The sequence below is a fragment of the Veillonella tobetsuensis genome (assembly GCF_002959935.1).
GTDB classification, from domain to species: domain Bacteria; phylum Bacillota; class Negativicutes; order Veillonellales; family Veillonellaceae; genus Veillonella; species Veillonella tobetsuensis.
In genome coordinates this window covers 114,019-171,689 of the sequence record NZ_PPDF01000008.1, presented here as the reverse complement: position 1 = coordinate 171,689, position 57,671 = coordinate 114,019, and the positions used below count along the sequence as shown (strand labels likewise).

Annotated in this window: 61 protein-coding genes and 8 tRNA genes (2 of these 69 only partly in view); 63 read left to right on the top strand and 6 right to left on the bottom strand. The window is 40.3% G+C overall.

Going from position 1 to position 57,671, the window contains the following annotated elements; genetic code table 11:
• The 15 genes from VTHSUH11_RS03995 to atpC form a co-directional block, all read left to right on the top strand.
• Positions 1–80, top strand: the 3' portion of a protein-coding gene (locus tag VTHSUH11_RS03995; protein WP_105092706.1) for a phosphoglucomutase. The gene continues 1,567 nt to the left of window position 1, outside the view; only the last 80 of its 1,647 coding nucleotides appear in the window; the start codon falls outside the window, past its left edge; it ends in the stop codon at positions 78–80.
• 146 nt (positions 81–226) lie between these two features.
• Complete coding sequence (locus tag VTHSUH11_RS03990; protein ID WP_059364644.1) at positions 227–502, top strand: ACT domain-containing protein; 276 nt, start codon at positions 227–229, stop codon at positions 500–502.
• 10 nt (positions 503–512) lie between these two features.
• Entirely contained in the window at positions 513–1,871 is a 1,359-nt protein-coding gene (locus VTHSUH11_RS03985) for a PFL family protein (protein WP_105092705.1), read from the top strand.
• Positions 1,872–1,917: 46 nt separating this feature from the next.
• Positions 1,918–3,072 (top strand): glycosyltransferase family 4 protein, encoded by a 1,155-nt coding sequence (locus tag VTHSUH11_RS03980; protein ID WP_105092704.1) that lies wholly within the window; start codon positions 1,918–1,920, stop codon positions 3,070–3,072.
• Between the two features lie 56 nt (positions 3,073–3,128).
• The gene (gene wecB, locus VTHSUH11_RS03975; protein WP_105092703.1) at positions 3,129–4,271 is read left to right on the top strand and encodes a non-hydrolyzing UDP-N-acetylglucosamine 2-epimerase; all 1,143 of its coding nucleotides are present in this window, start codon (positions 3,129–3,131) and stop codon (positions 4,269–4,271) included.
• A gap of 1 nt (position 4,272) precedes the next feature.
• Entirely contained in the window at positions 4,273–4,467 is a 195-nt protein-coding gene (locus tag VTHSUH11_RS03970) for an AtpZ/AtpI family protein (RefSeq protein ID WP_038148240.1), read from the top strand.
• Between the two features lie 10 nt (positions 4,468–4,477).
• Positions 4,478–4,840 (top strand): Tat pathway signal protein, encoded by a 363-nt coding sequence (locus tag VTHSUH11_RS03965; protein WP_105092702.1) that lies wholly within the window; start codon positions 4,478–4,480, stop codon positions 4,838–4,840.
• Positions 4,841–5,068: 228 nt separating this feature from the next.
• Entirely contained in the window at positions 5,069–5,743 is a 675-nt protein-coding gene (atpB, locus tag VTHSUH11_RS03960) for a F0F1 ATP synthase subunit A (RefSeq protein WP_059364639.1), read from the top strand.
• A gap of 19 nt (positions 5,744–5,762) precedes the next feature.
• Positions 5,763–5,990 carry a F0F1 ATP synthase subunit C gene (gene atpE / locus VTHSUH11_RS03955; protein WP_005377043.1) on the top strand — a complete coding sequence of 76 codons (228 nt, stop codon included), beginning with the start codon at positions 5,763–5,765 and terminating at the stop codon, positions 5,988–5,990.
• Between the two features lie 18 nt (positions 5,991–6,008).
• On the top strand, positions 6,009–6,506 hold the full coding sequence (gene atpF, locus VTHSUH11_RS03950; RefSeq protein ID WP_005381595.1) for a F0F1 ATP synthase subunit B: 498 nt from the start codon (positions 6,009–6,011) through the stop codon (positions 6,504–6,506).
• Positions 6,507–6,510: 4 nt separating this feature from the next.
• Positions 6,511–7,068, top strand: a complete 558-nt coding sequence (gene atpH / locus VTHSUH11_RS03945; protein WP_105092701.1) for an ATP synthase F1 subunit delta — start codon at positions 6,511–6,513, stop codon at positions 7,066–7,068.
• A 10-nt stretch (positions 7,069–7,078) separates the two neighbouring features.
• On the top strand, positions 7,079–8,617 hold the full coding sequence (gene atpA / locus VTHSUH11_RS03940) for a F0F1 ATP synthase subunit alpha (RefSeq protein WP_105092700.1): 1,539 nt from the start codon (positions 7,079–7,081) through the stop codon (positions 8,615–8,617).
• A gap of 3 nt (positions 8,618–8,620) precedes the next feature.
• Positions 8,621–9,475, top strand: a complete 855-nt coding sequence (gene atpG, locus VTHSUH11_RS03935) for an ATP synthase F1 subunit gamma (protein ID WP_105092699.1) — start codon at positions 8,621–8,623, stop codon at positions 9,473–9,475.
• 18 nt (positions 9,476–9,493) lie between these two features.
• Positions 9,494–10,918, top strand: coding sequence for a F0F1 ATP synthase subunit beta (gene atpD / locus VTHSUH11_RS03930; RefSeq protein WP_059364628.1), 1,425 nt, complete (start codon positions 9,494–9,496; stop codon positions 10,916–10,918).
• Between the two features lie 3 nt (positions 10,919–10,921).
• Complete coding sequence (gene atpC, locus VTHSUH11_RS03925; protein ID WP_105092698.1) at positions 10,922–11,329, top strand: ATP synthase F1 subunit epsilon; 408 nt, start codon at positions 10,922–10,924, stop codon at positions 11,327–11,329.
• Positions 11,330–11,399: 70 nt separating this feature from the next.
• On the opposite strand, the gene VTHSUH11_RS03920 is transcribed toward atpC, so the two are convergent.
• From VTHSUH11_RS03920 to VTHSUH11_RS03905, 4 genes are all read right to left on the bottom strand, one after another.
• Positions 11,400–12,251 (bottom strand): hypothetical protein, encoded by an 852-nt coding sequence (locus VTHSUH11_RS03920; RefSeq protein WP_105092697.1) that lies wholly within the window; start codon positions 12,249–12,251, stop codon positions 11,400–11,402.
• Positions 12,252–12,348: 97 nt separating this feature from the next.
• A tRNA-Val gene (locus VTHSUH11_RS03915) sits at positions 12,349–12,424 on the bottom strand.
• A 3-nt stretch (positions 12,425–12,427) separates the two neighbouring features.
• Positions 12,428–12,502 (bottom strand) — tRNA-Glu (locus VTHSUH11_RS03910).
• A gap of 12 nt (positions 12,503–12,514) precedes the next feature.
• A tRNA-Asn gene (locus VTHSUH11_RS03905) sits at positions 12,515–12,590 on the bottom strand.
• Positions 12,591–13,248: 658 nt separating this feature from the next.
• Here VTHSUH11_RS03905 and VTHSUH11_RS03900 point away from each other — a divergent pair.
• The 4 genes from VTHSUH11_RS03900 to VTHSUH11_RS03885 all read left to right on the top strand — a co-directional run bounded on the left by VTHSUH11_RS03900 (position 13,249) and on the right by VTHSUH11_RS03885 (position 16,900).
• Positions 13,249–14,091, top strand: coding sequence for a fumarate hydratase (locus VTHSUH11_RS03900; RefSeq protein ID WP_105092696.1), 843 nt, complete (start codon positions 13,249–13,251; stop codon positions 14,089–14,091).
• Between the two features lie 19 nt (positions 14,092–14,110).
• Positions 14,111–14,671: a Fe-S-containing hydro-lyase gene (locus VTHSUH11_RS03895; RefSeq protein WP_059364620.1), complete on the top strand. Its 561-nt coding sequence runs from the start codon at positions 14,111–14,113 to the stop codon at positions 14,669–14,671.
• A gap of 198 nt (positions 14,672–14,869) precedes the next feature.
• Positions 14,870–15,421 carry a TIGR01440 family protein gene (locus VTHSUH11_RS03890; protein WP_105092695.1) on the top strand — a complete coding sequence of 184 codons (552 nt, stop codon included), beginning with the start codon at positions 14,870–14,872 and terminating at the stop codon, positions 15,419–15,421.
• A gap of 12 nt (positions 15,422–15,433) precedes the next feature.
• The gene (locus tag VTHSUH11_RS03885; protein ID WP_105092694.1) at positions 15,434–16,900 is read left to right on the top strand and encodes an LPO_1073/Vpar_1526 family protein; all 1,467 of its coding nucleotides are present in this window, start codon (positions 15,434–15,436) and stop codon (positions 16,898–16,900) included.
• Between the two features lie 70 nt (positions 16,901–16,970).
• On the opposite strand, the gene VTHSUH11_RS03880 is transcribed toward VTHSUH11_RS03885, so the two are convergent.
• Complete coding sequence (locus VTHSUH11_RS03880; RefSeq protein ID WP_105092693.1) at positions 16,971–17,696, bottom strand: Crp/Fnr family transcriptional regulator; 726 nt, start codon at positions 17,694–17,696, stop codon at positions 16,971–16,973.
• A 311-nt stretch (positions 17,697–18,007) separates the two neighbouring features.
• Between VTHSUH11_RS03880 and hcp the strand changes: the two genes are divergently transcribed.
• The 24 genes from hcp (at position 18,008) to tnpA (ending at position 35,288) form a co-directional block, all read left to right on the top strand.
• Positions 18,008–19,573: a hydroxylamine reductase gene (hcp, locus tag VTHSUH11_RS03875; protein WP_105092692.1), complete on the top strand. Its 1,566-nt coding sequence runs from the start codon at positions 18,008–18,010 to the stop codon at positions 19,571–19,573.
• A gap of 284 nt (positions 19,574–19,857) precedes the next feature.
• Positions 19,858–20,520, top strand: a complete 663-nt coding sequence (gene sdaAB, locus VTHSUH11_RS03870) for an L-serine ammonia-lyase, iron-sulfur-dependent subunit beta (protein WP_105092691.1) — start codon at positions 19,858–19,860, stop codon at positions 20,518–20,520.
• A gap of 9 nt (positions 20,521–20,529) precedes the next feature.
• Positions 20,530–21,402: an L-serine ammonia-lyase, iron-sulfur-dependent, subunit alpha gene (sdaAA, locus tag VTHSUH11_RS03865; RefSeq protein ID WP_105092690.1), complete on the top strand. Its 873-nt coding sequence runs from the start codon at positions 20,530–20,532 to the stop codon at positions 21,400–21,402.
• A 141-nt stretch (positions 21,403–21,543) separates the two neighbouring features.
• Entirely contained in the window at positions 21,544–22,956 is a 1,413-nt protein-coding gene (locus tag VTHSUH11_RS03860) for a CCA tRNA nucleotidyltransferase (RefSeq protein WP_105092689.1), read from the top strand.
• 21 nt (positions 22,957–22,977) lie between these two features.
• On the top strand, positions 22,978–24,927 hold the full coding sequence (locus VTHSUH11_RS03855) for a penicillin-binding protein (protein ID WP_105092688.1): 1,950 nt from the start codon (positions 22,978–22,980) through the stop codon (positions 24,925–24,927).
• 139 nt (positions 24,928–25,066) lie between these two features.
• Entirely contained in the window at positions 25,067–25,909 is an 843-nt protein-coding gene (locus VTHSUH11_RS03850; RefSeq protein ID WP_105092687.1) for a bifunctional 5,10-methylenetetrahydrofolate dehydrogenase/5,10-methenyltetrahydrofolate cyclohydrolase, read from the top strand.
• Entirely contained in the window at positions 25,887–26,228 is a 342-nt protein-coding gene (locus VTHSUH11_RS03845; protein ID WP_105092686.1) for a hydrogenase maturation nickel metallochaperone HypA/HybF, read from the top strand. The genes VTHSUH11_RS03850 and VTHSUH11_RS03845 overlap by 23 nt, the downstream gene beginning before the upstream one ends.
• Positions 26,229–26,235: 7 nt before the next feature.
• Positions 26,236–26,886, top strand: coding sequence for a hydrogenase nickel incorporation protein HypB (hypB, locus tag VTHSUH11_RS03840; protein WP_059364597.1), 651 nt, complete (start codon positions 26,236–26,238; stop codon positions 26,884–26,886).
• Positions 26,886–28,220, top strand: a complete 1,335-nt coding sequence (locus tag VTHSUH11_RS03835; RefSeq protein ID WP_105092685.1) for a hypothetical protein — start codon at positions 26,886–26,888, stop codon at positions 28,218–28,220. The genes hypB and VTHSUH11_RS03835 overlap by 1 nt, the downstream gene beginning before the upstream one ends.
• A 26-nt stretch (positions 28,221–28,246) precedes the next feature.
• Positions 28,247–28,711, top strand: a complete 465-nt coding sequence (brxF, locus tag VTHSUH11_RS03830; protein WP_105092684.1) for a BREX-3 system P-loop-containing protein BrxF — start codon at positions 28,247–28,249, stop codon at positions 28,709–28,711.
• 412 nt (positions 28,712–29,123) lie between these two features.
• Positions 29,124–29,199: transfer RNA gene (locus VTHSUH11_RS03825), tRNA-Thr, on the top strand.
• Between the two features lie 10 nt (positions 29,200–29,209).
• Positions 29,210–29,294 (top strand) — tRNA-Tyr (locus VTHSUH11_RS03820).
• Between the two features lie 5 nt (positions 29,295–29,299).
• Positions 29,300–29,375: transfer RNA gene (locus tag VTHSUH11_RS03815), tRNA-Met, on the top strand.
• A 32-nt stretch (positions 29,376–29,407) separates the two neighbouring features.
• Positions 29,408–29,483 (top strand) — tRNA-Thr (locus VTHSUH11_RS03810).
• 5 nt (positions 29,484–29,488) lie between these two features.
• Positions 29,489–29,565: transfer RNA gene (locus tag VTHSUH11_RS03805), tRNA-Met, on the top strand.
• A 223-nt stretch (positions 29,566–29,788) separates the two neighbouring features.
• The gene (gene tuf / locus VTHSUH11_RS03800) at positions 29,789–30,976 is read left to right on the top strand and encodes an elongation factor Tu (protein WP_105092678.1); all 1,188 of its coding nucleotides are present in this window, start codon (positions 29,789–29,791) and stop codon (positions 30,974–30,976) included.
• A 270-nt stretch (positions 30,977–31,246) separates the two neighbouring features.
• Positions 31,247–31,396, top strand: a complete 150-nt coding sequence (gene rpmG, locus VTHSUH11_RS03795) for a 50S ribosomal protein L33 (protein WP_004693530.1) — start codon at positions 31,247–31,249, stop codon at positions 31,394–31,396.
• A 40-nt stretch (positions 31,397–31,436) separates the two neighbouring features.
• The gene (gene secE, locus VTHSUH11_RS03790; protein WP_005377007.1) at positions 31,437–31,658 is read left to right on the top strand and encodes a preprotein translocase subunit SecE; all 222 of its coding nucleotides are present in this window, start codon (positions 31,437–31,439) and stop codon (positions 31,656–31,658) included.
• 11 nt (positions 31,659–31,669) lie between these two features.
• Positions 31,670–32,206, top strand: a complete 537-nt coding sequence (gene nusG / locus VTHSUH11_RS03785) for a transcription termination/antitermination protein NusG (RefSeq protein ID WP_005377143.1) — start codon at positions 31,670–31,672, stop codon at positions 32,204–32,206.
• A gap of 100 nt (positions 32,207–32,306) precedes the next feature.
• Positions 32,307–32,732: a 50S ribosomal protein L11 gene (gene rplK, locus VTHSUH11_RS03780; RefSeq protein ID WP_004693535.1), complete on the top strand. Its 426-nt coding sequence runs from the start codon at positions 32,307–32,309 to the stop codon at positions 32,730–32,732.
• A gap of 76 nt (positions 32,733–32,808) precedes the next feature.
• Entirely contained in the window at positions 32,809–33,519 is a 711-nt protein-coding gene (rplA, locus tag VTHSUH11_RS03775) for a 50S ribosomal protein L1 (RefSeq protein ID WP_105092683.1), read from the top strand.
• Positions 33,520–33,693: 174 nt separating this feature from the next.
• A complete protein-coding gene (gene rplJ / locus VTHSUH11_RS03770) occupies positions 33,694–34,200 on the top strand; it encodes a 50S ribosomal protein L10 (protein WP_059364083.1) in 507 nt (168 codons plus the stop codon).
• A 67-nt stretch (positions 34,201–34,267) separates the two neighbouring features.
• Positions 34,268–34,636 carry a 50S ribosomal protein L7/L12 gene (gene rplL, locus VTHSUH11_RS03765; RefSeq protein WP_009351212.1) on the top strand — a complete coding sequence of 123 codons (369 nt, stop codon included), beginning with the start codon at positions 34,268–34,270 and terminating at the stop codon, positions 34,634–34,636.
• A 187-nt stretch (positions 34,637–34,823) separates the two neighbouring features.
• Positions 34,824–35,288, top strand: a complete 465-nt coding sequence (gene tnpA / locus VTHSUH11_RS03760; protein WP_005375295.1) for an IS200/IS605 family transposase — start codon at positions 34,824–34,826, stop codon at positions 35,286–35,288.
• 212 nt (positions 35,289–35,500) lie between these two features.
• Here tnpA and VTHSUH11_RS03755 read toward each other — a convergent pair whose 3' ends face one another.
• Positions 35,501–37,084 (bottom strand): ArnT family glycosyltransferase, encoded by a 1,584-nt coding sequence (locus VTHSUH11_RS03755; RefSeq protein WP_105092682.1) that lies wholly within the window; start codon positions 37,082–37,084, stop codon positions 35,501–35,503.
• Between the two features lie 276 nt (positions 37,085–37,360).
• Here VTHSUH11_RS03755 and VTHSUH11_RS03750 point away from each other — a divergent pair, with 276 nt between their 5' ends.
• From VTHSUH11_RS03750 to rplN, 20 genes are all read left to right on the top strand, one after another.
• Positions 37,361–38,776 (top strand): aspartate ammonia-lyase, encoded by a 1,416-nt coding sequence (locus VTHSUH11_RS03750; RefSeq protein WP_059364080.1) that lies wholly within the window; start codon positions 37,361–37,363, stop codon positions 38,774–38,776.
• A gap of 334 nt (positions 38,777–39,110) precedes the next feature.
• Positions 39,111–43,265 (top strand): DNA-directed RNA polymerase subunit beta, encoded by a 4,155-nt coding sequence (gene rpoB / locus VTHSUH11_RS03745; protein ID WP_105092681.1) that lies wholly within the window; start codon positions 39,111–39,113, stop codon positions 43,263–43,265.
• A 29-nt stretch (positions 43,266–43,294) separates the two neighbouring features.
• On the top strand, positions 43,295–47,500 hold the full coding sequence (gene rpoC / locus VTHSUH11_RS03740; protein WP_059364076.1) for a DNA-directed RNA polymerase subunit beta': 4,206 nt from the start codon (positions 43,295–43,297) through the stop codon (positions 47,498–47,500).
• A 365-nt stretch (positions 47,501–47,865) separates the two neighbouring features.
• Positions 47,866–48,111, top strand: coding sequence for a ribosomal L7Ae/L30e/S12e/Gadd45 family protein (locus VTHSUH11_RS03735; RefSeq protein WP_105092680.1), 246 nt, complete (start codon positions 47,866–47,868; stop codon positions 48,109–48,111).
• A gap of 76 nt (positions 48,112–48,187) precedes the next feature.
• Positions 48,188–48,562 carry a 30S ribosomal protein S12 gene (rpsL, locus tag VTHSUH11_RS03730; RefSeq protein ID WP_004693554.1) on the top strand — a complete coding sequence of 125 codons (375 nt, stop codon included), beginning with the start codon at positions 48,188–48,190 and terminating at the stop codon, positions 48,560–48,562.
• A gap of 52 nt (positions 48,563–48,614) precedes the next feature.
• Entirely contained in the window at positions 48,615–49,085 is a 471-nt protein-coding gene (rpsG, locus tag VTHSUH11_RS03725) for a 30S ribosomal protein S7 (RefSeq protein WP_004693556.1), read from the top strand.
• Positions 49,086–49,100: 15 nt separating this feature from the next.
• Complete coding sequence (gene fusA / locus VTHSUH11_RS03720) at positions 49,101–51,176, top strand: elongation factor G (RefSeq protein WP_105092679.1); 2,076 nt, start codon at positions 49,101–49,103, stop codon at positions 51,174–51,176.
• A gap of 50 nt (positions 51,177–51,226) precedes the next feature.
• On the top strand, positions 51,227–52,414 hold the full coding sequence (gene tuf, locus VTHSUH11_RS03715) for an elongation factor Tu (protein ID WP_105092678.1): 1,188 nt from the start codon (positions 51,227–51,229) through the stop codon (positions 52,412–52,414).
• 182 nt (positions 52,415–52,596) lie between these two features.
• A complete protein-coding gene (gene rpsJ / locus VTHSUH11_RS03710; protein WP_004695100.1) occupies positions 52,597–52,908 on the top strand; it encodes a 30S ribosomal protein S10 in 312 nt (103 codons plus the stop codon).
• Positions 52,909–52,920: 12 nt separating this feature from the next.
• A complete protein-coding gene (gene rplC / locus VTHSUH11_RS03705) occupies positions 52,921–53,562 on the top strand; it encodes a 50S ribosomal protein L3 (protein WP_059364064.1) in 642 nt (213 codons plus the stop codon).
• A 26-nt stretch (positions 53,563–53,588) separates the two neighbouring features.
• Positions 53,589–54,212 (top strand): 50S ribosomal protein L4, encoded by a 624-nt coding sequence (gene rplD / locus VTHSUH11_RS03700; RefSeq protein WP_105092677.1) that lies wholly within the window; start codon positions 53,589–53,591, stop codon positions 54,210–54,212.
• Positions 54,212–54,496: a 50S ribosomal protein L23 gene (gene rplW, locus VTHSUH11_RS03695; protein ID WP_059364057.1), complete on the top strand. Its 285-nt coding sequence runs from the start codon at positions 54,212–54,214 to the stop codon at positions 54,494–54,496. The genes rplD and rplW overlap by 1 nt, the downstream gene beginning before the upstream one ends.
• Before the next feature lie 26 nt (positions 54,497–54,522).
• Positions 54,523–55,353, top strand: a complete 831-nt coding sequence (rplB, locus tag VTHSUH11_RS03690; protein ID WP_059364056.1) for a 50S ribosomal protein L2 — start codon at positions 54,523–54,525, stop codon at positions 55,351–55,353.
• Positions 55,354–55,376: 23 nt separating this feature from the next.
• Positions 55,377–55,658 (top strand): 30S ribosomal protein S19, encoded by a 282-nt coding sequence (rpsS, locus tag VTHSUH11_RS03685; RefSeq protein WP_105092676.1) that lies wholly within the window; start codon positions 55,377–55,379, stop codon positions 55,656–55,658.
• Positions 55,659–55,670: 12 nt separating this feature from the next.
• Entirely contained in the window at positions 55,671–56,006 is a 336-nt protein-coding gene (rplV, locus tag VTHSUH11_RS03680; RefSeq protein ID WP_004695112.1) for a 50S ribosomal protein L22, read from the top strand.
• 16 nt (positions 56,007–56,022) lie between these two features.
• Positions 56,023–56,688, top strand: coding sequence for a 30S ribosomal protein S3 (gene rpsC, locus VTHSUH11_RS03675; RefSeq protein WP_059364054.1), 666 nt, complete (start codon positions 56,023–56,025; stop codon positions 56,686–56,688).
• A complete protein-coding gene (rplP, locus tag VTHSUH11_RS03670) occupies positions 56,688–57,125 on the top strand; it encodes a 50S ribosomal protein L16 (RefSeq protein ID WP_004695114.1) in 438 nt (145 codons plus the stop codon). The genes rpsC and rplP overlap by 1 nt, the downstream gene beginning before the upstream one ends.
• The gene (rpmC, locus tag VTHSUH11_RS03665) at positions 57,115–57,318 is read left to right on the top strand and encodes a 50S ribosomal protein L29 (RefSeq protein WP_004695115.1); all 204 of its coding nucleotides are present in this window, start codon (positions 57,115–57,117) and stop codon (positions 57,316–57,318) included. Before rplP ends, rpmC begins: the two co-directional genes overlap by 11 nt.
• Before the next feature lie 39 nt (positions 57,319–57,357).
• Positions 57,358–57,618, top strand: coding sequence for a 30S ribosomal protein S17 (gene rpsQ / locus VTHSUH11_RS03660; RefSeq protein ID WP_059364053.1), 261 nt, complete (start codon positions 57,358–57,360; stop codon positions 57,616–57,618).
• A gap of 24 nt (positions 57,619–57,642) precedes the next feature.
• Positions 57,643–57,671: the 5' portion of a 50S ribosomal protein L14 gene (gene rplN / locus VTHSUH11_RS03655; RefSeq protein ID WP_004695117.1), read on the top strand. 340 nt of this gene lie beyond the right edge of the window; 29 of the gene's 369 nt are visible here — the first part of the coding sequence; its start codon is at positions 57,643–57,645; the stop codon falls past the right edge of the window.

Below are 57,671 nucleotides of genomic sequence, written 5' to 3'. Positions count from 1 at the left end.
ATTTAGGTCTCGTTGCGTTGCTAACAGCTGGAGAAGAAATCGTTAATGCAGCCCTGAATGGAAAGATAGACTCTGAGTAAGTATTCTCATAAACTTTTCACGCTGTTATTGTGATATATATGATATAATATATTAATATAGTTTATAGAATGAATGGATTTCCATGTGCTTAGTTTGCATGGATTTACATTTGCATAGTTTGTAGTGAGTCAGAAAAGGTGATTTTATGAAATTAGTAGTTACCGTAGTGGGTGTAGACCGCGTAGGTATTATCGCAGGTGTTAGCACTGTATTAGCTGAACATAAAGTGAATATTTTATCTATTAATCAAACCATTCTAGACGGTTTATTTAATATGATTATGATGTGTGAGACTGAAACAGAAGAAGCGAAAGACTTAACATCAATTCAAGATGCTTTAACTCAACTAGGTAATACATTAGGCGTAGAAATTCGTGCACAACATGCTGATATCTTCCTTAGCATGCATCGCGTAGGATAAGGAGGCGCCCATGTTATCTATCGACAATATTCTTGAAACGAATCAGATGATTCACGACAACAAGCTCGATGTGCGGACCATTACAATGGGGATTAGCTTGTTAGAATGTGCATCTAGCTCTGGCAAAGAACTATGTGACCGCATTTATGATCGCATTACTAAAGAGGCAGAGCACTTGGTAAGGACCGGTGAAGATATTGAACGTGAGTTCGGCGTACCTATCATTAATAAACGTATTTCCGTTACACCAATTTCCTTGGTGGCCGGTGGTAGTGATTTGACATCTTATGTGCCAATCGCTGAGGCACTTGATCGTGCGGCTAAAACCGTAGGTGTTAACTTTATTGGTGGTTTTTCTGCTCTCGTTACAAAAGGTGCTACAAAGGCTGATCGCATTCTTATCGACTCTATCCCAGAAGCATTGGCAACTACAGATATCGTATGTAGTTCTGTAGGTGTTGGTTCCACTAAAACGGGCATCAATATGGATGCGGTTCGTGAAATGGGGATCATTGTTAAAAGAACGGCAGAATTGACAAAGGATAATGATGCGTTAGGTTGTGCTAAACTCGTTATTTTCTGTAACCCAGTAGAAGATAATCCGTTCATGGCAGGGGCTTTCTTTGGTGTAACAGAAGGTGATAGTGCTATTTCTGTTGGCGTATCTGGTCCTGGCGTAGTCAAACATGCTCTTGAAGCTGTTCGTGGCGAACCATTTGACGTAGTAGCGGAAACGATTAAACGTACTGCTTTTAAAATTACTCGTGTTGGTCAATTGGTGGCACAAGAGGCATCTCGTCGCCTTGGTAAACCATTTGGCATTATCGACTTGTCCTTGGCACCGACTCCTGCAGTTGGTGACTCCGTAGCTCATGTACTTGAAGAAATGGGGTTATCCTCTTGTGGTTGCCATGGTACTACGGCTGCATTAGCTCTTTTGAATGATGCGGTTAAAAAAGGCGGCCTTATGGCGTCTTCTCACGTAGGTGGTTTGAGTGGTGCTTTCATTCCTGTATCTGAAGATGCGGGTATGATTGATGCAGTAGCTTGTGGTAGTTTATCGCTTGATAAACTCGAGGCTATGACTTGTGTATGTTCCGTAGGTCTCGATATGATTGCTATTCCTGGTGATACAACAGCAGATACAATTTCTGCAATCATCGCTGATGAATCTGCAATTGGTATGATTAATAATAAAACGACAGCTGTACGTGTTATTCCAGTTCCTGGTAAAACTGTGGGCGAAGTTGTTGAATTTGGCGGTCTTTTAGGTTATGCGCCAATCATTGAAGTAAGCCCTTATAGTGCAGCTGAATTTATTGCTCGTGGTGGTCGTATCCCAGCACCTATTCGCAGCTTAACAAACTAAGTTGAAACCTCGAATTTAGTGAATTCGAGTTGTTGGAGGTGTACTTATGAGTGAGTATGTGCCTGATTATGTGTGGGCTTTTGTGTTGGCTCTCGTCATAACTTATGCACTTACCCCTTTGGTGAAACGCTTTGCGGTTGCCGTAGGGGCTATTGATAAACCTGATGCTCGTAAAGTGCATCAAGGGGCTATACCACGCCTTGGCGGGTTAGCGATTTTTCTTGGGTATATGGGGTCTGTATTATTCAATGATAGTATTCCTCATGACCATAAATTATTTGGGTTCGTGCTAGGTACCGTTATTTTGGTACTCGTTGGTATTTGGGATGATATCCGACAAATCGAACCAAAGACTAAGTTGATGGGGCAAATTATTGCGGCTGCTATTCTCGTGGCCTATGATATTCGCGTTGATTTTATCAATTTACCATGGGGTGGCGTTGTATATTTGAAATACTGGGCTATTCCATTGACGATTTTCTGGATTGTAGGATTTACGAATATCGTCAACCTTATCGATGGACTTGATGGATTAGCGGCGGGGATTTCTTTCATCGCTTGTATCGCAGTATGTGCTATGACATTGCAATTAGGTCAAATTGATTTAGCTTGTATTGCATTAGCATTAGCTGGTGCTACTGTAGGTTTCTTGCGTTATAATTTTAATCCCGCTAAAATATTTATGGGTGATACTGGTTCAATGCTATTAGGATATACCTTAGCTGCTATATCTGTGATGGGCGCTGTTAAGACAGCGGCTACTATAGCATTAGTAGTACCCGCTATTGTTCTTGGTTTACCAATACTAGATACATTGTTTGCTATCGTACGTCGTAAGATTAGTGGACGACCTATCTTTAAACCTGATAAAGGTCATGTGCATCATCGTTTATTAGCACAAGGTTTATCTCAAAAACAGGCTGTGCTTATGATGTATGCAGTTACAGCGCTCTTTGGCGGTGTTTCTGTTATCGTAGCCGAGGTTAATGCTTGGGTTGGTTTAGCTCTCGTCTTAGTGATTTTCTTATGTAGTATCTATGTGGCTCGTCGCTTAGGCGTTATTACGCACAGTGATGCGGCGGGGCACCCATTACCAAGCCCTACAATTGAACGTAGCGATTTAGATGAAACGATTTCCTTTGATCGCGAAGAATTGGCGAAAGTATTAGAACATTCAGAGGATGATTCTAAAAAAGAGTAACCACTGTAGGGGCGCTTAGCGCCCCTTTTTTATTAGACTCCGTGGAGGATGAGTAAATGTTAAAAGTAATGACAATCTTTGGTACTAGACCAGAGGCAATCAAAATGGCTCCTCTTGTAAAGGCCTTAGAGGCAGCACCTGATATGGAACCGATTGTAACTGTAACAGCACAACATCGGGATATGCTCGATCAAGTATTGCGCTTATTTGATATTACACCTGATTATGATTTGAATATCATGAGTCAAGGTCAAACTCTTTATGATGTAACCAATCGTGCATTGATGGGGTTGAAATCTGTTTTAGAAGAGGCTAAACCCGATGTAGTACTCGTTCATGGTGATACGACGACTACTTTCGCTGGTGCATTAGCATCTTTTTATCAAGAGATTCCTGTAGGTCATGTTGAAGCAGGTCTTCGTACAGGTGATATTTACTCTCCATTCCCAGAAGAAATGAACCGCAAGTTGACCGGTTCTTTGGCAACCTATCATTTTGCACCTACCGCTAGTTCTGAAGCGAATTTAAAACGAGAAAATATTAATACTGATCACCTTTATGTTACTGGTAATACTGTAATTGATGCACTAGATACAACGGTAAAAGATAATTATGTCTTTGATGATGCGGCTATTAATGCACTCGATCCAAATAAGCGTACAGTTCTTGTTACCACACATCGTCGTGAAAACCTTGGTGAACCTATGCGTCACGTATATCAAGCTATTCGCGATTTACTAAATGATTTTGTTGATATTCAAGTGGTATTTCCTGTGCATAAGAACCCTAAGGTACGTCAAGTGGTACAAGAGGAGCTAGGTGATGTTGATCGTGTAACATTAATTGATCCTTTAGACTATGAACCATTTGCAAATTTAATGGCTAAGTCTTACTTGATTTTAACTGATTCCGGTGGTATTCAAGAGGAAGCACCTGCTCTTGGCAAACCAGTTCTCGTATTGCGTGATACTACAGAGCGCCCAGAAGCTGTTGATGCGGGCACAGTTCGTCTTGTGGGTACCAATAAAGATGCCGTGTATAAGGCTGCATATGAGCTGTTACATGACGAAGAGGCATATAAAACGATGTCTAATTCCGTCAATCCATATGGTGATGGCAAGGCATCTGAACGGATTTTACAAGCTTTGCGTCATGAATTCTTGGGCGATGCTAATCGACCAGATCGATTTGGTAAATAATATGGACAAGGATATGGTGAAAGCTCTGGCGATGGCTACATCGGCAGGGCTGACCCTTCTATTTTGTATCGGTGGATTTATCTGGATAGGATATAAACTGGATACATGGATGGATACTATGCCATTATGCATGGTTATTCTTGGTTTAATCGGTGCTGTAACAGGCTTTTATATGTTATATAAACAGGTTAAATAGTGAGGTATTTATGAATCAATACATTAAATTCATACGTCATGTACTATGGGCCTGTTTTTTTGTTACCTTTTTAGGCCTACTTATCCAATATGTAGTTGGATGGAATCAGTACGTGCTCGGTTGGTTATGGGGCATGTTGACTATGATGGTTTATTTAGTACTGTTAGGTCTACATAATAAAGGGCTAGCATATGGCAATCCACACCAGGCTGTAGCTAAAGCACGACGTCAAATGATGTGGCGATTGGCTCTGATTGGCGCCTTCGTAGTTATAGGATTGCAAATACCTGGTGTACGAGCTGAAAGTTTATTGATTTCAGTTGTACTTATACAGCCTGTATTGTATATCGTGTTTTGGCGATTAAGTAAGTAATAAAATTTATTGCATTGGGCGATAGGACTAAATCGCATGAAATAAGGATTAATTACATTCCTATTATGAATTTTAAATTCATAAAATGCATTTTTAATATGTAAATCACGAATTGTTTACTCCAGAAGTGTTGATTATATAACTATAAAGAGGTATGATAATACATAGATATATATTATAGGGATATATATAAAATTTATATTGCTACGTGAGAAAGGGGTTGAGTCTGTGGAACTGCATGCAGGTCACCATCAAGTAGTACAGTGGTTGGGGTTATCGTTTAATATCGATACTTTAATTGCCACATGGATTACGATGGCGATCGTCATCATCATTTCCATGCTTGCTACGCGAAATCGAGTATTAGTGCCTTCGGGTGTTCAAAATGTAGTGGAGACTATATTGGAAGCATTAGAAGGTCAATTATCGCCAACGCTTGGTAAACACTGGCCGATGGTGAGTTCATTGTTATTCACATTCTTTTTATTTATCTTTGTTGGTAATGAGCTTGGGTTATTGCCAACGCTACATGCTGTTACTTCGCCTACGGCGGATATTAATACAACAGCAGCACTCGCATTGTGTAGTAGCTTTATAGTCTGGGGAATGGGAATTAAAATTAAGGGCCTATCTTATTTTAATCATTTTTTACAGCCTTATAAGGCTATGCTAGTTCTAAATATTTTTGAAGAAATAGCAAAACCTATCACATTAGCTTTCCGTCTATTTGGTAATATTGTGGCCGGCGAAATTTTATTGGAAATTCTTTATAATTTGCCTTGGTTCGTACCGGTACCATGGATTTGGATTGCTTTTAGTTTGTTTATTGGTATTATTCAAGCTTTTATTTTTACAGTTCTAACAGCCAACTATTTAGGCATGGCATTAAGTGAAGAACACTAATTTTAATGGAGGATTTATTATGGAAGTTCAAGGTTTATTCGCATTAGCTGCGGCAATCGCAGTAGGTTGTGGTGCTATCGCGGCAGGTATTGGTGACGGCATGGTAGCTAGTAAAGTTATTGAAGGTATTACACGTCAACCTGAATTGCGCGGTCAATTAATGTCCACAATGTTCGTAGCTATCGGCTTAATCGAAGCTATGCCTATCATCGGCGTAGTAGTTGCTTTCATTTTATTGTTCAGATAATAGCGAGGAGGAACGACCTTGGTAGATTTAACGCTAGGGACAATTCTTGCTCAAATGCTAAACTTTTTTATATTAGTTTGGATTTTGGCCCGTTTTGCATATAAACCATTGGTTTCTATGATGCAAGAGCGTAAAGAACGCATTGCTAAGGATTTAGCAGATGCTCAAGCTGCTCGTAATGAAGCGGAACAATTCAAAGCTGATTATGCTGCGCAAATTGCAAATGCTCGCCAAGAGGCTCAACAAATCGTTGAAAAGGCGGTGCAACAAGCAGAAGCGACTACGCGTGAACAATTGGCAGCGGCTCGTGAACAAATTGAACGTGAAAAAGAACGAGCTCGTCAAGATATCGTAAACGAACGTGATCGTGCTATGAATAATTTGCGTAACGAAGTTATTTCCTTATCTGTTGCAATGGCGACTAAGGTTGTGGCAAAAGATATGGACAGCGAAACTAATACAAAATTAATTGAAGACGCTATTGCGAAACTTGATAGTAAAACGATAGGGTTGTGATATTATGAGCACAGAAATTGTAGCAGATAAATACAGTTCAGCTATGTTAGAGCTAGCTCAAGAACAAGGTAATTTAGTAACTACAGAAGAAAATCTTTTATATGTGGCCTCTGTTCTTAATGAACAACCAGAATTGGTAGGGTTTATTAATAATCCTATTGTGGAAGCAGATGCAAAGATTTCTCTACTTGGAAAGGTCTTTGGCACTGCTGTAGAAAAGACAGTACTTCATTTCATGTATGTCATGGTTAAACGTGGCAGATATCGTTATTTGCAAGATACAATTAGAGCTTTCATAAAAAAATCTCGCGAAGCACGTGGCATTTTGGAAGCTATTGTTACTGTAGCAGAACCATTAACTGATACATTGCGTGATGATGTACAAGCTAAATTACAAGCGATGACTGGCAAAGATGTCATTATATCGATGCGTCAAGATCCTACAATCATGGGTGGTATTATCATTCAAATTGGTGATAAACGCATTGATGGATCGATTGCACGTCGCTTAGACGAATTGAAAAAAACGTTAGTACGAACTGACTCTATTAGATTGGGGTGAATGGGTATATATGAAAATGAAGCCTGAAGAAATCACTGCTATAATCAAACAGCAGATTCAGGACTATGATGTTGACCTTAATGTCGATGACGTGGGTACTGTCCTTGACGTGGGGGATGGCATCGCCCATATTTATGGTCTTGAAAGAGCCATGGCCGGTGAATTGTTAGAATTGCCACACGGCGTATATGGCTTGGTTTTGAACTTGGAATTAGATAATGTTGGTGCCGTACTACTTGGTGACGACTTCTTGATTAAAGAAGGCGACGAAGTACGTCGTACTGGCAAAATTATGGATGTACCAGTAGGGGATGCCCTCATTGGTCGTGTTGTTAACCCATTGGGTCAACCTATTGATGGCAAGGGTGCTATTCAAGCTACAGAACGTCGTCCTGTAGAACATCCAGCGCCTGGTATTGCGGATCGTCAATCTGTTAATGAACCATTACAAACTGGTTTGAAAGCAATTGACTCCATGGTACCGATTGGCCGTGGCCAACGTGAGCTTATCATCGGTGACCGTGGCACAGGTAAAACAGCAATCGCTCTCGATACAATCATCAACCAAAAGGGTAAAGATGTTATTTGTATCTATGTAGCTATTGGTCAAAAAGAATCTACCGTAGCTCGTGTAGTACAAAAATTAGAAGAAACTGGTGCATTAGACTATACAATCGTAGTTTCTGCTAGTGCTTCTACAGGTGCACCGTTACAATATATCGCTCCATATGCAGGTGTTGCGATGGGCGAATATTTTATGTACAAAGGTAAACATGTACTTTGTGTATATGATGACTTAACTAAACAAGCGGCTGCATACCGCGCTATGTCCCTATTATTACGCCGTCCACCAGGGCGCGAAGCGTATCCAGGCGACGTATTCTACTTACACAGCCGTCTATTAGAACGTGCTGCTAAGTTATCACCTGAACTAGGTGGTGGTTCAATTACGGCGTTGCCTATCATTGAAACACAAGCGGGTGACGTATCTGCGTATATTCCAACAAACGTAATTTCCATCACTGATGGTCAAATTTTCTTGGGCACAGATATGTTCTATTCTGGTATTCGTCCAGCTGTTGACGTTGGTTTGTCCGTATCCCGTGTAGGTGGTAGTGCGCAAACTAAAGCGATGAAACAAGTTGCAGGCCAATTGCGTTTGGACCTTGCACAATATCGTGAATTGGCTGCTTTTGCTCAGTTCGGCTCCGATCTTGATGCAGCTACAAAAGCACAGTTAGACCGTGGTGAACGATTGACTGAAATGTTAAAACAAGGTCAATACGAACCAATGAGTGTGGCTGAAATGGTTATTAATTTGTATGCTGGTACAAAAGGGTACTTAGCCAATATTCAAGTTGCTGATGTATTAGCTTTTGAATCTGAATTATTACGCTTTATTCGTGCTAATTATCCTGAAATCATCAGTAATATTGAAACTACAAATAAACTTGATGAAGCAACTGAAAACTTGTTGAAACAAGCTATTCCAGAATGTGTAGAAGCCTTTGGTGCTACACATACATTAGTTTCCCGTAAGGAGGCGTAATGTATGGCTAGTGCACAAGATTTGCGAAAGCGCATAAAGAGTGTTACCAATACGCAACAAATTACAAAAGCGATGAAGATGGTAGCTTCTGCTCGTCTTCGTAGGGCTCAAGCGAAAGCTGATGCAACGCGGCCGTACGCAGAAAAAATAGGGCAAATCTTGCGTCATATCTCCAGTAGTGATTTACAAGATTACGTAAGTCCTCTCCTTGAAACTAGACCTGTAAAACGCACTTGTTATATTGTTATCGGTGCTGATAAAGGTTTGGCCGGGGCTTACTCGTCCAATGTGTTAAAAATGGCAATAGAACAAATCGGACAAAAAACGCCTGATGAATATTGCATTATTACAACTGGACGAAAACCAAAGGATAGCTTGAAATCACGTCACTATTATATTGACAAATCGTACAGTGGTTTTTCCGATAAACCGAGTTACGAACATTCGCGATCTATCATGGAACATGCACTTTCAATGTACGAAAGTCATGAAGTTGACGAAGTAATCATGATTTATACGCGTTTTGTAAATTCTATGACGCAAATTGCACAGGCAGAGCGCATTCTACCGTTAGAGCAACCAGATGATGAGGTTAAGGGTGAAGAATATGAATTCATGCCAGATCCTGCATCAGTTTTGGATGCACTATTGCCAAAATATTTAGAAATTACTTTATATAATGGATTATTACAAGCGGCGGCTAGTGAATTAGGTGCTCGTATGACAGCTATGACATCTGCTACCGATAATGCTGGGGAACTTATTAGCTCCTTAGGTCTTGAATACAACAAGTTACGTCAATCCAGTATTACGAATGAAATTTCTGAAATTGTTGGTGGTGCAAATGCCTTGCAATAGATAAGGAGAGACCTCTTAATGAGTAATAATATTGGGAAAGTGGTGCAGGTCATTGGCCCAGTTGTAGACGTGCGTTTTGAAGCTGGTCATTTGCCAGCCATCTATAATGCCATCCACATCTACCATGACCATAAAGCTCACGATAGACAAAAAATTGTAGTAGAAGTTATGCAACATTTAGGCGACGATATGGTTCGCTGTGTTGCCATGAGTTCTACTGACGGTATGACCCGTGGTATGGAAGCAGAAGATATGGGTGCTGCAATTTCCATTCCAGTTGGTGAAGGTGTATTGGGTCGTATCTTTAATGTGTTGGGGGAAACTGTTGACCATGATCCAGCTCCAGTTGTGGCTGATGAAAAATGGCCTATCCATCGTCCAGCACCTAAATTTGATGATCTTTCACCAGATACACAAATCCTTGAAACTGGTATCAAAGTCGTAGACTTGATTGCACCATATGTAAAAGGTGGTAAAATTGGTTTATTCGGCGGTGCCGGCGTAGGTAAAACCGTATTGATTATGGAATTGATTCACAATGTTGCCACAGAACATGGTGGCTATTCCGTATTCTCCGGTGTAGGTGAACGTACACGTGAAGGTAATGACCTTTGGAACGAAATGAAGGAATCCGGCGTTATCAATAAAACGGCTCTCGTATATGGTCAAATGAATGAACCACCTGGGGCTCGTATGCGTGTTGGTTTGACTGGCCTTACAATGGCTGAATATTTCCGTGATGTAAAAAAACAAGACGTGCTTTTGTTCATCGATAACATCTTCCGTTTCATTCAAGCTGGTTCTGAAGTATCTGCCCTCTTAGGTCGTATGCCATCTGCCGTAGGTTACCAACCTACATTGGCTAATGACGTAGGTGCATTACAAGAACGTATTACATCTACAAAAGAAGGTTCCATTACTTCTGTACAAGCTGTATATGTACCTGCCGATGACTTGACTGACCCTGCACCAGCAGCTACATTTGCTCACTTGGATGCAACAACTGTATTGTCTCGTTCTATCGCTGAACTTGGTATTTATCCAGCGGTGGATCCACTTGACTCTACTAGCCGTATTTTGGACCCTCATGTACTAGGGGAAGAACATTATAATGTTGCTCGTGGCGTTCAAGAAGTGTTGCAAAAATATCGCGATTTACAAGATATTATTGCAATCCTTGGTATGGAAGAATTATCTGATGAAGATAAACTGACTGTATCTCGAGCTCGTAAAATCCAACGTTTCTTGAGTCAACCATTCTTCGTAGCAGAGGTATTTACTGGTTCTCCTGGTAAGTATGTACCGTTACAAGAAACATTGCGTGGCTTTAAAGAAATCCTTGATGGTAAACATGATGATTTACCAGAAGGCGCATTCTATATGGTTGGTACCATTGATGAAGCCGTTGCAAAAGCAAAGGAAATGCAAGAGAAGGGGGAATAATCCATGGCGGAACCTATGACCCTAACGATAATTACACCTGATGCGGTTGTATATGATGGTAAAGCTAATTTTTTCGTGGGACGTGCTATTGATGGTGAATTTGGTGTTTTACCAAATCATGCACCTATGATTATCGCCCTTGATGTGGCGCCATTACGCATTGATGACCCTGAAGGGAAAAAACAAACCTTCGCTGTTTTTGGTGGATTTGTTGAGATTGAAAACAATAAGGTAAGTATCATTACACCAAATTGTGAAAATCCTGAAGCCATCGATATAGAACGTGCGGAACGTGCAAAAGAACGTGCAGAAGGTCGTTTGTCGAATCCGACACCGGATATTGATGTAGAACGTGCTGAACATGCGTTAGCTCGAGCTTTGCTTCGCTTAAAAGTAACAAAACGCATATAATTATGCAATTACAAATAAAAGCAGATATAGCATGCCTAACAGGCATGCTATATCTGCTTTTTCGTTTTTATTATAATACGCTAACGCCTTTTAAGGAGTAAGCGGTATTTTTAGGTTGTTCAACTTGGAATTCATAGTCTGGTACAACAGGCATTTCTGCGTTGATACCAGGAGATTGATAACGGTCACGATCTGTAGGAACACGTTTGTATGGTAGTTTATCGAGTAGATCCTTGATAACCTTATTCCATACAGATTTATGGGTTGGCATAGTGAGAGAATCATCTACTTGATTAAAACCGCTGCGAATGGTATGCACAATACCCTCGTTAGTATCGTAGTAATAAATCATAGCATTTACTTTTGCTTGGATGTGAATATCATCACTATCATCGCGGTGGTATTGGCTAAGATATGTTACAGGTAATTGAACATAAATATCTTGCATAGGAATCGGCATGATTACGATTTCAGATTGTTGCGTAGCTGCAATTTCAGCTAAATCAACAGCTGTAATTTGGCTGAGAGGAGTGTTTGTACTAACTACAATCGTATCATAATAAGGGTAGCGTAATACACTTGCTACAGAATCAGATAAATATTTCCCAAAAGCAGCTGTGCTTTCATTACGTAGTGTAGTAGGTACTACAAGTGTTGCTTTGCGGGATGGAAAATTATCTAGATGGCCATCATAATTGGCTTTACCAATTGTTGAAGGTGTATTAGACGTTGTAGATGTAATTTGAATAGATGAAGTACCAATTGTACTAGGCGCGGGAATAATTTTTACTGGTGCAATAGGAATAGAACGAGTATTTTTAGATTGTGTGTCACTTTGTGCAGCGTTAGCAATTGTAAAAGTAGAAACAAAAGCTAGTGCTAGACAGAGACCGACACGCGTTGTGACTTCTCTTAATTTCATGTCAAACTCTCCTTGAGATGAATAAATTTTTAACTATATGTAACAGTATACCATAGTTATAATAAAAAAGAAGCAAGCCTCAGCTTGCTTCTTAATGTGGTGGACGATGACAGGATCGAACTGCCGACATCCTGCTTGTAAGGCAGGCGCTCTCCCAGCTGAGCTAATCGTCCATGTGGTGACCCGTCCGGGAATCGAACCCGGGATACCGCCGTGAAAGGGCGGTGTCTTAACCGCTTGACCAACGGGCCATGATATGATATTGGCTCCCCGAGTAGGACTCGAACCTACGACCGATCGGTTAACAGCCGATTGCTCTACCGACTGAGCTATCGAGGAATAATATAGTGATTATTATAAATGAACCTTACAAGAATAGCAAGAGGAAATGATATAAAAAGTTAAAAATTTTTAGCATATGCTATAACTAAAACACATAATACAATGAGTTTTTAACGTGATAAATAAAATTGATGAGTTAGCAATAAAATATGATAAACGTATTATGTAACCATAAATTCAGTGTTTAAGCGTGTTACAAGCTTTTTTGTGCTGTTGGAATAGAGGTGAGTTAGTAAATAAATTGTATTGAGCATAGATGTTATATGCACTCATAATTAAAATCTTTTCTCTTTAAATTGATAGCTAATCTCATTAATTGATGAAATATAGTTCATAGATAAGGTATCTAATGATTGGTAACGAATCATATACAAGTGTAATATGTGATATTAGTTACAGATATAACGCGTTAAACAGGCTTTTAAAGGGTCTCGAGATAGTTATTAAAGTGCATAAATTTGGTATAATTAATCAGTGAAAATAATTATCAAATCGATAAATTTCATTGTGAAAAGTGTATAGGTAAAGCGTTGAAAGCCTTTCAGTAGTGTGCTAGTATGGAGGCATAGAGTTAATCTTAGCTTAACGCTTTGAGAAAAATGTATCTCATGGTATTAGAGTTAATATCCAATTATTTTCCTGAGGAGGGATTATCTTGCGCGAGATTAATGTATCTGAAATCACAAAAACAATCCGTCAATTATGTATGGATGCAGCTTACCACTTGCCAAAAGACATTTATGAAGGCTTGAAAAAAGGCCGCGAAACAGAAGAGTCTCCAGTAGGTCGTATTGTTCTTGATCAACTTATCGAAAATGCAGAAATTGCTGATAAAGAAGATCGTCCATACTGCCAAGATACTGGCATGACAATGGTATTCCTAAAAGTAGGTCAAGATGTACATTTCGTTGGTGGCGATCTTACTGAAGCTATCAATGCTGGTGTTGCAGCTGGTTACATCGAAGGTTACCTTCGTAAATCCGTTGTGGGTGAACCATTGTTCAACCGTAAAAACACACAAGACAATACACCTGCTATCATCTACACAGACATCGTTCCTGGCGATAAAGTAGATATCCAAGTAGAACTTAAAGGTTTCGGTTCCGAAAACAAATCTGGCGTAGCTATGCTTGTTCCAGCTGACGGCGTTGCAGGCGTTAAAAATGCAGTCCTTGAAATCGTTAAAAAAGCTGGCCCTAACCCATGCCCTCCAATCGTACTTGGCGTAGGTATCGGTGGTACTATGGACCAAGCTGCTGTATTGTCCAAAAAAGCTTTGCTTCGCGACATTAACGCACCTCACAAAGATGCAGACTATGCAAAATTGGAAGAAGAAATTTTGGAAATGGTTAACAAAACTGGTATCGGACCACAATTGGGCGGTACTACAACTTGCCTTGGTGTAAACATCGAATGGGGCCCAACTCATATCGCAGGTCTTCCTGTTGCAGTTACTATTATGTGTCATGCTGCTCGTCATGCTCACGTAGAACTTTAATCGATAGGAGGTAAATAATATGTCTGAAACAATTCGCATTAATACTGAAGAATATAATGAAGAGTTTTCCCGTAAATTAAAAGTTGGTGATAGCGTTCTTATCACTGGCAAAATTTACTCCGCTCGTGACGCTGCTCATAAAGTTATGACTGAAGCTTTGGCACGTGGTGAAAAATTACCAATCGATTGGACTAATAAATTCGTTTACTATCTTGGCCCAACACCTGCAAAACCTGGTGATCCAATTGGTTCCGCTGGTCCTACAACTTCCGGTCGTATGGATGCTTACACACCAACAATGCTTGATCAAGGTATCAAAGGCATGATTGGTAAAGGTTCCCGTAAACCAGAAGTAGTTGAATCCATGAAGAAAAATGGTTGCACATACTTCGCAGCAGTTGGTGGCGCTGCAGCATTGATTGCAAAATCAATCAAAAAATACGAAGTACTTGCATATGGTGAACTTGGTCCAGAAGCTTTGGCTGAATTGACAGTTGAAGACTTCCCATGCATCGTAGTTGGTGATACTGAAGGTAACAACTTCTACGAAGAAGGTCAAAAACCTTACAGAAGAATCTAATATTTGCCATTGAGCGATTAAAAGAGGCTTGCTTTCGCGAGCCTCTTTTTGTTGTTTTCATATAAAACCGTATAGTTACAGGTTATATCAGGTTTATTAAAGGAATTTCACACAGTTACAACATAGTTTGGTCTATAAAAGACATATTTTTTATGATAATATAATTATATATTTGAATATTAAAAAAGGGGCGATATAATGCATTCTATTGAAACAATTAGACAAGAGGTGCATGCTGCTATAGATGAAATATTAACAGTAGCAAAGGTACGTGAAGGACAATTATTGGTAGTTGGTTGTTCGACTAGTGAAGTGTGTGGTAAGAAGATCGGCACAGATTCACATGAGGATGTAGCTGCTGTATTATTTGATGAAATATACAAGTTTGTAACAGATAAAGGGTTACACTTAGCTGTTCAATGTTGTGAACATTTGAATCGTGCGCTCGTAATGGAACGAGACGCGCTAACTTGGGAAGAAGAATGTAATGTAGTACCTCAAATTCATGCAGGTGGTGCTATGGCAGTGACGGCTTATAATCGCTTTAAAGACCCTGTTGTTGTTGAATTTATACAAGCTGATGCTGGTATTGATATTGGGGATACTTTCATAGGTATGCATATGAAACATGTAGCAGTTCCTGTGCGTTTAGACATTAAGAAAATTGGGGAAGCTCATGTGACAGCTTGTCGCGTTCGACCTAAGAGTATTGGCGGTAGTCGCGCCGTTTATAATGACGCATTATTGTAAGAGGAGAAGATAATGTCTGGGCTTATTCCATATGTTGTATTAGCTGTTGTGATACTCGGTTTCTTTGCTGTGTGTTATGCAGTTTTTAATAAGAGTGAAAGTGATAATGAAACAAATCTAGAAAAAGATGTTTCACACATAGATGTGCGTGAGCAAAATGTATATGAAGAAGAAACAATACATGTAACGCAAAAACAACCCCATGATGGCGTTGACGTATATGCTGTTGAGGATGAAATTATTACAGAGCAAACATTGGAAATTCCTGTAGTCGATAGTTCTACAGAGGATACGATTGCCTTAGGTGAATCTCCAGATATGATGTCTGCTACCAGTCAATTTGAAGCGGATGCAACGCAAATGTTTGGCAATGAGTCTAGCGAGGTTGCACAACCACAAGGCCCATCTGCTTTAGAAGAAACAAGAATGTTTAATGCTGATGAAATCAATGAACATTTGGGTAATATAGAAGAAGAGGTAGAACCAGAGGTGAGTGGTCCATGGGCTCAAATTGCGCAAGCGGATAAACGTGTCGCTATGGCGGTCGAGCCTTTTGTTCATGCTTTTGGTGTTGTTCAAAATGATACGATGCATGTTGTTAGTGAGATTACACGAGATGCTTTAATTGCATTAGGAATCACTAAAGGCAGTGAAGTTAATTTACTATTGCAAAATATTGTAATTCAAGAAGCATTAATGTCGATGCAAAAAGCCTATGCGGGTACTCCAACTCCGTGGATGAAGACGGCTGCCCTAGAGGCTTTTTTAGATGTAGTACAATCGCCTAAGTCTAGCACGCCGTATTTGGTGGCCTTTGATGCATTGCGTGTTTTGCCACATCTTACACTTGGCCACTTCCAAGTCATGGCATTGACTTTGCTGTTGCAGTACTCTAGAAACTCTAACAATTATGGTCGTATTCATTTCCAACATTATGTAGAGAAATATATTGAGCCATTTATTTCTGATTTGCCTTATGATCAATCGTTCTATCGTCAACTTGATTACTTGCGTTGTACACAGCAAGAACGCGAACCGGTGTCCTTGACGCAACTGTTGGGAAATTCGTATCCATTCGTATTTAACTATCGTGGTTTTACGAAGGAAGAATTATTCCGTGCTACTGATGGTCGCGGTGTAGATCCTAGATTTGTGGTACGTAGCTTAAATTCTAATCTGTATAAACTTGCTGTCGTTGATGAATCATTAGCACCGCGCTTCTTTAGAGAAGCACGTATTTCTGATGCGATGATACAACGTGATCTCCTAGCTTTGATGAAGAGTAAGCCTACTGCGTTTAGAGGTGAAGAGGCGCGTCAAATCATGGATGATATTAGTCCGGTTCTTTCTGATTTAGCTAGCGTCTATGATGCGAGTCCTATGTGCTCTATTTCACTTACCTTGCTAGGCCTCTATTTAGGTCGAGCTCATGTGAAAGCAACCATTGGGGAAGAATTTGATTTATCTCATTGGTTCTAATTCTATACATATATACAATAAATCGCCTAAGGCTATGCCTAGGCGGTTTTGTGTTGTGTACACGCTGTATTTAATTGTTAAATCCAAATTCTACAATTTGTTGAGGGTCTAATAATGTCACATGGCGGCCATTGATTTCAATGATACCCTCGTCGCGCAATCTTCCAAGCTCACGGCTTAACGCAGTACGTGAAACGTTGAGGGCTTCCGCCATTTGTTCGCGATTATGAGGTAAAACCAATTTTTCACTGTGTTGCATCGTATATATATCTGTAAGATATGCGTAAATTTTTTCACGCATACCCTTTAATGTTAAATAATGAACTTTTTTGGTAAGAAGCAATGCTTTTTCCGATAAATCCTCTAATAGATTAGAAAGGATTTTGGTTTGGCATTGATGGCAATCTGGTAATGTTTCGATAAATGTTTCGAGTGGTATAAACATAATTTTTGTTGGTTTTAACGCTTTTATGGTGGCTGGCCAAAGTGGATGCTTACTAAATAGCAAGGCTTCCCCAAAAATAGAGGATGCCTCTAAATTGGCCATGATAACTCGTTGGCCTAGCACATTTTCACGCGTAAGAATAGCACTGCCTTCCAAGATAACGCCAATTCCTTCCATAGGATCTCCTGAAATAGCGATAAAGTCGTTCTTTTTGTAATTATTTATAATCACTTTTGCATTATGTAAGTAGCTCGTTAATTCTGGTATACCCAATGTATTGAATAGAGGGCAAGCTGTTAAGATTGGTAAGTATTGTTTGATAATGTCATCGGATAGAACTTGTTTAATCATGTGTGCCTCCTAATATAGTATATAGCTATTTTAGCCCGAATTATACATCGTATGGTGTGATGCTTTTTATAGGTAATTTGTAATGAGTATTGTAAAATAATTATATATGCTCTTGTGAGCAGCCTGTTCCAAAAGAGGAGTCAGGAAATTTTTGAAAAAGTTTTTTTATTGTTGCTCAAGCTACAGAAATTGTATCACCTTTACGATATACTTTCAATGTAATCAATCAGAACCTGATATTAATCAGTGTATCGTATAAGGTTTATAACAATTAGCTTGAATGCGAGAAAGTCTCGCAAAGGAGGATTTAAATGAGCATGTTCTGTTATCAATGCGAACAATCTGCAGCTCCAGGCGGCTGTACTGTACAAGGTGTATGTGGTAAAACTGCACCAGTTGCTAATTTACAAGACGAATTAACTGCTGCTTTAGTTGGTTTAGCACGCGCTTTAGACGTAAAAGGCCAAACTAAAGAAGGCGTTGACTATTTAATGCGTGGTTTGTTCATGTGTGTAACAAACGTAAACTTCTCTGAAGACCGCGTTCAAGAATTCATCGACGAAGTAAACGCTTATCATGCACAAGTGGATAGCACTCAACAAAACTTCGATTGGGAACAATTGTGGAAAGGTGAAGAAGATATCGTATCCCTTCGTTCCACATTATTGTTAGGTATGCGTGGTATGGCTGCATACGCATGGCATGCTGCTCGCCTTGGTTTCCACGATGCTGACGTTGACGCTTGGTTCGTTAAAGGTCTAGTAGAAATGGCAAAAGATCACAGCGCTGAAGAATGGCTTGGTCTTTTGATGGAATTCGGTGAAATCAACTTGAAATGTATGGCTGTTCTTGATAAAGCTAATACTGAAACATATGGTACTCCAGTACCAACTACAGTACCTTTGACTGTAGAACCAGGTCCTTTCATCGTTGTAACTGGTCATGACCTTCACGACTTGAATCAATTGTTGGAACAAACTGATGGTAAAGGTGTAAACATCTATACTCATGGTGAAATGTTACCTTGTCACGCTTACCCTGAATTGAAAAAACATCCTCAATTGAAAGGTAACTTCGGTACTGCATGGCAAAATCAACAAAAAGAATTCGTTGACGTTCCTGGCGCATTCTTGTTCACTACAAACTGCATTATGCCACCAAAAGAAAACTACAGAGCAAATATCTTCACTACAGATATGGTAGGTTTCGACGGCTGTGCACATGTAGAAGAAAAAGCTGATGGCACTAAAGACTTCTCCGCTGTTATTGAACGCGCCATCGAATTGGGTGGTTACAAAGAAGCCCAAGAATTCACTGGCATCAATGGTGGTCACGAAGTAACTACTGGTTTCGGTCACGGTACAGTATTGGGTATTGCTGATAAAGTAATCGACGCTGTAAAAGCTGGCGCAATCAAACACTTCTTCTTAGTTGGTGGTTGTGACGGTGCTAAAGTAGGCCGTAACTACTACACAGAATTCGTAAAACAAACTCCAGATGATACTGTAGTATTGACATTGGCTTGCGGTAAATTCCGCTTCAACGACCTTAACATCGGTGAAATCGGTGGTATCCCTCGTATCCTTGATATGGGTCAATGTAACGATGCTTACTCTGCTATTCAAGTAGCAGTAGCTTTGGCTGGTGCCTTTGAATGTGACGTAAACGACTTGCCATTAACCTTGGTATTGTCTTGGTACGAACAAAAAGCAGTATGTATCTTGTTAACATTGTTGGCATTGGGTATCCGCAACATCTATATCGGACCTTCCTTGCCTAAATTCTTCTCCAGCAATGTATTGAACATTTTGGTGGAAAAATTCCAATTACATCCAATTACAACTCCAGAAGCTGATATGAAAGCTATCTTGGGCTAATCGGATTAAAACCTGATAACAGCGGCCCTAATCCCCTCTCTCTTATATGATTCGGGTTGTTGCTATATAAATTAGGCTATGCCATCTTCGGATGGTATAGCCTTTTTTGTCTTAATTATATAAAATTGTATATAAAGGTTTTAATGGAGAGGGTGAACAAACATGTTTGTCGACAGTGGACAAACATACCTCTATTGTGCATATAGACAAGCCTCGATATTGATTGCTATACTATAGATAAGAATTAGATTATATCTTTATTTATATATGTATAGAGGTTCATTATGAACAGTATTTTTGATATTATCGGCCCCGTTATGATTGGCCCATCTAGTTCGCATACCGCTGGTGCAGCACGGCTTGGCAAGATGGCTCGTTGTATATTTGGGAATACGCCGAAGAAGGTTGAAATGACCTTGTATGGGTCATTTGCAAAAACATATAAAGGTCATGGTACAGATCGTGCCTTGTTAGGTGGATTATTAGGTTTTAAAGAGGACGACAAGCGAATTCGTAATGGGAAGGAATTAGCTGATGAAGCTAGTTTAGATTATACTTTCATCGAATCACCACTCGATATAGGTCATCCTAATGTAGTGAAGTTTGATTTGTATGGTGAAAAAGGGCGTCATATGTCTGTAGTAGGACGTTCCATCGGTGGTGGTCAAATTATGATTACCGAAGTAGACGGCAATGATATGTCTATTACAGGCGATGAATTTACACTTGTTGTATTTCATGAGGACAAGCCTGGTGCCATTTCGCTCATTAGTCAGGCTTTAAGTGAATCTGACATCAATATTGCGTCTATGCGTGTTTTTAGAAAGGGTAAATATAAAGATGCGGTTATGGTTATTACCACCGATTCTGTTGTTAACCCTATTACTGTACAGTTTATGCGTGAGTGTCCAGGCATTCAAGATGTAATGACTTTTGAGGCTTTGTAGGAGGATATGATGAGTTACGCTTATGAAACGATAGCTGATATTATCCGACTTAGCGAAGAGCATAACCTGTCTTTTGGAGATGTGGTTATGCGCACTGAATTGGAACAGTATGATCGTAATGAAAAGGAGATTACTAAAGAAATCAAACATCGCTTAGATATTTTTAAGGCTTCTATCAAGGATGGGTTACGTAATTTGAAACGAACCCAATCCAATATGTCCGGTGGTGAGGCCGCTCGTTTAATTGCAAGAAAACCACTATTCATGAGTGATATTTCGTATAAAGCTATGTCGTATGCTATTGCGGTCAATGAAGCTAATGCGAAGATGTTTAAGGTCGTAGCCTGTCCTACGGCTGGTTCTTGTGGTGTCATGCCAGGTGCGGTTCAGGCTGTAGCGGAGCATTATGAACTTGATACACCTACATTGGTGAAAGGTTTTCTTGCTGCAGCAGGCGTAGGTAATGTGGTGTCCAATCGAGCTTGTGTAGCAGGTGCGGTCGGTGGCTGCCAAGCCGAAGTTGGTACTGCAGCTTGTATGGCTGCCGCTGCTATAGTAGAAATGATGGGTGGGACTGCTCGTCAGGTTGGTCATGCTGTTGCACTTTGTATGAAAAATTTATTAGGCCTTGCATGTGATCCAGTGGCAGGGCTCGTCGAGGTGCCTTGCGTTAAACGGAATGGTGTCTATGCTGTTCATGCCATTACAGCGGCTGAGCTTGCATTGGCTGGTATTGAAAGTCAAATTCCACCGGATGAAGTTATTGAGGCCATGAATAATATTGGGCGTGCAATGCCAGCAGCTCTTCGTGAAACTAGTGATGGAGGGTTGGCCGTTACGGAAACTGGCTTAGCAATAGCTGAAAAGGTGCGTTCTTTATAAAAGCTAGTATAAACTACTATATAATATATAGGTTCACATAGTTTGGGTAAGATCAAAACTGTCTTACATGACCATGTGAACCTTTTTTCGTTATCGTATTTGTAGTACAATAAAAAGATGAATAGAAGGGAGGGTGGATGTATGGAACAGGCTATCCGTTTGCTGACAATTTTAGAAGAAGCGGGCTTTGAAGCTTTCATTATCGGCGGTGCAGTACGAGATATGCTCATGCATGTGGAGCCTCACGATTTTGACATCGTTACATCTGCCCGACCAGAACAAGTTATGTCTGTTTTAGCTAATGCTGGTATTGAGACAAAGGGGCTTATAGGGAAAACCTTCGGTGTAGTAGTGGCTACTGTGGGGGATAAACATTATGAAGTTGCTACGTATCGTAGTGAATGTTATGGAGTGGATAGTCATCGTCCAGAGAAGATCGTCTATGCAGATACACTCGAAGAAGATGTGAAGCGTCGTGATTTTACTGTTAATGGTATGGCTATGAATCGCTATAAGGAGATTATAGACCTTGTTGGCGGACGTCATGATATTAAACATAAGGTGCTACGCACTATCGGTAATCCTGAGGAACGTTTTCAAGAGGATGCGTTGCGTTTGTTTAGAGCTTGTCGCTTTATCGCAAAACTCGATTTTATGCCTGATAAAGCATTATTAAAGGCAATACCAACAGCGTTTCATCGCGTATCGGGACTTTCACTAGAACGCGTGCGAAGTGAATTAGATCGTCTATTATTAGAACCTGCAGTGGCAAAGGGCTTAGATGTATTCGTACAATCTCGTTTGGCTGAATGTACCTGTCGCATGGTGGAAAATGGGGAAAGTAGAGTAATTCCTATTTTACCTGAGTTATATCATCTAGTGGGTTTGCCACAAGAAAAGGCATTTCATGAGTTTGATGGATGGTATCATACATTAGCAGTCGTATCTGAAACAGAACCTGATTTGACACTCCGTTGGGGTGCTTTGTTGCATGATGTAGCAAAGGGGATGCCTAGTATTAGACAAGTTATTAATGGACGTTATACGGACCGTGGACATGATAATCTAGGATCTCAGATGGCTTATGACATATTGATTCGCCTTGGGTATAATAAAAAATTTGCCAGTCGTGTATCTTGGATTGTTAAGAATCATATGCGTTTTCATTTCTTTGTTCAAAATGAAGAGGCAGATGAGAAAAAATGGATTCGCAAGGAAGCTCGTAGCGGTGAATTTAGGGATAGTCAAGGCATGCGTGAAGCGTGGCAACAGTTGGCTAAGGTGTGTGCAGCCGATGTTCTCGGTTGTGGGAAACCGTATTCTGTTACAGATGGTACTTTGGCCTTTGGAGAATGTATGGCGGATTTGAGCTTGGAGATGCCTGTTCATACAAAGGATTTACGATATGATAAGCGCGTTCTTGCAGCGTGTGGTGAAAATATAGCGCAATGTCTACAGTATTTGATGCAACAAGTACAAAATGGCGTTGTTAAAAATGAACCTGATGATTTGTATGATGCAATTATTCATAAGTTGCAACGCACATCATATTAATACTTTTAGTGGGAGACCATAATGAATATTTCAGGGAACGATAATAAGCGAATTGAATATACGGTGCGCGTACTCCTATGTATTGCCGTTGTTTTGGTAGGGCGTTTATTCTTTTTACAAATTATAGATAAGTCTGATTTGCAGGCTAAGAATTTGAGCCAAGTACAGGTGGATAGAAAATTACAATCTCCTCGCGGTACGATTTATGACCGTAATGGCCGACCATTAGCGATGAGCGTTGTTACAAAATCCTTGTATGCAGATCCGAAGATGATTGATAGACCCACCGATGAAATTGCTGACCTTATTGAGCCTTATGTAACGATGGCAAAAGGGGATATTGTGAAATCCTTACAAGAGGATACAGCCTTTGTGTGGATTGACCGTATGATGGAACCAGAAAAATCGAAGGCTATAGCTCAGTTGATTAAGGAGAAAAAGCTAAAAGGTCTTAATTTCGTAGAGGAATCAAAGCGATATTATCCAAATGGTAATTTAGCAGCTCAAGTATTAGGCTTTGTTGGAACCGATGATAAAGGTCTTGATGGTCTTGAGATGGTACTTGACGATGAATTAAAAGGCGGTATTCAAAAGGAACTCGTTGCGACCGATAGAAACGGGAATGCTATTTTTGGCTCGGTGTTGTCCAAATATTTGCCTGATAAAGGTAAAAGTGTGACCTTAACTATCGATGCAAGTATTCAATTTATTGCAGAGCGAGCTCTGGATAAAGCGATGGAGGATACGGGGGCTAAACATGCGAGTGTTATCGTTATGGACCCTAAGTCAGGGGAGATTTTAGCGATGGCCAATCGCCCTACATATGACCCTAATCATTATAGTCAAAGTTCTGACGAAGCGTTTAAGAATATTGCAGTAACTAATTTGTATGAACCAGGTTCCACATTTAAGCCTCTTATCGCATCTGCCGCATTAGCATCTGGCAAATGGAAACTAGATCAAGTGTATAACGATAAGGGCGCCTTTGTAGCCAATGGACATGTGATGCAAAACTGGAATGGTGAAGGCTATGGCCCTGTTAAATTGATCGATATTTTGAAGTTCTCCATCAATACCGGTATGGCTGAAATCGGTACGACTACTGGTGCAGATATATTGTCTAAATATGTTCGTGATTATGGATTTGGTTCTACAACAGGTATTGAATTGCCTGGTGAGGGTGCAGGTATCTTATACGAACCAGAAGACATGAGTAAGCTTGATGTAGCTACTATGTCTATTGGACAAGGGATTGCGGTTACTCCGTTACAAATGGTACGTGCTTTTGGAGCTGTAGCTAATGGTGGTAAGATGATGCGGCCTCACATTATTAAATCCTATAGTAATGTTAAGGGAGATATTACGAGTACTACTGATCCGGAAGTAGTGGGGCAACCGATACCAGAGGAAACGGCAAAAATAATTGCGGATATTCTTGAAAAAGAAGTGTCTGAGGGGGGCGGTTCAAAAGCTTTGGTAGAAGGCTATCACTTTGGAGGTAAAACAGGTACTGCCGAAAAGCTCGATACTAAACGAGGCGGCTATTTAGCAGGCCATTATATAGCATCCTTTATTGGATTTGGTCCAGTAGAAGATCCTAAGTTTGTAGTTCTTGTTGCTATTGATGACCCTCAAAAAGGTTCTATCTATGGTGGTCAAATTGCGGCCCCAGTATTTAAAAATATCATGTCTCAATTGGTTAGATACTATCAAATGTCGCCATCTGTTAAAGATGGTGCTACAGTTGTAGCCTCGCCAGTAGCAAAACTTCCGTCAGTAAAACCAAATAGTGATGGTGATGTAGTATTGCCAGACTTTAGAGGATATACATTTGGGGCGGTACGCGATTGGTTGCATACGGCAGGCTTGTACTTTAAACCTGATGGTACAGGGACTGCGGTTTCACAAGAGCAACCGCCAGGAACAGTGGTGTCTCCCGGTACCGCTATTGTCGTCCAATTTAGTCATTGATGACTTATATAGTATAGGAATTAAACCTACAACTATAGACAAAGCGTTATATAATAGAATAAGAGATTACTAAAGGTGCCTCTATAGGCACCTTTTTATATAAGAATTCTGTATAGCGTATAATGGAATGGAGATAACTATGATTGAATTACGTGGTAAAGCTGTAGCTGATGCACATAAAGCTGTTTTACAAGAAAAAATGACAAACCTTGAAGCGGGTACTATTACAATGGCGGTATTACTTGTTGGTGATGATCATGGTGCAAACATGTATGCTGATTTTATGGAAAAAACAGCCAAGAATTTTGGCTATGGATTTGTGCGCACTCAACTACCTAGTACAGCAAGTCACGAAGAGGTATATGAAGCATTGATGTCATTAAATAACGATGATGCAGTACATGGTATTTTGCCACTTATGCCGATGCCAAAGGATATCGATACGGAGCAATTAATTGATGCTTTAAGTCCTAAAAAAGATATCGATGGTCTTACGACCTATAATATTGGCCTCGTAACAGCTAGTAAAGGTGGTTTTGCACCTTGTACAGCTAAGGCTTGTTTAGCTATATTAGATCATTATGGGATTTCTTTAGAAGGAAAACATGTAGTTGTTGTGGGTCGCAGTCAAGTTATTGGTAAACCAGTAGCGTTGATGGCTCTTGAACGTCATGCTACAGTATCCATCTGTCATTCGCGTACGACTGATTTGGCGTGTCATGTTAAAGAGGCGGACATCGTAATCGCTGCAGCTGGCCGTGCACATATGATTACAGCAGACATGGTAAAGGCTGGTGCCGTTGTTATTGATGTAGGTATCAATGAGCTAGATGGTAAAACAGTAGGCGATGTTGATTATGATGCGGTGAGTAATGTTGCATCTGCTATGACACCGGTTCCTGGTGGCGTTGGTTCCGTTACAACGACGATGATGTTGGAAGCAGTTTATGAGGCGTATCATGCACGAAATGTCAATCGCTGAGGGGATTTTAGATATCGCTTTAGAAACAATGAGAAATAATGATGCATCTATCATTCATTCCGTACAACTTGATTTAGGTTTAATGAGTGGCGTAGAACCTGATGCATTGTCCTTTTGCTGGGATGCGGTAACAAAAGGTACTCCGGCAGAAACATCTAAAATCGACATTCACACCATCCCTATTACAGGACAATGTTTAGATTGTGATACTATTTTTGATGTGCAAGACTATAAATTTATCTGTCCTCATTGTGAAAGTCGTCTTGTGAACACTATAGGTGGTCGAGAACTACAAGTGACATCTATTGATATAGATTGAGGTATATATGCAAGTAGAAGTAAAAACAAATGTATTGGCAAAAAATGATGCCATTGCATCATCGTTGCAACAAATATTTAAAGAAAAACATATCTTTGTATTTAATTTAATGGGCTCTCCAGGTGCGGGTAAGACGTCGTTATTAGAAGCAACATTACAAGATTTAGCAAAAGATTATAATGTGGCTGTTATTGAAGGCGATTTATTTACCTCTAAAGATGCTGAGCGCATTCATGCTCTGGGGGTACCTGTCATTCAAATCAATACGGTAGGTGGCTGTCATTTAGATGCTAATATGATTCAAGATGCTATATCTGATTTAGATCTAGATGCATTAGATATGATAATTATAGAAAATGTTGGGAATTTAGTATGCCCTGCAGAATTCGATATAGGTGAGGCTGTGAAAGTCACAGTGTTGTCTGTTACAGAAGGTGAAGATAAGCCCTTAAAATATCCACTTATCTTTAAAGAATCAAAGGCTATATTGCTCAATAAGATTGATCTTTTACCATATGTACCATTCGATAAGGAAAAGGCAATCAAAGATATTCGTAATTTAAATCCTCAAGGCCAAGTGTTTGAAATCAGTTGTACCGTTAAAGATGGTCTGGTACCATGGTTAACATGGCTTAGAAAACAAATGGAGAGTCGATAATGAAAAAAATCTTATCTCATGCAGCATTGACTATAGCCGTGCTAAGTGCAATGGGAACTGTATCGGTAGGGGCTGTTGATGCGGAAACAACGGTGCCAGAAATCAAGAATACTATAGTTGTTGTGAAAGAACCTGCTGCAGATAGTCGCTCAAAAAGTGGATGGCTAGCTGAACAATTAGCAGTTACTGCTTTTGGTGATTCTTTGCAATATTGGCAGGCTGCTAGCGAAAATGATGGTGTTATGCCACAGGATTCAAAAAATAATTTAGCTGATATAGGACATTCGTATACATCTAATAATTTACCAGCTCTTGGTGTAGAAGATGACTACAGTTTAGCTTTGAAATCGGACGAGGATACTGCGAGTGTAGGTCCTGTATATCGCGTTGGTGATGTATATAAGCCTAGTGCTACTACTAAAAAGACCGTGAAAGGTGTATTTACAACGTATCATGAAAAAGATATGGATATAACGGTGTATACTGGACCGGATAAATCACGTCTAGAAGGGAATCAGTTGCGTGGACAAGGTGCTACGTACTTATTTCCTGTAGGTACTATTACTAATTTACATACTACAGAAAAAGGCTTGGTTACTGTTCGTGATATTGGTGTAGGTAGTTCCCGCATGGAGATGATTTTCTCTTATGGTAGTCCTAATGCGATGTGGCGGAACCAATCCGATGAATCATATATCTTTTTATATGAAGGTCATGCGGAAAATTCATGGACAGAAAAAAAGGAATTTACTTCTCTCGTAGCGAATACAAATAATAATAGCCAATCTCCAGATTCTATTCAAAACGGAAAATCCTATGTGGCTTTCACCGTTAAAAATAATGTGATAGAGGCTGTTGATATTTTGGATGGACAGGTTTGGACCCGTTTCGGATTGCCAAAGGCTCCGATGTATCATTTCCATGCTGGGCAATTGAGTGACGATGATTTTGTGTTGCGTGGTTTACGATTGAATCAACATTTTGTGAATGATGCAGATGCAGAGTGGAGAACTCAAGGAATGCTATTTGGTGCTACATTCATTGGCTATAATGAGTATGGCGTTAGCGTAGATGATAAGTCGCTTATTAATCGTGTGTTGTTAAACGTCTATACACCGACACGTCGTGGTATTGCCATGGGCGATACAAAATATCTATTGCTATTCGTATATGGTATGCCGACGCGTATAGTGGAGTCTGCAACAAATACAGGCACTGCAACGGTGTATGAGTATAAAAATCCAAGGTCGAGTAATTCTTATTTACAGTTCGCCTTAGATGATAAAAATCAATATATCAAATCAGTGATGTTATCTGACCGACCTGTTAAGTAGGTCATCTTAAGTGAGGAGGCAAGGATATGGTTACTGTACAAGATGTGAAAGAACGGTGGGAACAAATTCAAAATGGTGATGAGCGTATATTGTTCATCGTTGGTGGCCCTGGTTCTGGTAAAAGTTTGTTAATTCGTGAGTTATCAGAGCAAAAAGGGTGGAAATATTTAGAAGCCAAACAACTTATTGAAGAAGAATTTTTGTTGGTTCCTCGTGATGAACGTCCAAAACTTGCAGAAGATGTTATTCGCCGTGCATTAAGTCGTAGTGATACGGAAGTACTTCTTTTAGATGGTATTAATGTATTATTTGCTCCTATTTTAAACTTAAATCCTCTTGAACTATTAAAGACCATTAGTAAAACATATCCGATTGTTGTAGGTTGGCGTGGTCATCTTGAAGGTGATCAATTGTACTTAGAACACAATAATGATTCAAAACATGCAGTGGTTACTATTACAAAACCTGAGCGTGTCATGGTTATTGACTAATTACAGTTATATTGATTGATGAGGGCATTATATATTGCCATGAGTTATGACCGCATATAAAAAGGTGGGTGGATATCATGGATTAATATATAATTGCCCTTATTTTAGGTGTTGTAGAAGGTATAACAGAGTGTATTCTTGTGGTACCTTAACCGTTCGTCTTTATCTACTTTTGGATATTATAGAATTATAGTGGCTATATTAGCGATTATGTACCTGTATTTATGATTTCCTATGAGGAAAAAATGAAATTGAAGAAAATTCAAAAAAATACTTGCATCGAAAAAACTTTCATGATATATTGATATAGCACTAAGGGACACCGCAATGAACGAAAAAACTTTAAAAAAGTTTTTAAAAAGTTCTTGACACTTAGTGAGGCGGATGTTACAATACATTTTGTCGTAATGATGCTGGCGTAGCTCAATAGGTAGAGCAGCTGACTTGTAATCAGCAGGTTGTGGGTTCAATTCCTATCGCCAGCTCCATTTTATTTCTGGAGGGATTCCCGAGCGGCCAAAGGGAGCAGACTGTAAATCTGCCGTCTTCGACTTCGAAGGTTCGAATCCTTCTCCCTCCACCATCTATAGCGGGGTGGAGCAGTTGGTAGCTCGTCGGGCTCATAACCCGAAGGTCGCAGGTTCAAGTCCTGTCCCCGCAACCACAAATATTCGCAGTGAAGTGAACGTTCATTGTGCTGGTGTAGCTCAGTCGGCAGAGCGTATCCTTGGTAAGGATAAGGTCACCGGTTCAATCCCGGTCACTAGCTCCATACATGGCGGCATAGCTCAGTTGGCTAGAGCAATCGGTTCATACCCGGTGTGTCCGCGGTTCAAATCCGTGTGCCGCCACCATTAAACCTCACGTTGGTGAGGCTTTTTTTATATCTATATTTAAATAATGAATCATATCTAACTACACACATTTGTAACTTAGATATGATTTTTTGTTTATTGATCTTTATAGATTATGATATAATATTCTGTAGGAATGTATATTCCGTTGATTAAATTAGGTTATTATATTATAGTATTACTATAAAAGTATTTTGTTTTTGTGAAGGAGGATTATTTCCTAATGGCAAAAGAAAAATTTGAACGTACGAAACCGCATGTTAACATTGGTACTATCGGTCACGTTGACCATGGTAAAACTACTTTGACTGCTGCAATCACAAAAGTATTGGCTGAAAAAGGCCAAGCTGACTTCCAAGATTACAGCATGATCGATAAAGCTCCAGAAGAACGTGAACGCGGTATCACAATCAACACTGCACACGTTGAGTACGAAACTGCTAACCGTCACTATGCACACGTTGACTGCCCAGGCCATGCTGACTATGTTAAAAACATGATCACTGGTGCGGCTCAAATGGACGGCGCTATCTTGGTATGTTCCGCAGCTGATGGCCCTATGCCACAAACTCGCGAACACATCTTGTTGGCTCGCCAAGTTGGTGTTCCTGCAATCGTAGTATTCTTGAACAAAGCTGACATGGTTGACGACGAAGAATTGATCGAATTGGTAGAAATGGAAGTTCGTGAACTTCTTTCCTCCTATGAATTCCCTGGCGACGAAGTACCTATCGTTGTAGGTTCCGCTTTGAAAGCTTTGGAAGGCGATGCTCAATATGTAGCTAAAATCGACGAATTGATGGACGCTGTAGACTCCTACATCCCAACACCAGTTCGTGATACTGACAAACCTTTCTTGATGCCTGTGGAAGACGTTTTCACAATCACTGGTCGTGGTACAGTAGCAACTGGCCGTGTTGAACGTGGTCAAGTAAACGTAGGTGACACTGTAGAAGTAGTAGGCTTGAAAGAAAAAGCTGACTCCTACGTAGTAACTGGTCTTGAAATGTTCCGTAAAACTTTGGATTCTGCAGTAGCAGGTGACAACGTTGGTGCATTGCTTCGTGGTGTTGACCGTAAAGACATCGAACGTGGTCAAGTATTGGCTAAACCAGGTTCCATCAAACCACACACTAAGTTCAAAGCAGAAGTATACGTTTTGACTAAAGAAGAAGGTGGCCGTCATACTCCATTCTTCTCCAACTACCGTCCACAATTCTACTTCCGTACAACAGACGTAACAGGTGTTGTAAACCTTCCTGAAGGTGTAGAAATGTGTATGCCTGGCGATAACGTAACAATGGATATCGAATTGATCACTCCAATCGCTATCGAAGAAGGTCTTCGTTTCGCGATCCGCGAAGGTGGCCACACTGTAGGCGCTGGCGTAGTAACAGCAATCGAAGGTTAATCTTCATAATTGAATCATAGATTCTAAAAAGGGACCCTGTGGGGTCCCTTTTTTATGCATAATAAAAATGAAGAAAAGGCATGGACTTCTTTCTAGACAAAAAATATCATTCTTTGTTATACTATCCATGTCAGGCAGATGTGCCTGGCTTTTTTGAGTTGCTTAAAATCTTGACATCGCTTGCTACGTATGATATAGTTTTTTAGTATGTAGTCGAGTGTTTTCGAGTACAAGAGACAAGTTAGTAAATATAAAGCGAGGTGTGTCCGGATGCGTAATGCCATTACTTTAGCTTGCACAGATTGCAAACAACGTAACTACCAAACGAACAAGAATAAGAAAAACAATCCTGATCGTATTGAAATGATGAAATATTGCAAATTCTGCGGTAAACATACATTACACCGTGAAACAAAATAATCTTATCATTCATTACCTGTTGATTTGAGGATGTGAACAAATGGCAAAGTCTAACTCAGCAGTTCAACAACGTGGCGGTTTTGGTAAATTCTTCCGCGGTGTTAAGGCTGAACTGAAAAAAGTAGTCTGGCCAACAAGAAAAGAGCTCATCAATTACACAATTGTAGTATTTTTGGTAACAATCTTTATTGCCTTACTCATCTATGTGTTTGATGCGATTTTTGCTCAACTAATTAATATGTTGTTGCGGATTGTTGGATAGGGGGCCATTACATGGAAGCAGATAAGAAGTGGTATGTAATTCATACCTATTCAGGCTACGAAAATAAAGTTAAAACCACTCTAGAACTTAAGGTTCAATCTATGGGTTTGCAGGATGTAATTAGTAGAATACTAGTACCTCTTGAAGATGAAATAGATGAAAAAGATGGGGTTAAAAAAGTAGTAAAACGTAAAATTTTTCCTGGGTACGTATTGGTTGAGATGGAAGTTAACGACCGCTCTTGGTATGTTGTGCGCAACACACCAGGTGTAACGGGTTTCGTTGGTTCCGCTACAAAACCAGTTCCACTTTCTGATTCCGAAGTAGAACATATACTTAAGTCTCAGGGCTTGGATAAGAAACCAACAATCAATGTCGATGTAGAGGTTGGTGAAACGGTTCGCATTACATCCGGTGCCTTTGAAGATAGACTAGGTGTTATTACCGAAATTAACCCTGAAAAAGGAACATTGAAACTTAATGTAGAAATGTTCAATCGAGATACAGAGGTAGAGGTAGAGTTTTCTCAAGTTGAAAAAGCTCTTTAATATATAAATATAACTCTAAAAGAGCAATCGATTTTGGTTGCCAGTGGGAGGATATTTATCCGTTACCACCACAGTATAAGCATAGGAGGTTTAATTACCCATGGCTAAGAAATTAGTTAAACAAGTAAAACTACAAATTGAAGCCGCTAAAGCTACTCCAGCACCACCAGTTGGTCCTGCACTAGGTCAAGCAGGCGTTAATATCGTTGCTTTCACAAAAGAATTCAACGAACGTACTGCTAAACAAGCTGGCTTGATTATTCCAGTAGTTATTAATGTATATGAAGATCGTAGCTTCGACTTCATCACTAAGACTCCACCAGCTGCAGTATTATTGAAAAAAGCTGCAGGTATCCCAAAAGGATCTGGTGTACCTAACCGTGATAAAGTAGCAAAAGTAGGTCGCGATAAAGTTCGTGAAATTGCTGAATTGAAAATGCCTGACTTGAATGCTAACACCGTAGAACAAGGTATGCGCATGGTAGAAGGTACTGCTCGCAGCATGGGCATTGAAATCGTTGACTAATAAGCGTACGACTTGCGCATAAGGCGCAAATCGGTGGGAGGGAATTCCCGTTTGACCACATAAGGAGGATATTATAATGGCAAAAGTAGGTAAGAAATACGCTGAAGCAGTAAAACTTATTGAAGCTGGTAAGTTCTACGAACCAGTAGAAGCAATTGAGTTAGTTAAGAAAACTGCAACTGCAAATTTCGATGAAACAGTTGAAATCGCTTTCAACTTGAATGTCGACCCTAAATACGCTGATCAACAAGTTCGTGGTGCAGTAGTATTGCCTCATGGTACTGGCAAAACTAAACGCGTTCTTGTGTTCGCTAAAGGCGACAACATTAAATTGGCTGAAGAAGCTGGCGCAGATTTTGTAGGTTCTGAAGAGTTAGTAGCTAAAATCCAAGGTGGTTGGAGCGACTTTGACGTAGTAGTTGCTACACCAGACATGATGGGTCAAGTTGGCCGTCTTGGTAAAATCTTGGGTCCTAAAGGCTTGATGCCAAACCCTAAAGTTGGTACAGTAACTCCAGATGTTGCTCGTGCAGTAAACGAAATCAAAGCTGGTAAAATCGAATACCGTACTGATAAAGCAGGTATCATTTCTTGCTCTATCGGTAAAGCGTCTTTCGATGATGAAAAATTACTTGACAATTACCGTACAATCGTTGATACTATTATCAAGGCTAAACCTGTAGCAGCTAAAGGTCAATACATTAAATCTGTAACCTTGTCCGCTACAATGGGCCCTGGTGTGCCTTTGAACGTGTTCAAATTGAGCAACGTTACAAAAGAGCAATAATCACATATGTCTCTTAGCTGTAGACGGCTGGTATGTATAATGGATGAAAATCCGCCCGCTGAGGCTGACACTAGAACAACCTAGGACTAGTTCGACCTCATCGCGTGCGATGGGGTCGTTTTTTACGCTAAGATAGTACATAGAGCACCACAAAATCTATAAGGAGGTAATCTAATGGCTGTCACTGAATCAAAAAAAGCAATTGTTGCTCAAATGAAAGAAACTCTTTCTGAAGCAAAAGGTGCTGTATTGATTGGTTACTCTGGTTTGACTGTTGCGCAAGCAACTGATCTTCGTCGCAAAATGTTGGCTGAAGGTGTTGAATACAAAGTAATCAAAAATACTTTGACTCGTATCGCTGCAAACGAATTGAATCTTGAAGGTTTCTCTGAGCATTTAGAAGGTCCAACTGCGTTGGCTACTTCTAAAGAAGATGCTGTTGCACCTGCTCGTGTAATCGAACAATTCATCAAAGCTACAGACAAAGAAGTTGTAACTGTAAAAGCTGGTATCGTTGAAGGCGAAGTTATGGACGCAGCTGGCATCAAAGCAATTGCAAATCTTCCAAACCGCGAAGGTATGCTTTCCATGTTGCTTTCCGTATTGCAAGCTCCTGTTCGCAACGTTGCATACGCTGTCAAAGCTGTTGCAGAAGCTCAACCAGCAGAAGCTGCAGAATAATATCTGCGAATTATCCATTGGTCGCTTAGGACTGATACAATAAACTATTTTATGGAGGAAATCTAAAATGGCATTGAACATTGAAAACATCGTTGCTGAATTGAAAGAAGCAACTATTCTTGAACTTAATGATCTTGTAAAAGCAATTGAAGAAGAATTTGGCGTAACTGCAGCAGCTCCTGTAGCAGTAGCAGCAGCTGGCGACGCTGGTGCTGGCGCAGCTAAAGATTCTTTCGACGTAATCTTGAAAGATGCTGGCGCATCCAAAATCAACGTAATCAAAGTTGTTCGTGAAGCAACTGGTCTTGGCTTGAAAGAAGCTAAAGCTATCGTTGACGGCGCTCCTGCACCTGTAAAAGAAGGCGTAGCTACTGAAGCAGCTGAAGCTTTGAAAGCTCAATTGGAAGAAGCTGGCGCAACTGTAGAATTGAAATAATTCTAGCCATATTAAAGGCGTACCTAAGGGTACGCCTTTTTTGCTTGTACGCCGAATAGGCATGACTAAACCCCCAGTTAAACTGGGGGTCGGTAAAAAATTCTTAGAGAAAAGGAAAGAACCTCCTAGTGGTAAAATGAAGTTGGTCTGGCAACCACAACATTTCAACATAGGAGGTTCAATGTCAATGAATGACGTAAAAAGCTTATCACATAGTAAATGGAGATGTAAATATCATATTGTTTTTGCACCAAAGTATAGAAGACAAATAATTTATGGTCGGATAAAAGCTGATGTAGGTAAAATTTTAAGAGATTTATGTAATAGAAAAAATGTAGAGATTATAGAGGCAGAATGCTGTCCGGATCATATTCATATGTTAGTAACGATTCCACCACATTTAAGTGTATCAAGTTTTATGGGATATTTAAAAAGCAAAAGTAGCCTCATGATATTCGATAAACACGCAAATTTAAAATATAAGTATGGAAATAGACATTTCTGGTGTAGAGGATATTATGTGGATACAGTGGGAAGATACGAAGGAGCGATAAAAGAGTATATTCGCAATCAATTACAAGAAGATATAGCACAAGATACATTAAACTTTAAAGAATATACCGACCCGTTTACGGGTGAGCCGGTAAAATAGGCAAAATAAAAGCCCCCGAGTAGGGGGCAGCCAGTGGTAATAGAGTGGTTGTCAGATCATTCAAAGCCCTCTTTAGAGGGCTACCACTAGAGAAAGACCCTTATAGGGTCAGAGCAAACCACCCGTTCTACGGGTGGTTATGATTTCTCTTGCGTTCAAAAGGCATATCTGGCTATAAACATGTAAATAGCGTGCCCAAGAGGGCACGCTATTTAAAATGTAATAGTTTCTTTTAATTGATAAATTTTTGTATTTTCAGTTTTACCGATTTCTTTAGTGTAAAGCGAAGCTGGTGATTCTTCAAATTCTTTTTTGTATCGGTTAGGTACGATAATAATTCCTTGTTGTGTATTTGTAAGTGCTTCAAGGAATTCTGATTCTGTAATGGATGGCATTAATGTTTTGCCCTTTGTCCAGCGAGGATCGTCTGTGGTCTTTACGAATACTTGTGTTGGGGTAATGTCTGTGTAATATACAATGGATGTATAGTATGTTCCATATATGTAAATAGGTTGAGTGCTATGTTCTATATATGGTTTAAATTGTAAGCCTGATTGGGCCATTAACACAGGGGGCACTGTCACTGTAATTGCTGCATACAAGATGACTAGTGCTAGAGAGTATAAAATGGTCAAGTTTACTCTTGTTTTGATGATAGACCGATATATAATAAATACTACCGCTAAAAGTAACAATCCAATTACCATCGGCGTTGCTGAAAGTGTTGGCATATAGAGACTAGCACCAGTAAAAAGAATGAAAAATATAATAACTGGGATGATGATTATATTTTTTAAACGATTAGATCCATTAGTCAATATATCCACGGCAGCAGTGCCACCCCAAATTACACATGGAATTATGGCAGGGAATGTATAGGTTAAATATTTTGTAGCTACCAACGAATAGAATAGGATGATGATGGTAAACCATATGATGCTCAATAAGTCTAAATCATCTTTCCAGTTAATCTGTTTTAATCTATAGAATACTGCTGGTGTCCATGGTAATAGTGAAAGTGGAACGATAATTAGGTAATAATACCATACATTGAATTTTGGATGCTCCGATACAAGTGCTCGATCCACATTGTGAAGTCCGAAGAAACCATTAATAAATTCAGAACCATGGATAGCATACATGGCCAAGTACCAAGGTAAAGCAATCACTGTAAATAGGAGAATACCCCATGGATTAAAAAGTAATTTAATATCCTTTGGTAATGTAGAATCTGTCGTACTTTTGTGTGTAAACCATCGTGCTAGAACAAATAGTATGAGTATAAATCCTGGTAATATTAAACCGATAGGACCTTTAGCCAAAACGGCAAATGCAGCAGCTATATAGGCTTTCAGAATTGAACGTTTGTCATTATTGGCAAATGCTAAATAGGAATATCCAAAGATAGCAAGACTAAAGAAAAATAGAAATCCATCAGTGACTATTGCATGTGATATGTACCAAAATTGTAATGTGGTCATTAATAGTAGCGCGCTAGCAATGGCAACGGAGATAGATTGTTTTATTTTGTATACTAGATGATATATAAAGGATACACTAGCCGCAGCAATTACTGTACTTGGGATTCGTGATACAAAATCGGAAACGCCGAATACTTTATAACAGATCATGAGTGCCCAATAGGTAAGCGGTGGTTTATCATACCATACTTGATCATATATCATGGGAGATATCCATGAATTATGTTTTAACATGGTTATGGCTGATAGCACATAATTTGACTCTACCGGATCTGTAATTGAAAGATAGGCATTAAAAAATCCATAGCTTATCATTGTTATGAAGAATAGTGCTATAATTCTTGTTGTATGATTGAATGTTATTATAATCAACTCCTTTTAGTAATATATCTTATTGTACTATAATTTATATTCATATAATAGAATAATAGCATCATAGAGCTGTTTTGTTACATTATATAGAATATTGTTTTATAGGAATAGTTTAAATGACTTTTGTGTATACAAAATACATGATATAATGAAGTCAATAAAAGACCATTTTATACAATGTATTTTGTCTATTTAAGAATAAATGAAAGAAGGATTGTTATGAGAAAAGAACATGATTTCCTAGGCGAATTAGAAGTTGCTGATGAGCTATATTATGGTGTGCAAACAATTCGTGCATTAGAAAACTTTCACATTACAGGTAAACATTTAGACCATGACTTTATCATCGCATTGGCAATGGTGAAAAAAGCCTCTGCATTGGCTAATATGAAAACAGGTCGACTCAATGTATCTGTTGGTAAAGCCATTGTTCAAGCTGCTGATGAAGTGATTGCAGGCCAATTTGCGGATCAATTCCCAGTAGATCCAATCCAAGGTGGTGCTGGTACTTCTGTAAACATGAATATGAACGAAGTATTGGCTAATCGGGCTTGTGAAATTTTGGGCCATCCAAAGGGAAGCTATGATATCGTAAGTCCTAACAACCATTGTAATATGGCGCAATCTACAAATGATGCGTTCCCAACAGCTATCAAGGTTTGTGCAATTTTAAAATCTAAACCATTACTTGCTGCATTGCAACGCCTCGTTGATGAGCTTGAAAAAAAGGCTGATGAATACAGTGAAATTTTGAAAATGGGTCGTACTCACTTACAAGATGCGGTGCCAATCACATTGGGGCAAGAAATGGGTGCTTATGCATCTGGTATCCGTCGTGGTATTAAACGTATTAAATCTGCCGTTGAAGGTGCGCATGTAATTAACATGGGGGCTACTGCAGTTGGTACAGGTATCAATGCTGAACCTAATTATATTCAAGATGTTGCGTATGAACTTAGCGAAGTAGTAGGTGAACCATTCTACACTGCTGAAAACCTAATCGATGCTACTAACAATACAGACGTATTTGCTGATATTTCTAGCGGATTGAAAGTAACGGCTCTTGTATTAATTAAAATGGCCAATGATTTCCGCTTGATGGCGTCTGGTCCTCGTTGTGGTATTGGGGAATTAAAATTGCCTGCTCGTCAACCTGGATCCTCCATCATGCCTGGTAAAGTAAATCCAGTTATTGCCGAAGTATTAAACCAAGTATGTTACCAAGTTATCGGTAATGATCTTACTATTACATTGGCTGTAGAAAATGGTCAGTTTGAACTGAACGTAATGGAACCTGTATTGGCGTACAATTTGTTCAATAATCTTTGCTACCTCAAAAATGGTGTAAATACATTTGTTGATAAATTGTTGGTGGATCTTGAAGTAGATCGTGAACAATGTGAATACTGGTTGAATCGTTCTGTTGGTATCGTAACAGCATTATTACCACATCTTGGCTATGAAACTGCATCTGCATTGGCTAAAGATGCTTATACATCTGGTCGTGCTATTCGCGATATTATCTTGGATCAAGGTTTATTGACTGAAGATGAAATCAATCATATTCTTTCTCCTAAGGAAATGACTCGCCCTGGTATTGCAGGGGCAAAGTTGTTAAAAAATAAAGGCAATTAATCTGATTCATTATTTTATAATGCGTCATGAATAAATTATGAAAATATAGAAGCTGTCAACCCTTTTGTTGACAGCTTTTTTATATGATGATAAAATTATAAATTGCAAAAGTAGCATTTTCTACTTTTCCATGTAGAAGCTATAACTTACGTATTAAGGGTTTTCTTCCAAGGTTGTGCTTGGATAATGAACGGAGCAAGGTTATTTTTTAATCTAAAAAGGGCCTTGCTTATTTGGCGTTATTAAAGCAGGAAAACTGAGACCTGTAAGATGTCTTTTCTATGCCGTTATAGAAATATGGTGGACCAGTGTATTTGAAGGAGGGAAAGCAAATATGTTCAAACCTGAACAGGTAGGCAAACGGACTCGTTATACATATGCAAAAATTAACGAAGTTATTAAGATGCCGCATTTGTTGGACATTCAACGTAAATCGTACGAATGGTTCTTGGAGAGCGGTTTACAAAATATTTTCAACGATATTTCTCCGATTAAAGACAATTCAGGTAATTTAGTACTTTCTTTTGAAGGTTTCAGCTTAGGTGAACCTAAGTATGATATTAATGAGTGTAAAAATCGTGATGCTACATACGCAGCACCACTTCGTGTAAATATCCGTTTAGTTAATAATGATCCTGAAAATATGGACATTAAAGAACAAGAAGTATTCATGGGTGATTTCCCATTGATGACGGATACAGGTACTTTCATTATCAATGGTGCAGAACGTGTTATCGTATCTCAATTGGTACGTTCCCCTGGCGTGTACTATGGTAAAGAAATCGATACAATGGGGAACCGTTTATATGAATCCACAGTTATCCCAAATCGTGGTGCTTGGATCGAATTAGAAACGGATGCCAGCGAAATCATTGCTGTTCGTATTGACCGCAACCGTAAATTACCAGCTACTGTACTTGTTCGTGCATTAGGTTGGAATACTAATGAAAGTATCCTCGATTTGTTCTGGAACGGTCAAACCGACGAAGATGGTTTACCAGTATATGATGAACGTATCGTTCGCACATTAGAGAAGGATACTACTCAATCTGCTGATGAAGCATTGGTAGAAATCTATAAAAAATTACGTCCAGGCGAACCACCTACTGTAGAATCTGCTCGTAATTTATTCGATAATTTATTCTTCGACGCTCGTCGCTATGATTTGGCTCGCGTAGGTCGTTATAAATTAAATAAAAAATTGGGTTGGCGCCAACGTATGTTGGGCCAAACATTGGCACAACCAATTATTGATACTGAAACTGGGGAAATCATCCTTGATGCAGGTGTACAAGTTGGGGAAGAACAACTTGATATCGTTGCTAACAGTGGTGTATTCAGTGGTGAAGGTTTTGCTGAATTCTATATTACTAACTCTGATGGCGTTGTGTCTAAAATCATTTGCAACAACTGCAATTTAGACTTTAATCATCGTACAGTTACAAGAGAAGATATGATCGCAAACATCTCTTATCTCTTGAACTTGATGGATGGTGCTGGTCATACAGATGATATCGACCATTTGGGTAACCGTCGTCTCCGTTGTGTAGGCGAATTGTTACAAAACCAATTCCGTATTGGCTTAACTCGTATGGAACGCGTTGTTCGTGAACGTATGACGATTCAAGAAATTGAATCTATCACGCCACAAGCATTGATTAATATTCGTCCAGTAGTGGCAGCCATCAAAGAATTCTTTGGTTCTTCCCAGTTGTCCCAGTTCATGGACCAAACAAATCCATTAGCAGAATTGACTCACAAACGTCGTCTATCTGCCCTTGGTCCTGGCGGTTTGTCTCGTGAGCGTGCAGGCTTCGAAGTTCGTGACGTGCATCACTCTCACTATGGCCGTATGTGTCCAATCGAAACACCAGAAGGTCCTAACATCGGTTTGATCAACTCCTTATCTAACTATGCGAAGGTAAATGAGTTTGGCTTTATCGAAGCTCCATATCGTAAGGTTGAAAAAATCTATGGCGAAGGTGCAGATGCAGATAAAGTTGTTAAAGTGCGCGTATCTGAAAGCGTTGCTTACATGACTGCCGATGAAGAAGAAGGCATGACTATTGCCCAAGCGAACTCCCCACTCGATGCAGAGGGCTGTTTTGCTACTGAGCATGTAGCTTGTCGTCGTGGTCATGACGTATTAGAAGTTACACCTGACAAGGTTGACTATATGGACGTTAGTCCAAAAGAAGTTGTATCTATCGGTACAGCTATGATTCCATTCCTTGAAAATGACGATGCTAACCGTGCCTTGATGGGTGCGAACATGCAACGTCAGGCGGTACCACTTTTGCGCGCGCAAGCTCCACTTGTTGGTACAGGTATGGAATATACAGCAGCTACTGACTCCGGCGTTTGCGTGTTAGCGCGTGAAGCAGGTAAAGTTGTACGTTGCTGGGGTAATGAAATTCACGTTCTTCGTGATAGCGATGGTCGTGTTGATACATACCGTTTAAACAAATTCCTTCGCTCTAACCAATCCACATGCTTTAACCAAAAACCAATCGTTAATCGTGGCGATCATGTTGTAAAAGGTCAAGTTTTGGCTGATGGTCCAGCTACTGATGGCGGCGAATTGGCACTGGGTTATAACGTTCTTGTAGCGTTCATGCCGTGGGAAGGTTACAACTACGAAGATGCAATCTTACTTAGTGAAGAACTTTGCAAAGAAGATATCTATACATCCATTCATATTGAAGAATACGAATGTGATGCGCGAGACACTAAATTAGGTGCTGAAGAAATTACTCGTGAATTGCCTAATACTGGTGATGACACACTTAAAAACTTGGATGAAGAAGGTATCATCTGCATCGGTGCAGAAGTACATCCTGGCGACATTTTAGTTGGTAAAGCAACACCAAAAGGTGAAACTGAACTTACTCCTGAAGAACGTTTATTACGTGCTATCTTTGGTGATAAAGAACGCGAAGTTCGCGATACATCCTTGCGTGTGCCTCATGGCGAATGTGGTAAAGTTGTTGACGTTAAGGTGTTTACTCGTGAAAATGGCGATGATTTACAACCAGGTGTAAATAAACTTGTTCGTGTATATATCGCTCAAAAACGTAAAATTCACGAAGGCGATAAAATGGCGGGGCGTCATGGTAACAAAGGTGTCGTTTCTCGCGTTATGAGAAAAGAAGATATGCCATTCCTTCCTGATGGTACTCCAGTACAAATCGTATTGAACCCATTGGGCGTACCTTCTCGTATGAATATCGGTCAGGTTCTTGAAACTCACTTAGGTTGGGCTGTTCAAGGCTTGGGTATGAAAATCAAAGCTACAGACCTTCATATTCAAAACGTGTTGAAAGAGGCTCGTACAGATGCATCTTATTGGGAAGAAATTGATTCAATTCGCAATCTATATGCAGAAATTCAAGAGTTAGAAGCGAAAATTGCTGAAGATGTGACTACATCTCATTTCGAAATTGACGAAAAAATCATTAGCTTGAAAACTCAAATTCTTGAACATGTAGAAGAAGCGGCGAAGAAGAAATTTGCTGCTCTAGGTGGCGAAGAACGCTATGCGGAATTAAAAGCTATTGAAACTAAATACCATGATCTTCATATGGAATATTTCGGTACTGAAGAAGAAACACCTGAAATGGATCCTGTATTAGTAGAAGAATTAGAAGGTATTAATAAAGTAAAAGCTACATTAAATCATATTGAAGAAGCTCGTGCTAAACGTGTTGAAATCCGTGCAGATTTAGAAAAACTCGGTTACGATTACGATACATATGGCATGCCAAAACCTGATGTAGCAGGTATTCATATTGCTACACCTGTATTTGACGGCGCGCACGAAAAAGATGTTTTCGAAACATTGGCAATTGCTGGTCGTTCCGATGACGGCAAAACGGTATTGTACGATGGTCGTACTGGTGAACCAATGGATAACCGTGTAACTGTTGGTTACGTTTACATGTTGAAACTTCACCATTTGGTTGATGATAAAATCCATGCTCGTTCCACTGGTCCGTACTCCCTTGTTACACAACAACCATTGGGCGGTAAAGCTCAGTTCGGTGGTCAACGTTTCGGGGAAATGGAAGTGTGGGCTCTCGAAGCATATGGTGCAGCTTATACTCTTCAAGAGCTGTTAACTGTTAAATCTGACGACGTTGTTGGTCGTGTGAAAGCTTACGAAAAAATCGTTAAAGGCGAAAATATCCCTGAACCAGGTGTACCTGAGTCCTTTAAAGTATTGCTCAAAGAACTTCAAAGTATCGGTCTTGATGTAAAAATCTTGAACGAAGATCAAGAAGAAGTTGTTATGAAAGAACTTGATGACGAAGATGAAGTGGTAGAAACTGGTATTGAAGATGTTATGGACGGCAGTGCTGTTGAAACAGATGAAGTAACAGTAGTAGACCCAGAAGCAGAGGAAGAAATCGAGGTTTCTAACGGCGGAGATGATGATATTCTTAGCCAATTAGCATTCCCAATTAGTGAACCCTCTCATAATGAAGACTGACACTGAATATAAGGAAGGGAGCGATAGTAGTGCTAGACGTAAATGAATTTGATTCCATGCGAATCGGTTTAGCCTCTCCAGAGCAAATCTTAGAATGGTCTCATGGGGAAGTTAAAAAACCTGAAACAATTAACTACCGTACGTTAAAGCCAGAACGTGATGGTCTATTTTGCGAACGCATTTTTGGACCAACAAAGGACTGGGAATGTCACTGCGGTAAATATAAACGTATTCGCCATAAAGGCGTAGTCTGTGATAAATGTGGCGTAGAAGTAACTCGTGCAAAAGTACGTCGTGAACGTATGGGCCATATTGAATTGGCTACACCTGTATCCCATATCTGGTATTTCAAGGGTATCCCATCTCGTATGGGTCTCATCCTTGATGTATCCCCACGTTCCTTGGAACGTGTATTGTATTTTGCTTCCTACATCGTAGTTGATCCTGCAGGTAGCCCATTGGCAAAACGTCAATTGTTATCTGAACAAGAATACCGTGAATACGAAGCTCAATTCAATGAAGATGGATATTCCATTGGTGGCAAATCTGTAGTTATTGAAACTGTGGCACAACGTAATGAACGTTTGGCTATCGTTCGTGAAGCACAACGTAAAGAACGTTATAACGCAGCACTTCGTGAAGATGCTACAATTCCAGAAGCAGATAAAGAATATGAAGAGTTAACTCGTGAAGAACGTTACGAATTAGGTGCTACAGAAGAAATCTTATTCGTATGTATCGACATGGGTGCAGAAGCGGTAAAAGCATTATTGGCTGAACTTGATTTGGAACAATTAAATGCTGAATTACGCGAAGAGTTGAACACTGCTAGTGGTCAACGTAAAATTCGTGCGGTTCGTCGCTTAGAAGTAGTAGAAGCATTCCGTCAATCTGGCAACCGTCCAGAATGGATGATTATGGACATCGTTCCTGTTATCCCACCTGAATTGCGCCCAATGGTTCAATTAGATGGTGGTCGTTTCGCTACATCCGATCTTAATGATTTATACCGTCGTGTTATCAATCGTAACAATCGCTTGAAACGTTTGTTAGACTTAGGTGCACCTGATATTATCGTGCGCAATGAAAAACGTATGCTTCAAGAAGCTGTTGACGCATTGATCGATAACGGTCGTCGTGGTCGCCCTGTAACAGGTCCTGGTAACCGTCCATTGAAATCCTTATCCGATATGCTAAAAGGTAAACAAGGTCGGTTCCGTCAAAACTTGCTCGGTAAACGTGTTGACTATTCCGGTCGTTCCGTTATCGTAGTAGGTCCTGAACTTAAAATGCACCAATGTGGTTTGCCAAAAGAAATGGCATTGGAATTGTTCAAGCCATTCGTTATGAAACGTTTGGTAGAACGCGGTCAAGCGTCCAACATCAAGGCTGCTAAACGCCAAGTTGAGAGAATCGGCCCTGGCGTATGGGAATCTTTGGAAGAGGTAATCAAAGAACATCCAGTTCTCTTGAACCGTGCCCCTACATTGCACAGACTTGGTATCCAAGCTTTCGAACCAATCCTTTGGGAAGGCCGTGCTATCAAATTGCATCCATTAGTATGTACAGCCTTCAACGCCGACTTTGATGGTGACCAAATGGCGTGTCACTTACCATTGTCCGTAGAGGCTCAAGCAGAAGCTCGTACATTGATGCTTTCCAGCCATAATATCTTATCTACAAAAGACGGTAAACCAGTAGCGGTACCTTCTCAAGATATGATTTTGGGTACATACTACTTAACAGTTGTACGTGAAGATACTCGCGAAAAGGCAAAAACATTTGCTACTTATGACGAAGTTATGCTTGCCTATGAAGCAGGTATCATCGGCTTGCAAGATATTCTTTATATCCGTATGCCTGAATATGGCCGCGTAGAAACTACTGCAGGTCGTCTGATTTTCAACAATGCACTATTCCCAGAATTGTGGCAATATGCACAAAAAGAAGATGGCACTTACTCCTTGGGTAAGGTTATGGATAAGAAAACGGTTGGTAAATTAGTTGACCAATGTTTCCAATTATTTGGCAATGAAAAGACAGCTGAACTTTTAGATAGAATTAAATCTCTTGGTTATTCCTTTGCACGTCGTGCGGGTATGACCGTAGCGATTGCTGATATTAAAGTACCAGAAGTTAAATTCGAATTACTTGATACAGCAGAGCAAGAGGTAGAAAAAGTATCCCGTATGTACCGCCGTGGTTTGATTACGGAAGAAGAACGCTACCGCAAAACCATCCAATTATGGACAAAAGCAACAGAAGATGTTACTGAGGCTATGATGGATAATATGGCGCGCGACAAAGATGGCTTCAACCCTGTTTACATGATGGCTATCTCTGGTGCCCGTGGTAACAAACAACAGATCCGTCAGCTTGCTGGTATGCGTGGTTTGATGGCCGATCCATCTGGTCGTATCATCGACTTACCAATCAAAGCAAACTTTAAAGAAGGCTTGACTGTATTGGATTACTTTACTTCCTCTCACGGTGCTCGTAAAGGTTTGGCCGATACAGCTCTTCGTACAGCTGACTCCGGTTACTTGACTCGTCGCCTCGTTGATGTATCTCAAGATGTTATCGTTCGTGAGGACGATTGTGACGTAGTTGGTATCGACTTGGTTCGTGAACGTGCTCGTTTGGCGACTTCTCCTCGTCAAGCTCTTGAAATGTTGAAAGATAAATTAATTGGTCGCGTTCTCGACAAAGATGTAGTGAATGCTGAAACTGGTGAATTAGCGGTTCCTGCAGAAACTATTCTTGATGAACAAAGCTTGTCCGATATCGCAGATGCTGGTGTAACTGCAATTTCCTTACGCGGTGCACATTTAGGCTCCGATAGCGATATTAACCATACTAATTTGGTTCAAAAAATTCTTCTTGGTGAAAGTGATGACAGCATCCGTGCAACATTGAAAGAAACTATGGTTCAAAATATGTTAAATAAGGATACTGTACATGCTATTGTGGATAGCCATGGTGTAGAAATCTACCCTGCTGACACACGCCTTACAGAAGAGGGGATAGAAGCTATTCTTAACTCCGATGTAAAAGAAGTACAAGTACGCAATAATGAAATCAACGGTATCGAAGTTGAAGCTATTGTTGAAGGTACTGGTATTATCGAACCATTAAAAGATCGTATCGTAGGTCGTATTGCAGCTGAAGAATTAGTTAACAAGGAAACTGGTGAAGTTATCGTTCCATTGAATGGCGAAATCACAGAAGACCTTGCTGACGAAGTTGTAAAACATTACGATATCGTTAAGATTCGTTCCGTATTGACATGTCGCAGCCCTTATGGCGTATGCCGTAAGTGTTATGGTCGTGATCTTGGTACAGGCAACCAAGTCCAAGTTGGTGAAGCTGTTGGTATCATTGCAGCTCAATCCATCGGTGAACCTGGTACACAGTTAACAATGCGTACATTCCATACAGGTGGTGTCGCAGGTGACGATATTACTCAAGGTTTGCCTCGTGTCGAAGAATTGTTCGAGGCGCGTAAACCGAAACGTAATGCTATCATCGCGGAAAATGAAGGTGTGGTTCGCGTTGTACCTAACGAAGGTAAAAAAGGTACAAACACTATCTTTATCACTGGTGAAGACGGTATTGAACTCGACTACCTCATCCCTTATGGTTCCCGCATTATCGTTAAAGACGGTGATGTAGTATCCTTGGGTGCACGTTTAACAGAAGGCTCTATTAACCCTCATGACATCATGCGTGTAATGGGTACACAAGCTACACAACGTTACCTTGTATACGAAGTACAAAAAGTATATAAATCTCAAGGTGTAGAAATTAACGATAAACACATCGAGGTTATTGTTCGTCAAATGCTTCATAAAGTAAAAATTGAAACAGCTGGCGATGCTGATATGCTTCCAGGTGATATGATTGACATCAATACATTTGATGAAGAAAACCGTCGTCTCACATTAAATGGCAAAGAAAATGCTACAGGTAAGCGCACATTGTTGGGTATTACCAAAGCTGCTTTGGCTACAGATTCCTTCTTGTCTGCTGCATCTTTCCAAGAAACGACTCGTGTTCTTACTGATGCTGCTATTAAAGGCAAAATCGATCCATTATTGGGTCTTAAGGAAAATGTTATCATTGGTAAGTTGATTCCTGCTGGTACCGGTATGAGCCGTTACCGCAAAATTGAAGTAGTTAAGAAGGCTCCTGAAATTTTAGAATTAACTGATGATGGTGAAATCATAGGAGAATAAGCTTATATATTGCTTAGCAATGTATAGCTAACTCAAAAGAGATATTCTTCGGTCATTATTTGATCTAGGAATATCTCTTTTTCTATTATATCAATTTCGCATAATAAAACTGCATTAATTGAATTGGATATGTATAAAACGTATAAAAATAAGTGAATTAATCGATAATTGCATAAAAAAACGTATAGACTACATGTAATTCATTAAAATGATACACACGGATAAGTGTACATATTAAATACAGTGAAATAGCGGCTTTGAGTGTGAAAAAACCTTTGACATGCGTTTTAGTAATTGATATACTTACATAGTGCTTAGAGGGCAAGTGCGCCCTGAGCATAGTTTCGTAAGGAGAAGATGTAACCATGGACATTGCCCATTTGGCATCGGCGAACAAGACAATAGGTGCTAAGCAAACGATTAAATCAATTGCAAAAGGCTCTGTTAAGTTTGTGTTTCTCGGCTGCGATAGCGATAGCTGCGTAGTAGATCCTGTACGGATGGCTTGCGTGGAACATAATATACCGTTCGACGATAAGCATACGATGGATGACCTTGGTCGTGCGTGCCGCATTAAGGTGCGGGCCACAGCGGTAGGCATCCTACGTTAATCTCGGTAATATCCGATGTAACAATTTGTTATGACGGATCAATTATAAATCTCAAATTTGGAAAGGAGGTGCCCAAATGCCAACAATTAATCAGCTAGTACGCAAAGGCCGCATGAGCTTGACTAAAAAATCTACAGCTCCAGCGCTTCAAGAATCTCCACAAAAACGTGGTGTATGTACTCGTGTGTACACAGCTACTCCAAAGAAACCAAACTCCGCGCTTCGTAAAGTTGCCCGTGTACGTTTGACAAACGCTATTGAAGTAACTGCTTACATTCCAGGCATTGGTCACAATTTACAAGAACACAGTGTTGTACTTATCAGAGGCGGTCGTGTAAAAGACCTTCCAGGTGTGCGTTATCACATCGTTCGTGGTGCATTGGATACAGCTGGCGTACAAAATCGTATGCAAAGTCGTTCCAAATACGGCGCGAAAAAAGCTAAAAAATAATTTTAGCCATTAAACGAAATAAACACACATCATTATAAAGGAGGAATTGAACATGCCAAGAAAAGGCCCTGTTCCGAAACGTGATGTACTTCCAGATCCGGTGTACAACAGCAAATTAGTAACACGTTTCATTAACAAAGTTATGTACGATGGCAAAAAAGGCATTGCTGAAACTATCGTATATGATGCATTTGAAATTATTCGTTCCAAAATGGGTCAAGACCCAATGGAAGTTTTTGATCAAGCATTGAAAAATGTTATGCCTGTACTTGAAGTACGTGCTCGCCGTATCGGTGGTGCGAACTACCAAGTGCCAGTTGAAGTTCGTGCTGATCGCCGTCAAACACTCGGCATTCGCTGGGTTGTAAACTATGCTCGTCTTCGTGGTGAACGCACTATGAAAGAACGCTTAGCAGGCGAATTGATGGACGCTTTCAACAATGCAGGCGCTGCAATCAAGAAAAAAGAAGATACTCATAAAATGGCAGAAGCTAATAAAGCATTTGCTCATTATCGTTGGTAATAAGAGGTGACAACTGTGGCAAGAGAGTTTTCCTTAGCAAAAACTCGTAATATCGGTATCATGGCCCACATCGATGCTGGTAAGACAACAACTACAGAACGTATCCTCTACTATACAGGTATCGTTCACAAGATCGGCGAAGTACATGAAGGCGCTGCTACGATGGACTGGATGGAGCAAGAACAAGAACGTGGTATCACAATCACTTCTGCTGCGACAACTTGTCAATGGAAAGAACATCGTATCAACATCATCGATACTCCTGGTCACGTTGACTTTACTGTAGAAGTAGAACGTTCTTTACGTGTACTTGACGGTTCTGTTGCGGTATTCAGTGCTAAAGGCGGCGTTGAACCACAATCCGAAACAGTATGGCGTCAAGCTTCTAACTACGGTGTGCCTCGTATCGCTTATGTAAATAAGATGGATACTGTAGGTGCTGACTTCTTTAACGTAGTTGACATGATGAAAGCTCGTCTAGGTGCAAATTCCGTAGCTATTCAAGTCCCAATCGGTTCTGAAGATACTTTCAAAGGTATCATCGACTTGATGACAATGAAAGCGGAAATTTACTTATCCGATGACGGTAAAGAATTTGAAATCACTGAAATCCCAGCTGAATATCAAGAAGTAGCAGAAGCTCGTCGTGAAATGATGATCGATGCTATTGCTGAAACAGATGACGATATCATGATGAAATACTTGGAAGGCGAAGAAATTTCTGTTGAAGAGTTGAAAGCAGCATTGCGTAAAGCAGTTATTGCTAACCAATTGTTCCCAGTTCTTTGTGGTTCTTCCTACAAAAACAAAGGTGTACAAATGTTATTGGACGCTGTAATCGATTACATGCCAGCTCCAATTGACATCCCAGCTATTAAAGGTGTAATTCCTGGTTCTGAAGAAGAAACAACTCGTCCTTCTTCCGATGAAGAGCCATTCTCTGCATTGGCATTCAAAATCATGGCTGACCCTTATGTTGGTAAATTAGCGTTCTTCCGTGTGTACTCCGGTACATTGGAATCCGGTTCTTACGTTTTCAACTCCACTAAAGGTAAAAAAGAACGTATCGGCCGTATTCTTCAAATGCACGCTAACTCCCGTAAAGAAATCGAACGCGTATACTCTGGTGACATCGCTGCGGCGGTTGGCTTGAAGGATACTACTACAGGCGACACATTGTGTGATGAAAAATCTCCTGTAATCCTTGAATCCATGGAATTCCCTGAACCAGTTATCTCCGTTGCTGTTGAACCTAAAACAAAAGCTGACCAAGAAAAAATGGGTACAGCTCTTGCACGTTTGGCAGAAGAAGATCCTACTTTCAAAGTTCGTACTGATGAAGAAACAGGTCAAACTATTATCTCCGGTATGGGCGAACTTCACTTGGATATCATCGTTGACCGTATGAACCGTGAGTTCAAAGTAGATTGTAACGTAGGTAAACCTCAAGTAGCATATCGCGAAACTATCCGTAAAGCTGTTAAAGCTGAAGGTAAATTCGTACGTCAATCTGGTGGTCGTGGTCAATATGGTCACTGCTGGTTGGAATTGATTCCACAAGAACCAGGTGCTGGCTTCGAATTTGAAAATAAGGTCGTAGGTGGTGCAATTCCTCGTGAATACATCGGACCTGTAGAAAACGGTGTTAAAGAAGCTATGGAATCCGGTGTTATCGCTGGTTATCCAATGGTTGACATCAAAGTTATCGTGTTTGACGGCTCCTACCATGACGTTGACTCCAACGAAATGGCCTTCAAAATCGCTGGTTCCATGGGCTTTAAAGAAGGTGCTCGCAAAGCAGATCCTGCATTGCTTGAACCATACATGTCCGTAGAAGTAGACGTTCCTGAAGAATACATGGGTGACGTTATCGGTGACTTGAACTCTCGTCGTGGCCGCATGGACGGCATGGAAGCTCGTAATGGTTCCCAACATATCAAAGCATATGTTCCATTGAGCGAAATGTTCGGTTACGCAACTGACCTTCGTTCTAAAACTCAAGGTCGCGGTAACTACTCCATGACATTCGATCATTACGAAGAAGTTCCTAAGAAAATTGCTGAAGAAATTCAAGCAAAGAAAAATGGTTAATCTTACATTAGATTAATAGAATTACTATTTTCCTCGGAGGATAATTTAAAATGGCTAAAGAAAAATTTGAACGTACGAAACCGCATGTTAACATCGGTACAATCGGTCACGTTGACCATGGTAAAACTACTTTGACTGCTGCAATCACAAAAGTATTGGCTGAAAAAGGCCAAGCTGACTTCCAAGATTACAGCATGATCGATAAAGCTCCAGAAGAACGTGAACGCGGTATCACAATCAACACTGCACACGTTGAGTACGAAACTGCTAACCGTCACTATGCACACGTTGACTGCCCAGGCCATGCTGACTATGTTAAAAACATGATCACTGGTGCGGCTCAAATGGACGGCGCTATCTTGGTATGTTCCGCAGCTGATGGCCCTATGCCACAAACTCGCGAACACATCTTGTTGGCTCGCCAAGTTGGTGTTCCTGCAATCGTAGTATTCTTGAACAAAGCTGACATGGTTGACGACGAAGAATTGATCGAATTGGTAGAAATGGAAGTTCGTGAACTTCTTTCCTCCTATGAATTCCCTGGCGACGAAGTACCTATCGTTGTAGGTTCCGCTTTGAAAGCTTTGGAAGGCGATGCTCAATATGTAGCTAAAATCGACGAATTGATGGACGCTGTAGACTCCTACATCCCAACACCAGTTCGTGATACTGACAAACCTTTCTTGATGCCTGTGGAAGACGTTTTCACAATCACTGGTCGTGGTACAGTAGCAACTGGCCGTGTTGAACGTGGTCAAGTAAACGTAGGTGACACTGTAGAAGTAGTAGGCTTGAAAGAAAAAGCTGACTCCTACGTAGTAACTGGTCTTGAAATGTTCCGTAAAACTTTGGATTCTGCAGTAGCAGGTGACAACGTTGGTGCATTGCTTCGTGGTGTTGACCGTAAAGACATCGAACGTGGTCAAGTATTGGCTAAACCAGGTTCCATCAAACCACACACTAAGTTCAAAGCAGAAGTATACGTTTTGACTAAAGAAGAAGGTGGCCGTCATACTCCATTCTTCTCCAACTACCGTCCACAATTCTACTTCCGTACAACAGACGTAACAGGTGTTGTAAACCTTCCTGAAGGTGTAGAAATGTGTATGCCTGGCGATAACGTAACAATGGATATCGAATTGATCACTCCAATCGCTATCGAAGAAGGTCTTCGTTTCGCGATCCGCGAAGGTGGCCACACTGTAGGCGCTGGCGTAGTAACAGCAATCGAAGGTTAATTTAACTTTTTATGCTCATCGTAGTGATACGTTGAGCACAATACCCACGACATGTAAGAGCGGCATGTTTTGCCGCTCTCGTGTTGTGTTTTCAAACTATGAAGTAGAAGGTTGCCTCTGCGGAGGAGAATTTCTATGGAGCAGTTCATTCACGAAATGGACGACAGGAGGAATTATTAATAATGGCTAAACAGCAAAAAATCCGTATTCGCCTTAAGGCATACGACCACAAAGCTCTCGATCAAAGCGCTGCTAAGATCGTAGACACTGCAAAAAGAAATGGCGCTATGGTATCTGGTCCGATTCCATTGCCAACAGAAAAGAATATCTTCACGATTCTTCGTTCCGTACACGTTAACAAAGATTCTCGTGAACAATTCGAAATGCGTACACATAAACGCTTGATCGATATTCTTGAACCAAATTCGAAAACAGTAGATGCTATCACTCGTTTAGATTTACCAGCTGGTGTATCTATTGAAATAAAACTATAAGGAGGTGCGATAATGTCTAAAGCTATTTTGGGTAAAAAATTAGGAATGACACAAGTCTTCACAGCTGAAGGCCAATTAGTTCCTGTAACAGTAGTGGAAACTACCCCAAGCGTTGTAGTGCGCGTTAAGACTGTTGAAACAGACGGCTATGAAGCAGTACAAATTGGTTACGGTTCCATTAAAGAAAAACATTTAACAAAACCTGTAAAAGGTCAGTTCGACAAAGCTGGCGTAGCTCCAGTGAAATATCTTCGCGAAGTTCGCGTTGACAATGCAGCTGACTACACAGTAGGCCAAACTCTGGCAGCTGATATCTTCGCAGAAGGTGAATTGGTGGACGTAGTAGGTACAGGTAAAGGTAAGGGTTTTGCTGGCACAATTAAACGCCATAATTTCTCCCGTGGTCCTGAAACTCATGGCTCCAAATCTCACCGTGAACCTGGTTCCATCGGTCCTATGATCTCCGGTGGCGGCGGTAAGGTATACAAAGGTAAAAAACTCCCTGGACAAATGGGTGGTTACAGAGTTACCGTACAACGCTTATCCGTTGTGAAAGTTGATGCTGAACGTAACCTTTTATTGGTTAAAGGTGGTATCCCAGGCGCTAAAGGTAGCTTGGTTATGGTTCGCAACACGGTTAAACCTGTTAAATAATCATTTGTCGAAAGGAGGATTATGTAATGCCTACAGTAGCAACATATAATCAATCCGGCGTTAAAGTCGGTGAAATACAGTTAAACGATGCAGTATTCGGCGTTGAAGTAAACGAAGCCGTAATGCATCAAGCCGTAGTTCGTCAATTATCTAACGAACGTCTCGGCACACATGCAACAAAAACTAGAGGTATGGTTCGTGGCGGTGGCCGCAAACCTTGGAAACAAAAAGGTACTGGTCGCGCACGTTCCGGTTCCAGCCGTTCCCCAATCTGGATTGGTGGCGGTACTACATTTGGTCCACAACCTCGCAGCTATTACAAAGCTATGCCTCGTAAGGCTAGACGTTTGGCAGTTAAATCTGCTCTTAGCGATAAGGTAAATAATAGCGATTTATACGTTTTGGAAGAAATCACATTAGCAGCTCCTAAAACTAAAGAAGTGTTGAATATTATCAATAGCTTCAATGTTGGTGATGCAAAAGTATTGTTCATCACTGAAGGTGATGTAAATGTTGAACGTTCCGCTCGCAATATTCAAGGTGTTAAAGCTTTGGCTTGCGAAGGTATGAACATTTTCGATCTTCTTCATTACGATAAGCTCTTCATTACTAAAGGCGCTGTCGCAAAAATCGAGGAGGTACTTGGATAATGCAATTACATGATGTACTAATCCGTCCGGTTATTACCGAAAAATCCACTAAGCTTATGGAAGAAGGCAAATACACTTTCCGTGTGCCTTTGACTGCAAACAAAGTGCAAATCCGTCAAGCTGTTGAAAAAATCTTCAATGTAAAAGTAGAAAAAGTAGCTACTATTCGCGTTTTAGGCAAAACTAAACGCATGGGTCGTACACAAGGTAAACGTAGCGATTACAAAAAAGCTATCGTAACTTTAAAAGCTGGCGAATCCATTGCATTAATTGAAGGTGTCTAAGAGTCTAGTTGTAAGGAGGCCCACTAATGGCAATTAAATCATTTAAACCGTACTCCGCTGGTCGCCGGTTTATGACAGTATCCGCCTTCGACGAAATCACTGCAAGCAAACCAGAAAAATCTTTGCTCGCTAAGATTTCCCAAAAAGGTGGTCGTAATAATACTGGTAAAATGACAGTTCGTCACCAAGGTGGCGGTCATAAACGTCAATACCGTATCATTGACTTCAAACGTACTAAAGATAATATTCCAGCTAAAGTAGCAACAATCGAGTATGATCCTAACCGTTCCTCTCGTATCGCTTTGCTTAACTACGCTGATGGTGAAAAACGTTACATTTTAGCTCCAAACGGCTTAAAAGTTGGTGACGTAGTATTCTCCGGTCCTGAATCCGATATTAAACCTGGTAACTGCTTACCATTGATTAATATCCCAGACGGTACTCAAATCCACAATATCGAATTAAAAATCGGTAAAGGCGGTCAAATCGTTCGTTCCGCTGGTACATCCGCTCAATTGATGGGTAAAGATAATGGCTATGCTATTCTTCGTTTACCATCTGGCGAAATGCGCCGCGTACGTCAAGAATGCCGTGCAACTGTAGGTGTTGTAGGCAATACTGATCACAGCAACCAAGTAATTGGTAAAGCTGGTCGTCATCGTTGGATGGGCGTTCGTCCTGGTAACCGTGGTGTTGTAATGAACCCTTGTGACCATCCACATGGTGGTGGTGAAGGTAAATCTCCTGTTGGTCGTAAACATCCTGTTACACCTTGGGGCAAACCAGCACATGGTGTTAAAACTCGCGACAAGAAAAAAGCTTCTAATAGCTTGATCATTAAACGTCGTACAAAATAGGATAAAGGAAAGGAGATAAAATAGTGTCCAGATCTATTAAAAAAGGCCCTTTCGTAGCAGATCATTTGCTTAAGAAAGTTGATGCTTTAAACGAAACTAACGAAAAGAAAGTTGTTAAAACCTGGTCCCGTGCCTCTACTATTATCCCAAGTTTTGTAGGCCACACAATTGCTGTGCATGATGGTCGCAAACACGTACCTGTATTCATTACAGAAGATATGGTAGGTCATAAATTAGGTGAGTTCGCTCCTACACGTACTTATAAAGGTCATGGTAAGGACGAAAAATCTACAGGCAGAAAATAGGAGGAATAATTAATGGAAGCAAAAGCAATCGCTAGACATATCCGAATCGCGCCTCGTAAAATCCGTATCGTAGCTGATTTAGTGCGCGGTAAAAACATCGGCGAAGCATTTGCCATCTTGAAGTTCACTCCGAAAGTTGGCGCTGATGTAGTTGAAAAAGTAATGCGTTCTGCAATCGCAAATGCTGAACACAATTTTGATATGAATGTGGATAACTTATATGTATCCGAGATCTTCGTTGATCAAGGTCCTACATTGAAACGTATTCATCCTCGTTCCCGTGGACAAGCTTTCAAAATTTTGAAACGCACTAGCCACGTAACAGTAGTAGTTAAAGAAAGAGCTTAAGAAGGAGGGAAACAGAGTGGGTCAAAAAGTTAATCCACACGGTTTGCGTGTCGGTATCGTAAAAGATTGGGACGCAAAGTGGTATGCAGAAAAAGATTTCGCTGCTAATCTTCATGAAGACGTTCAAATTCGTAACTTCTTGAAAGAAACCCTTTTCATTGCTGGTATTTCCCGCATTGAAATCGAGCGTACAAATAAACGTATTAAATTGACTATCCACACTGCAAAACCAGGTATGGTTATCGGTCGTGGTGGTGCTGGTATCGAAGATATCAAAAAAGCAATGACTCGTTTCACTGACAAACAAGTGGACGTTAACATCGCAGAAATTAAACAAGCAGACATGGATGCAATCTTGGTTGCAGAAAATATTGCTGGCCAATTGGAACGCCGTATCGGTTTCCGTCGTGCAATGAAACAAGCTGTAGGTCGTACAATGCGCTTAGGTGCAAAAGGTATCAAAATCATGGTAAGCGGTCGTCTTGGCGGCGCTGAAATCGCTCGTAGCGAATCCTACCGTGAAGGTTCCATTCCTTTGCATACACTTCGTGCAAATATCGACTACGGTACTGCTGAAGCTCATACAACATACGGTTGTATCGGCATTAAAGTATGGATTTACAAAGGTGAAGTTTTGCCAGAAGCAAAACAACCTGCTAAGAAGGAAGAAGGTGGCAAGTAATGCTTATTCCAAAGCGCGTAAAACATCGTAAGCAATTCCGCGGCCGTATGAAAGGTCGTGCTATGCGCGGTAATACAGTGTCTCATGGTGAGTTCGGCTTGGTAGCATGCGAACCATCTTGGATCACAAACCGTCAAATCGAAGCTGCCCGTATTGCTATGACTCGTTATATCAAACGTGGTGGTAAAGTATGGATTAAAATTTTCCCTGACAAACCGATCACAGCTAAACCAGCTGGTACTCGTATGGGTTCCGGTAAAGGTTCTCCTGAATACTGGGTAGCAGTAGTTAAACCAGGTCGTGTAATGTTTGAAATGGACGGTGTGCCAGAAGCTACAGCTCGTGAAGCTATGCGTCTTGCAAGCCATAAACTTCCAATCAAATGCAAATTTGTTGTTAAGGGTAAAGAATTGGGTGGTGACGTAAATGAAGGTTAATGACATTCGCAATATGAGCGCTGCCGAAATGGAACAAAAGGTTTCCGGTCTTAAGGAAGAGTTATTTAACCTCCGTTTTCAGCTTGCAACAGGTCAATTAGAAAATCCTATGCGCATTCGTGAAGTTAAGAAGACAATCGCTCGTATTAAAACTGTACAACGTGAAGTTGAACTTAAATCTGAAAACGCATAATAACAGATTTGTTAAAGGTTGAAAAGGAGGCTTAAAATCGTGGCAGAAGAAAGAAACGTACGTAAAGTCCGCGTAGGTAAAGTTGTTAGCGACAAAATGAATAAAACTGTTGTTGTTGCTGTAGAACGTAAAGTACCTCACGCATTATATAACAAGCCAATGGTTAGCACTAAACGCTTCAAAGCTCATGATGAAAATAATGAGTGCCGTATTGGCGATACAGTAAAAATTGTAGAAACTCGTCCAATTTCTAAAGATAAATGTTGGAGAGTTGTTGAAATTCTTGAAAGACAAAAATAAGAGTGATGTAAGGAGGAATAGACGATGATCCAGCAACAAACAATTTTGAATGT

Coding starts and splice junctions, on each gene's coding strand:
- VTHSUH11_RS03850 (WP_105092687.1), top strand. CDS start 25,067: ATGATTGAATTACGTGGTAAAGCTGTAGCTGATGCACATAAAGCTGTT.
- wecB (WP_105092703.1), top strand. CDS start 3,129: ATGTTAAAAGTAATGACAATCTTTGGTACTAGACCAGAGGCAATCAAA.
- VTHSUH11_RS03985 (WP_105092705.1), top strand. CDS start 513: ATGTTATCTATCGACAATATTCTTGAAACGAATCAGATGATTCACGAC.
- rpsG (WP_004693556.1), top strand. CDS start 48,615: ATGCCAAGAAAAGGCCCTGTTCCGAAACGTGATGTACTTCCAGATCCG.
- VTHSUH11_RS03735 (WP_105092680.1), top strand. CDS start 47,866: ATGGACATTGCCCATTTGGCATCGGCGAACAAGACAATAGGTGCTAAG.
- atpC (WP_105092698.1), top strand. CDS start 10,922: ATGGCGGAACCTATGACCCTAACGATAATTACACCTGATGCGGTTGTA.
- VTHSUH11_RS03890 (WP_105092695.1), top strand. CDS start 14,870: ATGCATTCTATTGAAACAATTAGACAAGAGGTGCATGCTGCTATAGAT.
- VTHSUH11_RS03895 (WP_059364620.1), top strand. CDS start 14,111: ATGTCTGAAACAATTCGCATTAATACTGAAGAATATAATGAAGAGTTT.
- rplP (WP_004695114.1), top strand. CDS start 56,688: ATGCTTATTCCAAAGCGCGTAAAACATCGTAAGCAATTCCGCGGCCGT.
- VTHSUH11_RS03885 (WP_105092694.1), top strand. CDS start 15,434: ATGTCTGGGCTTATTCCATATGTTGTATTAGCTGTTGTGATACTCGGT.
- atpA (WP_105092700.1), top strand. CDS start 7,079: ATGAAAATGAAGCCTGAAGAAATCACTGCTATAATCAAACAGCAGATT.
- VTHSUH11_RS03835 (WP_105092685.1), top strand. CDS start 26,886: ATGAAAAAAATCTTATCTCATGCAGCATTGACTATAGCCGTGCTAAGT.
- tnpA (WP_005375295.1), top strand. CDS start 34,824: ATGAATGACGTAAAAAGCTTATCACATAGTAAATGGAGATGTAAATAT.
- rplA (WP_105092683.1), top strand. CDS start 32,809: ATGGCAAAAGTAGGTAAGAAATACGCTGAAGCAGTAAAACTTATTGAA.
- rplJ (WP_059364083.1), top strand. CDS start 33,694: ATGGCTGTCACTGAATCAAAAAAAGCAATTGTTGCTCAAATGAAAGAA.
- VTHSUH11_RS03920 (WP_105092697.1), bottom strand. CDS start 12,251: ATGAAATTAAGAGAAGTCACAACGCGTGTCGGTCTCTGTCTAGCACTA.
- atpH (WP_105092701.1), top strand. CDS start 6,511: ATGAGCACAGAAATTGTAGCAGATAAATACAGTTCAGCTATGTTAGAG.
- atpG (WP_105092699.1), top strand. CDS start 8,621: ATGGCTAGTGCACAAGATTTGCGAAAGCGCATAAAGAGTGTTACCAAT.
- sdaAB (WP_105092691.1), top strand. CDS start 19,858: ATGAACAGTATTTTTGATATTATCGGCCCCGTTATGATTGGCCCATCT.
- VTHSUH11_RS03980 (WP_105092704.1), top strand. CDS start 1,918: ATGAGTGAGTATGTGCCTGATTATGTGTGGGCTTTTGTGTTGGCTCTC.
- rplD (WP_105092677.1), top strand. CDS start 53,589: ATGCCTACAGTAGCAACATATAATCAATCCGGCGTTAAAGTCGGTGAA.
- nusG (WP_005377143.1), top strand. CDS start 31,670: ATGGAAGCAGATAAGAAGTGGTATGTAATTCATACCTATTCAGGCTAC.
- VTHSUH11_RS03845 (WP_105092686.1), top strand. CDS start 25,887: ATGCACGAAATGTCAATCGCTGAGGGGATTTTAGATATCGCTTTAGAA.
- secE (WP_005377007.1), top strand. CDS start 31,437: ATGGCAAAGTCTAACTCAGCAGTTCAACAACGTGGCGGTTTTGGTAAA.
- brxF (WP_105092684.1), top strand. CDS start 28,247: ATGGTTACTGTACAAGATGTGAAAGAACGGTGGGAACAAATTCAAAAT.
- VTHSUH11_RS03970 (WP_038148240.1), top strand. CDS start 4,273: ATGGACAAGGATATGGTGAAAGCTCTGGCGATGGCTACATCGGCAGGG.
- rpsL (WP_004693554.1), top strand. CDS start 48,188: ATGCCAACAATTAATCAGCTAGTACGCAAAGGCCGCATGAGCTTGACT.
- rplB (WP_059364056.1), top strand. CDS start 54,523: ATGGCAATTAAATCATTTAAACCGTACTCCGCTGGTCGCCGGTTTATG.
- rplW (WP_059364057.1), top strand. CDS start 54,212: ATGCAATTACATGATGTACTAATCCGTCCGGTTATTACCGAAAAATCC.
- VTHSUH11_RS03750 (WP_059364080.1), top strand. CDS start 37,361: ATGAGAAAAGAACATGATTTCCTAGGCGAATTAGAAGTTGCTGATGAG.
- rpmG (WP_004693530.1), top strand. CDS start 31,247: ATGCGTAATGCCATTACTTTAGCTTGCACAGATTGCAAACAACGTAAC.
- VTHSUH11_RS03755 (WP_105092682.1), bottom strand. CDS start 37,084: ATGATAAGCTATGGATTTTTTAATGCCTATCTTTCAATTACAGATCCG.
- VTHSUH11_RS03965 (WP_105092702.1), top strand. CDS start 4,478: ATGAATCAATACATTAAATTCATACGTCATGTACTATGGGCCTGTTTT.
- atpD (WP_059364628.1), top strand. CDS start 9,494: ATGAGTAATAATATTGGGAAAGTGGTGCAGGTCATTGGCCCAGTTGTA.
- rplV (WP_004695112.1), top strand. CDS start 55,671: ATGGAAGCAAAAGCAATCGCTAGACATATCCGAATCGCGCCTCGTAAA.
- rpoB (WP_105092681.1), top strand. CDS start 39,111: ATGTTCAAACCTGAACAGGTAGGCAAACGGACTCGTTATACATATGCA.
- tuf (WP_105092678.1), top strand. CDS start 51,227: ATGGCTAAAGAAAAATTTGAACGTACGAAACCGCATGTTAACATCGGT.
- VTHSUH11_RS03855 (WP_105092688.1), top strand. CDS start 22,978: ATGAATATTTCAGGGAACGATAATAAGCGAATTGAATATACGGTGCGC.
- hypB (WP_059364597.1), top strand. CDS start 26,236: ATGCAAGTAGAAGTAAAAACAAATGTATTGGCAAAAAATGATGCCATT.
- sdaAA (WP_105092690.1), top strand. CDS start 20,530: ATGAGTTACGCTTATGAAACGATAGCTGATATTATCCGACTTAGCGAA.
- tuf (WP_105092678.1), top strand. CDS start 29,789: ATGGCAAAAGAAAAATTTGAACGTACGAAACCGCATGTTAACATTGGT.
- rpmC (WP_004695115.1), top strand. CDS start 57,115: ATGAAGGTTAATGACATTCGCAATATGAGCGCTGCCGAAATGGAACAA.
- VTHSUH11_RS03990 (WP_059364644.1), top strand. CDS start 227: ATGAAATTAGTAGTTACCGTAGTGGGTGTAGACCGCGTAGGTATTATC.
- VTHSUH11_RS03880 (WP_105092693.1), bottom strand. CDS start 17,696: ATGATTAAACAAGTTCTATCCGATGACATTATCAAACAATACTTACCA.
- rplK (WP_004693535.1), top strand. CDS start 32,307: ATGGCTAAGAAATTAGTTAAACAAGTAAAACTACAAATTGAAGCCGCT.
- VTHSUH11_RS03860 (WP_105092689.1), top strand. CDS start 21,544: ATGGAACAGGCTATCCGTTTGCTGACAATTTTAGAAGAAGCGGGCTTT.
- rplL (WP_009351212.1), top strand. CDS start 34,268: ATGGCATTGAACATTGAAAACATCGTTGCTGAATTGAAAGAAGCAACT.
- rpsJ (WP_004695100.1), top strand. CDS start 52,597: ATGGCTAAACAGCAAAAAATCCGTATTCGCCTTAAGGCATACGACCAC.
- atpE (WP_005377043.1), top strand. CDS start 5,763: ATGGAAGTTCAAGGTTTATTCGCATTAGCTGCGGCAATCGCAGTAGGT.
- hcp (WP_105092692.1), top strand. CDS start 18,008: ATGAGCATGTTCTGTTATCAATGCGAACAATCTGCAGCTCCAGGCGGC.
- rplC (WP_059364064.1), top strand. CDS start 52,921: ATGTCTAAAGCTATTTTGGGTAAAAAATTAGGAATGACACAAGTCTTC.